Source organism: Arthrobacter sp. ZBG10 (genome assembly GCF_001238605.1).
In the GTDB taxonomy this organism is placed as follows: Bacteria; Actinomycetota; Actinomycetes; order Actinomycetales; family Micrococcaceae; genus Arthrobacter.
Map to the genome: position 1 here is coordinate 1 of NZ_LFQH01000006.1, position 57,671 is coordinate 57,671.

Here is a 57,671-nt window from a genome sequence, read left to right on the forward strand (position 1 = left end):
GCGTGGGCTCTTTGCCGTTCCGGCGGCGCCGCCGGGTGCCGGTGGGCTTTTGCTGCGGCTCAGGAACAGTGTTCAGGGGCAGTCGAAGGAGATCAGCACCAGGCGCTGGAAGGGCTGGTTCCCTGTCTCCCGGCAACCCGCGGCCCCAAATGCCGACGTATCGCCGGGAGTGCCGCCGCCTGTGCCGACAAACAGGACCTCACCCTTTCCGGTCAACTGGTCCGGGGCAACCGGGGCATCAACACCCCACAGCGAGCCGGAAGTGGCCGGACTGGCGGCCAGGGACAGGTCGGCGATGCCGGCGAAATCGTCCGGGTAGGCCAGCACCATGTCCCGCAGGTACGGAGCTCCGAACACCACTGCCGCCGGGCGTTCGGGCTCCTGGTCCACCAGGGCAGCGATACGCCGCTCGGTGTCCGGCGGCTCATTGACCAGGCTCTTAAGCGTGAGCTGCGGGACGAGGCTGCAGAGGACCAGCCCCGCCACCAGGAATCGGAACCCTACGCGCCTCTGCGGCAGGCTGATCAGGCCCATACCGACCAGCAGGGCGAACGCCGGCGCCGTGAACGTCAGGTACCGCGCCACATAAACAGGTTGGGTGATCAGGCTGGCCAGGAGCAGCCCGCCCACAGGGACCAGCACGCCGGCCAGTCCCAGGACCATTGCTTGGCGGAGCTGCGCGTCCAGCCGGGCCGCCCACACGCCCCGGACCACCAGTGCGCCTTGCAGCAGGCCCAGAACCACCACAAACGCCAGCACCCACTGCGGCGGGAGGTTCCCTGTTGGCCTGTCATCGCCGTAGAAGTACTGCTTCACCACTGCCGTCACCAGATGCTCCGTCAGCGAACGGTTCTGGATCCACTCCACCTGTGCCTTTTGTCCCAAGGCAAACACCAGGAAGGGCAGGGCGGCCACGCCTGCAACGGCACCGGCCGCCAACGTGGCCACGATCCTGCGCCGGAGGACAACGGCGGCCACCGCATGGGCCACGATGGCCAGCGCAAAGAACATAAAAACGCCGACTCCCACCACCGCGCACAAGCTGTACAGCACCCAGTCCAGCGGCCGGTTGGATTCCCAGGCCCGCAACAGCAGCAGCGTCAGGAGAACGGCCAGCACGGTTGTCAGTGCAGACTGGCGTGACTCCGTGCCTGCCCACACCATGCGGGGCAGGAGCGCCAACACCAGCCCGGCCGCCACCCCCAGGGGTGCGGATCCCAGCCTGCGCCCCAGGACCACTGTCAGGCCTGCCGCAGCACCAACGGCCAAGGCGGAAGGAAACCGCAGCGCCACCTCGGAGAAACCGAAAACAGCGGTCCACAGGTGCATCAGGAAGTAGTAGATGCCGTGGACGGCGTCCACGGACTGCAACAGGAGCAGGAGTTCTGCCGGCGACCGTCCAGCAGCCGAAATGGTGGCAATTTCGTCATCCCAGAACGACGGGACCCAGGAGCCGACAAACGCCGCGCAGAAGGCGAGGAGTCCGATGCCGACGGGTGCAAGCCACGGCCGTTCAGTGGTCAAGGCACGGCGGCGCCCGGCAATTTTGGCTCCGGCGTTCTGGGTTTCCACCCCATGACCATACCTGCCGGCGGATCGGCGGCGCCCAACCCAAGACCCGGCGGTAAGCTCGGTGCATGCAGGAGACCACGCCCCCGGAACGCCGCGGCCGGTCCCGTCTGGTGGTTCCCACCCGCAGCGACCTGACCCTCAGGAACTTCACGGAGATCGCCGGGGGGCCGCTGGGTGCCAGGTCGGAACCGGGGGTGATCACACCGGGGATCTTTACGGTTGACCGGGTCCTGATCCTCCTCACGGTCGCTGCCGCCCTGGTCGGGGTGGTCCTGAAAGGCTACTGCCGGGTCAACGGGTGGGAGACCCCCACCCAGTTCTATGCGACCTGCTATTCGGACTTCCCCGAACTCTTCCGCAACCGGGGCCTGGCGGACGGACTGTTCCCCATCGCCGGCAGCGGAAGCCAGTTCGAATATCCGGTCCTGATCGGTGTCATCGCGGGAATCACCGCCTGGCTGGTGCCCGGAACCGGTGTATCGGACGCACGCGTCCTGAGCTACTTCGACATCAATGCGGCCCTGCTGGCATTTGCGGCGCTGGTGACCGTCCTGGCTACGGCGCGCTTGGCCGGCCGGCGCCCCTGGGATGCCGCGATGATCGCAGTAGCCCCGGGGATCGTGTTGGCCGGGACCATCAACTGGGACCTCTGGGCTGCCGCGCTGCTGGCCCTAGGCATGTACTTCTTCGCCCGGCACAGGCCACTGGCCGCCGGCATCCTGATCGGGCTGGCTGCGGCAACGAAGCTGTACCCCCTGCTGATCCTCGGCGCGATTGTCCTGCTGGCCGTCCGGACCGGCAGGTTCAGGCCGATGCTGATAGCAGCTGCCGCGGCTGCGGCCTCGTGGGCTGCAGTCAACCTGCCGTTTGCGGCCGCCAACCCCGCCGGCTGGGCTTACTTTTTCCAGTTCAGCGCGGACCGCGACGCGGGCTACAGCTCGCCGTGGTTCATCTACAACCTTGTGGCCGCAAGGATCGGAATGGCCGGGCTGGATGGCACGGCCGTGGACCTGCTGTCCATTGGACTCTTTCTGCTGGCCTGCGCCGGCATCGCCGCGGTGGCCCTCAGCTCGGCCCGCAGGCCGCGCCTGGCCCAGCTGGCGTTCCTGATTGTTGCCGCCTTTATCCTCACCAACAAGGTGTATTCGCCGCAGTACGTCATTTGGCTGATCCCGCTCTTCGCGCTGGCACGTCCGCGCTGGCGCGACTTCCTGGTGTGGCAGGGAATCGAAGGCCTGCATTGGGCCGCTATTTGGCTGTACCTTGGCCAGGTCACCAGCGGTGGGCCCCCGCAGCACAACCTCGACATGCCGTACTACGTCCTGGCCGTCGTCATTCATATGCTTGCTGTGGCATATCTGATGATTCGGGTCATCTGGGACATCTACGACCCCAATCTGGACCCGGTCCGCCGCCAACACGCCGACGATCCGCACGGCGGACCTTTCGACGGGGCGCCTGACCGGCTGCGGACGGCCGCGGGAGCCCTCACCGGCTCCCCCGTCAGGAAGGCTTTATCCGATGGCTGACGTCAATGTGGTGGGTGCGGGACCCAATGGGCTCGCAGCGGCGGTAATCATGGCCAGAGCGGGGCTGTCAGTCGAGGTGTTCGAAGCGGCCCAGGCCGTTGGCGGCGGGACACGTACGGCCGAGCTGATGCAGCCAGGGCATTTCCACGACGTATGCTCTGCCGTGCATCCAATGGCACTGGCGTCGCCGTTCTTCCGCGCCTTTGAACTGTCGGAGCGGATCCGTTTTGCCACACCGGACATATCCTTCGGCTCACCCCTGGACGGTGGCCGGGCAGCGCTGGCGTACCGGTCGCTGGACCGGACGGCTGCTGAACTGGGACGCGACGGGCGGGCTTACCGTCAGCTGATGGGCCCGTTGGTCCAGCACCGTGATGAGGTCATTGAGTTCACCCAGAACCAACTGCTGCGCATTCCCCGGCATCCCTTCGTCGCTGCCCTCTTCGGTCTGCGCACGCTGGAGCAGGGTTCCCGGCTCTGGAATACCAGGTTCCGCGAAGACCTTGCACCATCGTTGCTGAGTGGTGTTGCCGCCCACGCCGTCTCCCACCTTCCATCCCTGGCTGCGGCCGGGGCGGGGCTGTTGCTGGCCGCATTGGGTCACCGGGACGGCTGGCCATTCCCCGTCGGCGGTTCGGCGTCCATCGCCGGGGCGTTGGCCGGGGACCTCAGCGCCCACGGCGGCGTCATCCACACCGGCTCCGCAGTGGACAGCCTGGCTGCCTTGCCGCCGTCGCGCGTCACGCTCCTGGACGTCGCGCCGCAGGGACTGGCAAACCTGGCAGGAAGTTCATTGCCGGCCGGTTACCGGAGGTCACTGGAGGCTTTTCGCTACGGGAACGGTTCCTGCAAGGTGGACTACATCCTGTCCGGCCCCGTGCCGTGGGCGGCCCGGTCCCTGGCAGCGGCCGGAACCGTACACGTGGGCGGGACCAGGGCGGAGCTGGCCCACGCCGAAAACCAAGTGGCCAGCGGCCGCCACCCCGAAAAGCCTTATGTCCTGGTGGCCCAGCCCTCGCCATTCGATGCCGGCCGGGCCCCCGCCGGCAGGCACACCCTCTGGACGTACTGCCACGTCCCTGCCGGATCCACCGTCGATATGACGGCTGCCATCACCGGCCAGCTCGAGCGCTTTGCGCCCGGCTTTCGGGACCTGGTGGTCCAGTCGCAGGCCGTCACGGCGGCGCAGCTGGGGGAATACAACCGAAACTACGTTGGCGGGGACTTCAGCGCCGGCACCATGGACCTCCGCGGCCTGATCCAGCGCCCCGTGGTTTCCCGGGTCCCGTGGCGCACACCGCTGCGCGGTGTGTACCTATGCTCTTCCTCAACACCGCCGGGTCCGGGGGTCACCGGCATGCCCGGCCTGCACGCCGCAACATATGCTCTCCGGGACATCTTCGGGCTTCCCGTCCCGGCCCTGGGACGGGACGGCGCCGGCCGGGCTTAAGCGGTCCCCCTCGGGCATAATGGCATCGGAAAAACGGGCATAATGGCGAAATGGGGAAAAAAACAAAGCTGTCACTTGCCATGGCCTCGCTCGTCCTGGGGACCTCCCTCGTTGGATGCGACGATGGGCGGAGCGGAGCAGAATCAGCTGTCAAGGACCTGGCCAGCGCAGTCTCGGCCCTGGACGTTGGCTCCGTAGCCTTCGAGGGCAAGGATTCCGCCAGCGCAAATGAGCAGCTCCGGAACGTGTTCGCTGCCCTGGACCCCCAAAAGCCGGCAGTGCAGCCGGGCGATCTGACCCTCGACGGCGATAATGCCTCCGCACCCTTGAACTACACCTGGACGTTCGGGGACTCCGAATGGAAGTACGCTGCATCGGCCAAATTCAAGAAGTCGGGCGGCGAATGGCTTGCTGTCTGGGACCCAGCCACTTTGGTCCCCGGCCTCGCTGACTCCGAAATCCTCAGCAAGGGATCACAATCGCCGCCGCGGGCGGACATCCTCGGTGCCGGCGACGTTCCGTTGGTCACCTACCGTCCCGTGGTGGACGTGGGCATCGACAAGCCCCAGTTGGGCGCAGCGGATCCCGCAGCAGCAGCCTCGAAGCTCGCGACGCTGGTGGGGGTGGACCCGGCGGCCTACGCCGACCAGGTCAAGGCTGCCGGACCGGAAGCCTTTGTCCGCGCCATCACCCTGCGCGAAGAAGGCCGCACCGTCACCAATGTTCAGATCGCGGCGGTTCCAGGTGCCCGCGCCATTCCCGCATCGGTCCCGCTTGCTCCGAGCCGCACCTTTGCCCGCCCGGTACTGGGCGCCGTCGGCGAGGCCACTGCCGAACAGATCGAAGCCTCCGGGGGGTCACTGACCGCAGGGGATGTGACAGGACTCGGGGGTCTGCAGCAGCAATACGACAAGCAGCTCCGGGGAACCGAAGCGCTGATCATCCGCGCCCAACGCGCCGACCTCACCCGGGAGCAGATCCAGGCCGCGGCAACAGACCCGAGGCGGACCCTGTTCGAAGTGGCCCCCGCCCCGGGGACGCCGTTGAAAACCACCCTGGACCAGCGGTTGCAGGCATTGGCCGAGACCACGCTGGCCGACGTCGGACCGGCCTCGGCCATCGTGGCCCTCCGACCCTCCTCCGGCGCAGTCCTGGCCGCGGCGTCCGGCCCCGGCAGCAACGGCTACAACACCGCCATGCTCGGACAGTATGCGCCCGGCTCCATCTTCAAAATGGTCGATTCCCTGGCCATGTTCCGCAACGGGCTCACCCCTGACTCCAAGGTCGCCTGCACGCCCACCCTGGCGGTGGACGGAAGGACCTTCAAAAACTCTGAAGGTTATCCGGAAAGTTCTTTGGGATCCGTGACCCTCCGTGACGCGTTCGCCCACTCCTGCAACACCGCCTTCATCGCCGCCAGGGACTCCGTATCCCAAGCCCAGCTCGAAGCTGCGGCCATGGCCATGGGCCTGGCGGTTGAGGCCCCCACCCTGGGCGCCGAGGCCTTCCTCGGTTCAGTTCCCGGCGAGGCCGCAGGAACCGAACACGCAGCGTCCATGATCGGGCAGGGCAAGGTGCTGCTCTCCCCCTTGTCAGCCGCCATGATGGCCGGCTCTGTTGCCAAGGGTGCTCCCGTCGCACCGCAGCTTGTCCTCAATCCCGACGCCGGGGCTCCCGCCGCCGGAACTGCCAACGGGTCCACCGCACCGGCGGCCCAGCCTTCCGCCACGGCCACCGGCGAGGCCCCGGCCTCAGCATCCGGCCAGCCCATCACTGCCGCCGAAGCCGCCTCGTTGTCCGACATGATGCGGGCAGTGGTCACGTCCGGTCACGCAGGTTTCCTTTCCTCCGTCCCGGGCGCACCCGTCGGCGCCAAGACCGGTACGGCGGAGTTCGGCAACGAAACACCGCCCAAAACCCACGCCTGGATTGTGGCCGTCCACGGTGACCTGGCCGTTGCCGTCTTTGTGGAGGACGGCGGCCTGGGCGCTACCACCTCCGGGCCCCTCCTGAAGGAGTTCCTCACGGCCGCAGGGTAGGCATTGCCGGCGTGGGAAGATGGAGTACGTGGCCCATATTGACGTTTCCGGTATCGATTACTTCCTCTCCGACGGCACCCAACTGCTGAACGGCGTGACCTTCAAGGTCCCGGACGGCACCAAAACAGCGCTGATCGGGCCCAACGGCACCGGTAAGACCACGCTCTTCCGGATCATCGCCGGGGACCTGGTTCCGGACGAAGGCGTCATCGGCCGGTCCGGCACCATGGGCATCATGCGCCAGTTCGTGGGCCAGGTCAGGGACGGGTCCACTGTCCGTGACCTGCTGGTTTCCGCTGCCCAGCCGGCACTGGCAGCCGCCGCGCGTGAGGTGGACGCCGCGGAACTCGCCATGGTGGAGCACGACGACGAACCCAGCCAGATGCGGTACGCACAGGCCATCGTGGACTGGGGCGACGCCGGCGGATACGACGTCGAGACGGTCTGGGACGAGGTTTGCATGGCCGCCCTGGGACTGCCCTTCGACCGCGCCCAGCACCGACCGGCGTCTACCCTTTCCGGCGGCGAGCAGAAGCGGCTGGTGCTGGAAGCGCTTTTCGCCGGCCCTGACGAACTGCTGCTCCTGGACGAACCGGACAACTACCTTGACGTTCCGGGGAAGCGCTGGCTGGAGGACAAACTTAACGGTTCCCGGAAGACTGTCTTCTTCATCAGCCACGACCGCGAACTGCTCAACAACGCCGCAGGCCGCATCGTCACCCTGGAGCCCGGCATCAACGGCGCCGGTGCCTGGATCCACGGCGGCGGGTTCGGTTCCTACGTTGACGCCCGCGCGGACAGGAACGCCCGGTTTGAGGAACTGCGCAAGCGCTGGGACGAGGAGCACGTAAAGCTCAAGGAACTCGTCAACATGTACAAAAACAAGGCCGCTTTCCGCTCGGACATGGCCAACCGCTACCACGCAGCCCAAACGCGCCTGGCGAAGTTCCTTGAGGCCGGGCCGCCTGAGGCGCTGCCCATCGAGCAGAACGTCCAGATGAGGCTGAAGGGCGGGCGGACCGCGAAGCGGGCCATCGTGGCCGAGCGCCTGGAGCTGACAGGACTCATGAAGGCGTTCTCCACCGAGGTGTGGTTTGGTGACCGCGTCGGCGTCCTGGGCTCCAACGGCTCTGGCAAAAGCCATTTCCTTCGCCTGCTGGCCACCGGTGGCACCGATCCGGAACGTGAACACCTGCCGGTGTCGGACGTTGAGATTGCCGAGGTACCCCACGAAGGCACAGTCAAGCTCGGTGCCCGCATCCGCCCCGGATTCTTCGCCCAGACCCACGTCCGCCCGGACCTGCTGGGCAAGACGCTGCTGGAAATCCTTCACCGCGGCGACGAGCACCGGTCCGGGCTGGGCCGCGAAGCCGCTGCAGGGGCACTGGACGGCTACGGGCTGGCGACGCAGTCGGAGCAGAAGTACGAGTCGCTCTCAGGCGGCCAGCAGGCCCGGTTCCAGATCCTGCTGCTCCAGCTCAGCGGCGCCACGCTGCTTCTGCTGGATGAACCGACCGACAACCTCGACCTGCACTCCGCTGAGGCCCTGGAGCGGGCCATCGACCACTTTGAAGGAACGGTCCTGGCTGTCACCCACGATCGCTGGTTTGCGCGGACGTTCGACCGGTTTATGGTGTTTGGTTCCGACGGCAAGGTCTACGAGTCCCCGGAGCCGGTCTGGGACGAGAAGCGGGTCCAGCGGGTCCGCTGACCGGTGCGCACAGGCTAAAACGCCAAACGATCAAAAATTGATATCATTTGATCATGAAGACGGAAGAGCGGCACCGGGCAATCGCCGCGCTCCTTCGGCAGCGGGTGGAAATAAGTGTTGAGGAGCTGACGACGGCCTGCGCGGCGTCCGGAGCCACGATCCGCAGGGACCTCGACGTCCTGGCCGCGAATGGTGTCCTCAAACGGATCCACGGCGGGGCAAGGAGCCTGATCGGCCATGGCGAGAACCCCGGCTACGGCCAGCGCGAACTTGAGGACCACGACGCAAAGCGGCGCATCGGCGCTGCAGTGGCGGATTTGATCCGGGACAGGGAGCACCTCTGGCTGGACAGTGGTAGCACCGCCACGGAGGTGGCCCGTGCCCTGGCCGGACGTGAAATAACGGTGATGCCCATGGGCCTGCAGGCACTCAACGCTGTTGCTTTGGCGGAGGGTGCGGCGGTTTCCCGCACCGGGTTGCTCCTGCCAGGTGGGAGCCTGGTGCCAGGAGAGCTCGGCTTCCGTGGTCCCATGGCCGAAGCCAATATCAGGTCGCTGCGGTTCGACACCGCCGTCCTCACCCCCTGTTCCGTGGATTTCCAGGATGGCCTGTTGGCCCACGACCTTGAGGATGCCGCCGTCAAACGGGCAGGCATCGACTCTGCGGCCCGGATCATCCTCGCGGCCAGTGCAGCCAAATGGCACGCCTCGGCAAGGGTCCTGGTCGCCGGCCTCCAGCAGGTGGACGTGGTGGTCACGGACCGGACATTCAGCGCGGCGGAACGCGCACAACTCGACGGATATCCAGTGGAAGTAGTGAACGTATGAGCACCAAGACAAACGACTCCCCGGATGCTGCGGTGAAGGCGGCCGCGCTGGCCACCTTCGTGGTGTTCGGAATCAACGGCCTGGTGTTTGCCAGCTGGGCTGCCAGAATCCCGGCCGTCACCCAAACCCTCCAGATCACCTCCGGGCAGATGGGAACCCTGCTCTTGTGCACCGCCGTTGGCTCGCTGCTGGCGCTGCCCACGGCCGGGCTGGTGGTGGGCCGGATCGGCACAGCCAACACAGTCCGTGTGGGCGGCCTGGTGGCCGCCCTCGCCGGAACCGGGATCGCCTTCTCGCTGTCCGCTGCCTCGATTCCAGGCACCGCCGTCTCCCTGTTTTTCTTCGGCATAGCCGTAGGGCTCTGGGATGTTGCCCAAAACATTGAAGGCGCCGATGTTGAGCACCGGCTCCGGCGCACCGTGATGCCCCAACTGCATGCGGCCTTCAGCGGCGGGGCATTTATTGGCGCCCTGGTCGGTGCAGGGCTTTCGACCATCGGTGTGGACCTTCCGCTGCACCTGCTGGTGATCGTGGCTGTGGTGCTGGTGGTCACCATGGTCGCTCCACGTTACTTCCTGCCGCACATCAGCACCGCGACTCCCGTCGGTGAGCCGAAGCCCGCCAAGGGCCCTTCCGCCTGGCGTGACAGCCGCACCCTGCTCATCGGTGTGGTGGTTCTCGGCGCCACCCTGACCGAAGGTGCAGGCAATGACTGGATCGCCAAGGCCTCCGTTGATGGACTGGGCACCTCGGAGTCCACCGGGGCATTGATGTTTGCGCTCTTTGTGCTGGCCATGACCGCCATGCGCTTCCTGGGCGGCCGCGTGATCGACACGTACGGCCGGGTGGCCGTCCTGCGCGCCAGCATGGCGGCCGCTGCGGCGGGCCTTTGCCTCTTTGTCCTCGCCGGGAACATCTGGCTCGCGGCAGCAGGTGCCGCCCTGTGGGGCGTAGGCGCGGCACTCGCCTTCCCCATGGGGATGTCGGCGGCCGCGGACGATCCCCGCCGGGCGGCAGCCCGGGTGTCAGTGGTGTCAACCCTGGGCTACGTCTCCTTCCTGGCAGGCCCCCCGCTGCTCGGCTACCTGGGTGACGTCACGGGAATCCACCGGGCGCTGCTTGCCATCCTCATCCCGATCCTGGTTGCCCTTGTTTTGGCCAAGGCTGCCAAGCCCCTCAAGATTGAGCCGGGAACACCCACCAGCTAGCCACGCCAGCCGCGCGTGCCCCGTTGCCTTCCCGGCAGCCGGGGACGCGGCGGTAGGGTGAAGAAATGCAGAGCAAAGCGCGGGCCGGGCACCGGTGGATCAGCCGGCTGGATAGATACCTTGTCCGGCATGTTTCGGACCTGCCCGGCGGAAACCATGACGCGTTCTTCCGTAGGCTCTCCGCTGCCGCCAACAACGGCAAGCTCTGGATGGGCGCCGCAGCCGTGATGGCAGCCTTCCCAGGCCGCCCGCGGCGTGCCGCCCTCCACGGACTCATCGCCCAGGGCGTGGCATCGGGCGTCACCAATATTGTCTTCAAAACCCTTTTGCCGCGGAGCCGGCCATTACCGGAACACCTGCCGGTGTTCCGGTTCGTCCACCCCCAGCCCACCAGTTCGTCAATGCCCTCCGGGCACTCCGCCTCAGCGGTGGCGTTCGCGGTCGGCGCAGGACTGGTCAAACCGGGGCTTGGTGCCGCGCTGGCTCCAGCAGCGGTTGGCGTCGCCTACTCACGGGTGCACACCGGCGCGCACTGGCCGTCGGACGTGGTGTTTGGCTCCGCGATCGGCGCTGCCGCAGCCATGGCAACCCGGCGGTGGTGGCCGGTGCGCCCGCCCATCCCCGCCCTCACCAGGACGGCGGCCCCGGCCCCCAGGCTGCCCGCCGGCGAAGGCCTCAGCATCGTGGTCAACACGTTGGGCGGATCGTTTACTGCGGAAACAGCAGGCGCGCTCCACGAAGTATTCCCTAAGGCGCATATAGTGACCGTTGAAAGCGGGCAGGACCTGGCGGAGCAAATCGCTGCTGCGGCCGACAACCCCGGAACCCTGGCTCTCGGGGTGTGGGGCGGAGACGGAACCGTCGGCACTGCGGCCGCAGCCGCCGTCGAACGGGGCCTCCCGCTCCTGGCCCTGCCCGGCGGAACCCTGAACCATTTTGCCCGCGACGCCGGCATCGGCAGCCTCCGGGATGCGCTGGCAGCGGCAACGGAAGGCCACGCGGCCCTGGCAGACGTGGGATTGGTTACGGCCGAGCGCGGCCTCGCGACAGACCCGGAGGTGATCCGGCTGACCATGCTCAACACCTCGAGTGTGGGCCTCTATCCCAACCTTGTGCGGCGGCGCGAGCAACTGCAGCCGGCATTGGGAAAGCCGCTGGCCGGCGTGGTTGCCATGTTCCGGACCTTCGCGGCCGGGACCCCCACCACCCTGACGGTTGACGGCATCCGGCACAAGGTGTGGATTGCCTATGTGGGCAGGGGCAGGTTCTACCCCCGCGACCACGCGCCCCTGGTCCGGCCGGTGCTCGATGACGGCGTGCTGGACCTCCGACTTATCACCGCAGATGAGTCCTTCGCCCGGCTCCGGCTCCTGTGGTCGGTGCTGACCGGAACCGTTGCAAGCTCCCGGATCACGCACCTGCAGGAGGCCACGGAGGTGCACATCGATGCCGGGGGTGCACCCATGGCCCTGGCGGTGGACGGTGAGGCGCTGGCGGGCGTGCGCGCAGTGGCCTACAGCGTCCGGCCACGCGCCCTGACGTACTATTCGCCGCAGCCGTAATCCCCCATGCTGCCGGCTCCGGCGGCATCCTCATCCAAGCGGAGTACCCTGATTCGGCCCTGAATCATCCCTGAGACCGGCGCGAAAGCGGGCGGGCGTCGGTAGCGTAGGAACCACACCACCGTCTTCACACGAATCCGGCAGCCCCGCTGCCGGCCGGAGGAACCATGATAGAGGCACACGACCTGACCAAGACCTATGGCAGCAAGACTGCCGTGGGTGGGGTCAGTTTCACCGTCAGGGCCGGGCAGGTCACCGGATTCCTGGGACCGAACGGCGCAGGCAAATCCACCACGATGCGCATGATCATGGGGCTGGACCGACCCACGTCCGGCTCCGTCACCGTGAACGGCCTGCCGTATGCGCAGCACAAGGCGCCCCTGCACGAGGTCGGTGCGCTGCTGGACGCCAAGGCCGTCCACACCAGCCGCAGCGCCTACAACCACCTCCTGGCCATGGCCGCAACGCACGGTATTGCCAAGTCCAGGGTCCGCGAAGTCATCGAGATGACCGGACTGGACGCCGTAGCCCGCAAAAAGGCCGGCGGATTCTCCCTCGGCATGGGGCAACGCCTGGGCATTGCCGCCGCCCTGCTGGGCGACCCCCAGACCCTCATCCTGGACGAGCCGGTCAACGGGCTGGACCCGGAGGGTGTGTTGTGGGTCCGCAACCTGGTCCGCTACCTCGCCTCCCAGGGCAAAACCGTGTTCCTCTCCTCCCACCTGATGAGCGAGATGGCACAGACCGCCGACCACCTGGTGGTCATTGGCCGAGGCCGCATCATCGCAGACGCACCCGTCAAGGACATCATCGCCGGGACCCGGCAGACCCGGACCCTGGTGCGGACCGGCGAGTCGCACCAGCTCTCCGCGCTCCTCGCGGGCAACGGCGTCACCGTTGACCAAAGCGAGCCGGAGACACTTACCGTCACCGGTCTTGAGCCGCGCCGCATCGCCAAGCTGGCGCTCGATAACGGCGTCCTCATCTACGAGCTCACCCCACAGGTTTCGTCCCTGGAAGACGCCTACTTCGACCTCACCAAGGACGAAGTGGAATACCACTCGCATCTGACCGGGGGGCCCGCAGCGGCCGTTCCGGCCACGGCAGGAAAGTAGCCACGATGAGCACCACCACACAAACTTCCCCGGCCCCCACGCGCTCGGCGGCCGCCGCCCGGCACGGCCTGACCTTCGGCGGCGTGCTCCGCTCCGAATGGATCAAGCTGTGGAGCCTGATGTCCACCCGCATCCTGATCCTGCTGACCCTGGTGGCCACCATCGGCGTCGGTGTCCTGACCGCCTGGGTCCGTTACAACATCCTTGATTCCATGGTGGCCGGCGCCCGGGAACAGGGGATTGAGCCGTCGTCGGACATGCTGGAGCAGTCAATGCCGCCGGGATCAGGGCTGGACCTCTACAACCTGCCCAACGCCGGCCTGCAGGTCGGCATCCTGATCTTCGGGGCCCTTGCCGTCCTGTTCATGGCCTCTGAATACGCCACCGGAATGATCCGCTCCACCATGAGCGCCGTACCGCGCCGCACTCCGGCGTTCCTGGCCAAGGCAATCATCCTTGCCGTGGTTTCCTATGTCATCACCACGGTGGCCGGCGCGGTCACCTTCCTGCTGTCCCTGCCGATGTTCCAGGGCCTGGGCGTGGATCTGTCCTGGTCCACTGACGGTGTGATCTACAGCGTCTTCACCGGGGGCCTCTACGTGGCGGGTGTCGCTTTGATCGGACTGTCACTCGGTACACTGCTGCGCAACTCCGCCGGCGGCATCACCGTTCTGGTGGGGATTTTCTTTGTTATCCCCATTGCCTCAGGCTTCGCTTCGCTGGTCCCGGGGGACTTCTGGAAATACGTTCCCCAGTACATCCCCAGTGAAGCCGGCGGCCGCTTCCTGGCCATCGGCGAGATCGACGCCTACATCGATCCCTGGCAGGGCGGCCTGATCTTCCTCGGCTATGTGCTGCTGTTCCTGGTCCCGGCACTGCTGGTCCTCAAGAAGCGCGACGTCTGACCGGCACCGCACCGTGAACACCGCAGGACCCGCAAAGGACGCGCCGGCCAGCCAGGCTGACGCGTCCTTTGCCGAGCTTACCGCCAGGCGGCGGGGACGCATCCGCGGCTTCCTGTACCGCCGGCCCAAAGCCATGGATGCTGTGGTTTCCGCCAGCTACACCCTGGTGGTGGCCCCCACCGTGGTGGATGCCGTCCGGTCCGGCAACTGGCTCGCGGCGGCCCTGCTGGTCGGGGTGAGCGGGGCCATGCTCCTGCGCCGCCGCTACCCTGTGGCGCTGGTGGCGCTGGTGGCGGTGGTGGAGGTTGCCGTCACGATGCTGCATCCGTGGGGCTCCAACGTTTCAGCGGGGCTCTGGTTCTCGCTGTACGCCGTTGCTGTGGTTCACAGCCGGAGGTTCGCACTCATCACGATGGCCGTTGCCACAGCGCCGCTGGCCCTGCTTTACCTCCTGGCCGCCGTTGGACCCATCGAGGAACGCCTGGTACCGGCGGCTGCTGCAGCGTCCGGTGACTTCCAGCTGATCACCAGCATTGCCACCGGCGCCACCATTGCACTGTCCAACGTCATTGCCACCGGCATCGGCATCGGCGTCCGGCAGCGGCGCGAACACGAACAGGAAGTGGCTGCCTGGGCCGCGCGGGCCGCGCAGCTGGCCTCCGTCAACGAACGGAACCGGATCGCACGCGAGATGCACGACGTTGTTGCCCACTCCCTGACGGTGATGGTCAGCCTGTCGGACGGGGCCGCCGTTGTGGTCCGGAAGGATCCTGCCCGCGCCGGCGACGTGCTGGGGGAGTTGTCCAGGACCGGACGAACAGCACTGGCGGATATGCGCCGGGTGCTTGGTGTCCTCCGGGACGACGCCGGCAAGGCAGCGCCCCGGCAGCCGCTGGCATCCGGCGACAGCCTTGCCAAACTGCTGGACGGCTTCCGGACGGCAGGCCTGCCGCTGCACTTTTCCCACACGGGCCCCGCACTGCCCGCAGATGCCGCCTTCCAGCTCACCGTGTACAGGATTGTGCAGGAATCCCTCACCAACGTGTTGCGGTACGGCAGGTCGCTGGGGCGGGTGGAGGTCAACATCGTCCGGTCCGGTGGCACGGTTACCATTGACGTGCTCGACGACGGCGCCGTCGCCCAGCCCGCCAACGAGCCTGGGCTGTCCGCCGGTTCGTTCGGTTCGGGGCAGGGCCTGGCGGGCATGGCGGAGCGGGCACGGATCTATGCGGGCACCGTTGAAGCCGGCCGCAGCAGCCGCGGCTGGCGGGTGCACGCCGTGTTGTCCTGGCCCGGAGAGCATCCCGAACTGACGAGCCGTCCCTCTGAACTGCAAGGCAAAGCATGACTGACAACGCCCTTATCTCCGTCCTGCTGGTGGATGACCAGCCGCTGCTGAGGATGGGGTTCCGCCTCATCCTCGAGGGCGAGGACGACCTGCATATTGTGGGCGAAGCCTCCGACGGCGCCGAAGCGATCCGCCGGGTTCAGGAGTTGAACCCGGATGTGGTGCTCATGGACGTGCGGATGCCCGTCCTTGACGGCATCGAGGCCACCCGCGCCATCACGGCTGCAGGCTCCTGCGCCCGGATCATCATCCTGACCACGTTCGATGTGGACGAGTACGCCTTTGCCGGGCTGCAGGCCGGAGCGTCGGCGTTCCTCCTCAAGGACGCCGCGCCGGAAGAACTCATCCACGCCGTGCGGGTGGTGGCCAGCGGGGACGCGGTGGTGGCGCCCCGGGTCACGCAGCGGCTGCTGGAGACGTATGTGCGTGGCGCTGCCCGGCCGGCGCCGGCGGCAGCGGCTCCCGATCCGCTCCTGGCCGACCTCACGCCGCGGGAGACCGAGATGCTCGAGGCCATGGCGGAAGGCCTCTCCAACGCCGAGATCGCCCACCGCTACTACCTTTCGGAGGCCACGGTGAAGACCCACGTGCGCCGGATCCTCACAAAACTCCACCTCCGGGACCGGGTGCAGGCAGTGGTTTATGCCTATGAGACCGGACTGGTGGTCCCGAGCAACCCCGACTACTGAGGGTAACGGCACCCCCTAGACTCGGTAGATGGCTATCTTTTCCTCCGCTACAGAGCACATCCAGGACCTTGGCGCCTACGTCAGCGCCTCGCCGTCGAGCTTCCACGCCGTGCACGAGGCGGGCCGGCGACTTGAAGCTGCGGGTTTCGCCCGGCTGGATGAGCTTGAGCCGTGGGATGGGGGTGCCGGCTCCTTTTTCATCATCCGGGACGGGGCACTGATTGCCTGGGTGGTCCCCGGGAACGCCGGACCCACCACCGGGTTCAACATCCTGGGGGCGCACACGGATTCGCCGTCCTTCAAGCTCAAGCCCAAACCCACAACGGGCGCGCACGGCTGGCTGCAGGCGGGCGTGGAAGTTTACGGCGGGCCGCTGCTGAACTCCTGGCTTGACCGGGAACTGCAGCTCGCCGGCCGGCTGGTGATGCTGGACGGCACCGAACACCTCACCGCCACCGGCCCCATGCTCCGGTTCCCGCAACTGGCCATCCACCTGGACCGGGCCGTCAATGACGGGCTCACCCTGGACAAGCAGCGCCACATGAACCCGGTCTGGGGCCTGGGCGCCCCCGGCGACGTTGACCTCCTCGGCGTCCTCGCCGCCCGCGCCGGCGGTGGTTCGGTGGACCCTGCTGCCATTGGCGGGTACGACGTCGTTATTGCAGACACGCAGGCGCCCGCGGTTTTCGGCGTCAACAGTGAATTCTTTGCCTCCGGCCGGCTGGACAACCTGTCCGCCACGCACGCGGGTCTGGCGGCGCTGATGGCGCACGCCGCGGCCGCTGCCGTCCCCGGCGCTCCGATCGCCGTCCTGGCCGCTTTCGATCATGAGGAAATCGGGTCCAACTCCCGTTCGGGTGCCTGTGGACCCATCCTCGAGGACGTGCTGGTGCGCATCTCCGACGGCCTCGGGGCCACCGTCAGCCAGCGCCGGCAGGCGCTGGCGGCATCGTTCTGCGTCTCGGCCGACGCCGGGCATGCAGTCCACCCCAACTACGCCGAACGGCACGACCCCGCCAACCACCCTGTCCTCAACGGCGGCCCGCTCCTGAAAATCAACGCCAACCAGCGGTACGCCACGGACGCTGCGGGGGCCGCCTTCTGGGCCCGGCTGTGCGCCGAATCCAGCGTCCCGTACCAGGAATTTGTGTCCAATAACGTGATGCCCTGCGGGTCCACGATCGGTCCGCTGACTGCCACCCGGCTGGGAATCCGCACGGTGGACGTGGGGGTGCCGCTTCTCTCCATGCACTCGGCACGCGAACTGTGCGGCGTCGAGGACCCCCGCCGGCTGGCTGCCGTTGCGGAGCGTTTCTTCGGCACTGCCGCGTAGGGGACGGACGGCCACTTCAGGCGCTCCACAAAGATGGTGCGGATACCCACACGCACCGTGATTCCTGCTAGGAACGCCGGATCACGGTGCCTACGGTTAAAAAGTACGGATGCCCTGAGGGCATGTGGTTCCCGGTTCCGGGCCGCATGACGGTGGATACGCCACCCGCGGGACGCCGGTAACAACTACCTGAACGCGACAGACAGGCACCGGCGAGCCGGTGCTGATGGCAGGACAAGGGCAGTGCAGACCCCGATTCCCGCCGCTGCGTGGTTGTACCGCGACAATGGAGCCGAAAATGAAGTCTGCACCCGGAAAATTTTCCCGGTTTATTCCACCACGTCCCGGGCCGGCAAGGCGATGACCGGGACCCTGGGCGACCTGATCCCGCCCGACAAGCGTGTTCTGTGGGTCTCCTCGTGTGGCGGGCACCTGGCCGAACTCAAAAAGATGGCAGACCTCTATCCCGAGCTTGACTCAAGGTCCATGTGGGTCACCTTCAATACTCCCCAGGCCCGGTCCATGCTGTCAGGCCACAATGTGCAGTTCATCCCGTCAATAGGCACCCGGGATGCATGGGGGACGTTGCACACGATCCTGGCCGCATACAGGATTCTTCGCAGTGGTTCGTACCACTACGTAGTGAGCACCGGGGCGGCCGTGGCAGTTTCCTTCCTGCCGCTCGCTGCCTGGATGGGAGTCCAGGCCCTGTACGTGGAGAGCCTCGCGAGAACTCATGCCCCGTCCGCCACCGGGCGGCTCCTGCGACTTTTTCCGGGCGTCCAGACCTATACCCAGTATGAACGATGGGCGAATGACAGGTGGAAATACTCTGGATCTGTGCTGGACAACTGGGACACCCGGTTACGCGGGCGGCGCACCGCCGTCAGGAACGTGTTTGTCAGTTTGGGGACCATCCAGCCCTACCGGTTCGACCGGGCGGTCGATGCGGTCAGGGCGGTGTTGCCCGACGATTGCTCCGTAACGTGGCAGCTTGGGGCGACCTCACGCGACGACGTGCCTGGAACAACGCACCGCGAGTTGCCTTGGGAACAGATGGGGCAGCTCATCCGGGACTCGGACGCGTTTGTCTGCCACGCCGGGGTCGGATCGGTTCTGCAGGCGCTGGATAACGGCGCCGTTCCTTTGCTGGCGGTGCGTTCCGCTCGACAAGGGGAGCACGTGGATGATCACCAGGAACACTTTGCCCGGGAAATCCTGCGCCGCGGCTTAGGCAGGATTCTGCCGTTGTCCGGTGATGCGGGCGGCGCCCTGCAACAGATAGCCCAGTGGGAGCCCCTCCGGCAGGAAGAACTGGAAGCTGCCCGGGAACTTCCGCCCTTGCCGGTCCTGGAGAGCCAGCTTCGAAGTTTCCGCTACCGGGGCCCGGGGCAGGCAAAGAGAACCGCTGTTCCGGCAGCTCCGCACCGTGGGCGATCGGCGGATCCGGCAGCTGCCGTGGCGTCCACTGCCGGTACGGTAAGCGAACGGCAACTGCGTGCCGCAGGGGAGGCCGACTCCCCCGTGCCGCACCACAAAGCTCAGGCGGACTCCCACAATGTCGGCCTGCATGGCTAGTGAACGCGGGTAGCCGAGCCTACGGTTGGGAACTACAGATGCCAGCCGGAACACTGCCCCGGGTTCGGGGCCGCGGTTCCATCCCCGGCCGGCCATCAGTAACAGAATATCCAAACACCACAACCACGTGCCGGGCAGCCGGCACCTTCGGCCAGGCAGTGCAGACGCCAGGTAAGGCCGGAAGGTGATTGTGCCGCGCGCTTGGAGCAAAACATGAAGTCTGCACACGGTGAACCGCCCAGCCGGAATACGAAGCCGGATCGGCCCGCGCTGACCGGACACAACGGGTTGCCCGGTTTCACACCGGCGACGGACTATGCGGACGTTGCTGTCATCGTGGTGACGTTCAACAACGAATCCGACGTGCCACAGCTGCTGGCAAGCCTTCGCTGCGAGACTGAGGACCAGTCCATCAAGGTCATCGTCGCGGACAACTCACCGGCGCCTGCCACATTGGACGTGCTCTCCCTTCAAAGTGACGTGCTTTCGTTTTCAACGGGCGGCAATCTGGGCTACGCCGGAGGCATCAACCGGGCCATGGAGTTGGTTGGCGAAGCCGGCAGCATTCTCGTTTTGAATCCGGATCTCTGGGTGGAACGGGGTTCGATCAAGACCCTGCGGCAACGCCTGACTGACTCGGGGGCCGGCGTTGTGGTCCCCGCACTCCTTGACGCAGCCGGTGAGCTGCACCGTTCCCTGCGGAGGGAGCCGGGCCTGCTTCGCTCCCTGGGTGATGCCTTGCTGGGAAGCAGGTTCCAGGGCCGGCCCGGGTGGCTGTCAGAGACTGTTTACGACGACGGCAGTTACACTCATCCGCATCCCGTGGACTGGGCGACCGGGGCGGCTTTGCTGATAAGGCCCGACGTGGCGGCTTTGGTCGGACGCTGGGACGAGCAATTTTTCCTCTATTCGGAGGAAACGGATTTTTTCCGTCGCGTTCGGCTCGGTCGTGCGGGGGTCTGGTTCGAACCGGCCGCCCGAATGCGCCACAGGGAGGGAGGCTCCGGAAGTTCCCCAGCACTCACGGCCTTGCTGGCAGTCAACCGGGTCCGGTACGCACGGAAGTACGGGCACGGAATGTATTCGACCTCCGTTCACGTCATAGTGGGCTTTGCGGAGCTTGTCAGGGCCTGGCAACCTGCGCACAGGCGGGCCTTGCACGCTGTTCTGCGTTCACGGACATGGGCCATGCTTCCCCACGCCGTTCAGTACCCTGATCCCGGACTGCCGGAAAATTTCCCCTGCGGCGCCGTTATCATTCCCGCCCATAATGAAGTGGCAGTCATCAGGCGGACGTTGGCATGCCTTGCCAGGCCCCTCGGGACCGGGAAGGTCCAGGTCATTGTGGCCTGCAACGGCTGCGTCGATGGCACCGAAGCTGCAGCATCATCCGTTCCGGGTGTGGAAGTCATCCGCGTGCAGGAACCGTCGAAGGTGGCGGCGCTCAACGCCGGCGACCGGGCGGCGACGCTGTGGCCACGGATCTACCTGGACGCTGACATAGAAATCTCCGAGGAAGCCCTCCGGCTTACGTTTGAGGAGCTTTCCTCCGAGGACGCACCGTTCGCGGCCAGGCCGGCATTCCGATACGACTTCAGGGAAGCGAGCCACGCTGTGCGGTCCTACTATCGCGCGAGGAGCCGGATCCCCGGCACGTCGGCGGCGCTTTGGGGGGCGGGCGTTTACGGCCTCAGCGAACGCGGACACGATGTCCTCGGCGAGTTTCCTGCGGTCACAGGCGACGACTATTACATCGACCGGCTATATGGGGCGGACGAGAAACGCGTCCTCGACTGCGATCCGGTACTCGTTCGGACGCCGCGGTCCACAAAGGCCCTCGTGGGGACCCTCCGGCGGGTCTACCGGGGGAACAGCGAGCAGGCCGGAGCCGGTCCGTCCGGTGCGCGGGACACGATGAAGGGACTGCTCCGCTCCATCCGTGGGCCGATATCGGCCGCGGACGCACTGGTCTACACCTGTTTTGCGCTGGCCGGACGAGGGGAACCACGGTCTTCGCGGGCCGTGCGATGGCATCGCGATGAAAGCAGCAGGGCTTCCTGATGCCGCGGGACGGGACGCGCGGGCCGCGCAAAGACGAAGCCGGGCAGGCTCCCAGGGTCCTGCTGGTGAAAAGCCGGGGACGATCCCGCACGGACAACGCGGAGCGGGCAATCCGGCAGCGGGCTGGCGAGGAGCCCCGCAGCCTGCTTCTGGAAGAGGTCCTCGGCTGCGACGTTCTGGACGAGTTCGAGGTGACCGGTATGGCGGGCTGGCGTGGGCGCGTCTACAAGTTCCTCCCATATTTTGTGGCCCAGGCGATGGAGGCAGCTCTTCGAAGCAGGTCTTATGACGTGGTGGTGACGTGGTCCGAGCGGCATACGGTGGCCGTTGCAGCCCTCTTTGCCTGCTTCCGGGTGCGGACCCCGCACCTTGCACTGATGTTCTGGATGTCGAAACCTTCCGTCCGTATCCCGCTCAGGATCTTTCGCTCCGGCGTCGACCGCATCATCACCTGGAGTTCCCTCCAGCGCTTCCTCGCCATCGAAAACTCCGGTTTCAGTCCGGAGGATATCGTCCTGGTCCACCACCCCGTTGACCAGGAGTTCTATCATCCGGGCAGCGATGAGCAAACCATCATCTTTTCGGCAGGGTCCACTGAGCGCGATTTCCAGACGCTCGTTGAGGCTGCCCGGGGACTCAAAATTCCGGTTCGAATTGCAGCATCCCTGGTGGTTACCCACGACGGACTCCGGACGGCCACGAAGGACGTCCGTGGTCAGTTGGGAGATTTGGCGGATCTGGAGGTTGGACCCCTGACACCGGCCGAGCTCCGGGCATCCTATGCGGCGGCGAAAGTGGTGGTTGTTCCCTTGCTCCCCTCCGACATCGATGCAGGGGTGAACGTAATCCTCGAAGGGATGGCCGCTGGGCGCCCGGTCATCGCGTCCAGGACACGAGGCCAAATTGATGTGATCCGGGACGGAGAGAACGGACTTCTGGTTCCGCCCGGCGATGTTGCCGCCCTCAGGGCCGGCATCGAGTACGTCCTCAACGACCCGGCAGCGGCGGCCGTCCTAGGGCGCAGGGCAAGGGCTTACGTCGAAGCAAACCATAGGCTCGAGGACTTCGTAGAGCAGATCCGGGAAAATACTGAGACCCTGGCGGCTACAAAGCCCCGACGGATTCTGACGATTCCCGGCAGGTGAGAAGAATCCCGGCAAACATCCGACGATATTGGATTGGAGGACTACGTGAACAGCATAAGTTTATGTATTTCGACATATAATCGAGTTGATGACCTGACCCGGTTGATTTCAAGCGCACTCATGCAGGTGCCGAAAGTTCCCATTATTGTTTATGATGATGCATCCTCGGATACGACCGCGGAAATTGTTCGAACGCAGTTTCCGACAGTCAGTGTCATTGCGGGAAAAAATAATGTTGGACTTATAGCCGCCCGGAATATCTGCATCCGGGAGGCGTCCACTCCATTTGTTATTATCCTGGACGATGATGCCTTTTTTACTTCCCCGAAAACGGTTCAACAAACTCTCGATGACTTCAGCTCCGAACGGATCGGGGCTGTTGCCGTCCCATTCACCGAGAATGGCGTGCTTATGCAGGGTGAAACAGCCGGACCCTCGATTGGACTGGCCAGGTCCTTCATCGGCGCCGCGCATGCTGTCCGGCGGGATGCGGTCCTCGCCTGCGGCGGCCTGCGTGAATCCTACGGCTTCTACTGCGAGGAATCAGACCTGGCCATTCGGTTCCTGGCGGCTGGACTGGTTGTCAGGCACGGCTCCGCCGATCCGGTCACACACTGCCCCAACGCGGACCGTAAACCGCTGCTGCGGCGTCAACTCAGGTGGCGGAGTGAATTCCGGTTCAAGTACTGCCATACGCCGGCATTGCTTCTAATACCTGTGCTGGGCAGCCATTTGGCTCTGCTCGTGTTCCGGTGCAGCCAGTTTGGCGGCCTGGCTGCAACGCTCAAGCTCGGGTACAGCACCTGGCGGGATGTCATCAAGTCGCGGCACGAACGAAAGGGCGTGGGTTTCCGGACCTATTTCCTGTGGCGCCGGCTGGCAGAGAGCCCCCGGCTTACCCTGGGCGACATTGACGACGTGCCCGCAGTGCGCCGGGCCCTCGAAGGCAGTGACTCCTTCGCCGTTCAATGAACGGCAGGGGCACCCTGGGACAGGGCAGCACACGACAAAGTTGCTGTGGCTACCCACATTTCCAGCCCGCGGATCTGGTGGGTCCAATCCCTGAACGATAGCTTAACAAATCAGGGAGTTACCCATTTGTGCCACAGCGGAACTCGAATTGCGGTGAAGTATGGACCTGGTTGGATCTCCGGACGTCGATCACGTTCTTCTCACGCGTTTTAATCTGCCGTCAAAAGGCTACGAGGGCATTGTTCGAGCCAGGAGTGGATGGCTCCTGGAGCGTGCTGATCTCTTTGAAAAGTATTGCCTGCCCTCGGTGAGTGGACAAAGCCGAAAACCCTCCGCATGGATTATCTATCTTGATCCCGCGAGTCCCGTGTGGCTGATCGACCGCATGAAGCAGTTAAACGCCGACACGGTGTTTTCGCCGATATTCCGGAGCGAAGTCTCGCGAAGTGAGTTGCTGTCCGATATTGCCGGAGTCCTGGGATCACCGAAAGAACTGCTTCTAACCACAAACCTGGACAACGATGACGGACTGGCATGCGATTTTGTAGAGCGGCTTCAGGCGGTGGGCCCGGTTGATCGTGCAACGGCGATCTATCTCACCCGGGGATTGATCAGCGCAAGCAAAGGAATCTACCTGCACGAAGACCGGGACAATGCATTCTGCTCCGTGCTGGCGCCTTGGCCTGACGCCAGGACCTGTTGGGAGGATTGGCATAATCACCTCAAATATTCCATGCCCGTGGTCCGCCTTCGGGGTGACCCTGCCTGGCTGCAGGTGATCCATGGGACCAATGTCAGCAACCGGGTGCACGGACGACGCATCTCACCCACAGGGTTTCTGGACCGATTTCCGGTCCTGGGTCAGGATGCAAAAATTCCCACCCCAATCCAGCTTTTGGCGGACCGCGCGATTTCCGCACCGGGACGGAAAATCCGTGAATCCTTGCGCCGGTTGGCCAAGACAGTAATCCAGGGCACCTCCGGCCGGTCGCGGCTCGATGGCCTCAGGGTCTGGCGGGCAACCCTTACGGACGGTGTTCGTTCACGGGTCCTGCTCCGGAGAAATTCCTAGCCGGCTGGAGCCAGGTGATCAATCGCTGCGTTTCAAATGGAAATCTAATCGAAAGCGGTATTGGATAATGTGGTTGCGCGACATGATCTCGAGCCTGTTGCGGCGATGGTACGTCATTGCTGCACTGTTGCTGTTGACTGTTGGGCTTTGCTTGGTGGTCAAGCAGTCGTTTCCTTCAACATACCGGGCCCACGCGAGCCTGGTCCTGATGCCGCCAACTTCCACGGTGGGCCCTGAGGGGAACCCATTCCTGTTTTTGACAGGGATGGGGCAGATACTCGACATCCTCGCAGTTGAAGTATCCACAGCGGATACTGCCCCGCCGTTTGGCCAGTTATACCCTGGCATGTCCTTCGTAACCGAACCAGACCGGGGCAGCAGCGGCTCCATCATCCGTGTCACAGTGGAGGGGGATGACCCGAGCCAGGTCATTCCCGCCCTGGAAGACGTTGTTGCTCTGGTTCCAAAGACGCTGACAGCCATGCAGGATGAGCAGCGGGTACCAACCCCGTCGCGTGTTGGTTTGATGACGTTGGTGATGGATGAGACTCCGACGGAAGACGCCAAATCGAAGTCGCTGTCAGTGGCCACCGCAGCGGCGGGCGGGTTTGCACTGAGCATCCTGCTGACGGGTTTTATTGATGGCCGGATGCTGGCCCGCGATGAGCGACGCGGCGCGCCAGTCAAGGACGGCTCAGCTTCCGATCTGCGAACCTTGCGACGCGCACGAAATCACAAACATGTGGACGCTGCCGTACCTGGACCGGGCACGCGCACGCCACCGGCCATCCCCCCGGTCGAGGACCGTTTGACGGTCGACGCCAAAGGTTAGGACCAACGGGTGAGGACAAATGAGATCCCGCGGGTTTCGGCCTCAATTGGCGGGGTCCTGGGCCTGGTCTCTTTGCGGAAATGGGCGGTCGTTGTCTTGGGCCTGTCCCTGACGGCGATGTCGGCGTTTCTGCTCGCCGGAGTTGGGCGAACCTACGGAACAACAGTGGAGCTGCTTTTTGTCGAACCCGGCAGGGGTTCTGTCGTCAGTGGTTCGGATGCGGCGCTTCCGTCCCTCGTTGACTTCGCCGGAATTGTCCAGCAAAGGATTTCGGAGGAGGGCAGCGCCGTTGAGCTGCCCTCGTCCACCGCAACGCTCTACGGCAGCGGTGTCCGCAATGGATACTCCATCACCCTCCCGAATACCGGAACACAATGGGCTGTCAGCTTCTCCCGCCCGGTGCTGGCCGTCCAGGTGGTCGGACCCAGCCCCCAGCAGGTCCGCCAGACCCTGGACCAGGTGATGACCTCGGTTGAACTGGAAGCACAGGGTCTGCAGGGGGGCAAGGGGGTACCACCGGGAGGCTACATCCAGGTCACACCATCGCCGGCGGCCCCGGTAGTTGTCGACCTTGGAAGCACCAAGCTGGGCCGCACCAAGGCAACCCTGGTTATCGGACTGCTGGGACTGACCCTCACCGCATTTTCCGCCAGCCGGATCGACCGCTGGCTCACGGCTTACAAACCGCGCTGGAGACACCCATGAGCGGTCAACAGCACGGCCGGCGGCGCACCCCGCGCGGGCAGGGGCTTACGCTCCGGCCCCCGGCGCGGTTTGATGCAGTGGATGTGCTGACGATTGGCATGATCCTGAGCTGCGCCATTCCGTCCAACCTGACCATCTCGGCACTTGGTTCAATCGGCAGACCCGGTCTTTTGTGGTTTCTTGGAGCGCTGTTGTGGTGGGGATGGCAACAAGTACAGCGGCCCTTTCCGCTTTTTGGCGGAAGTCAGCCGGCCCGCCGTTCACTGTTTATGTTCCTGTGTGCCGTTGCGGTCACTTATGCCGTCGCTAACTTTGCCGGGTTGGCCCCCGATGAGGCGCGTGCTGCTGACACCGGGTTGCTGCGGGCACTGAGTTGGGCCGGTCTCTTCCTTCTAGCCAACGACGGAGTGTTTGACCGCGGAAAACTTCTGGTCCTGCTGGACCGGGTTGTGCTGCTGGGAACGGCGATGGCCACACTGGGACTTGTCCAGTTCGTGACAGGACAGTCTTTTGTCTCCGCCATTTCCATCCCTGGCTTCAGCGAAGGAGTTGCCGCTGACAGCATCCATCTCAGGGCGGGTTTCCTGCGCGCCGCCGGTACAGCGACCCACCCGCTCGAGTACGGCGTGGTGCTGTGCATGTCCCTTCCCATCGCCGTGACTCTTGCCCTGAACGAACTTAAAGGCAGGAGCATCTTCCGCTGGATCTGTGTGGGAATAATTCTGGCGGCAGTTGCCCTTTCGGTTTCACGTTCGACGTTCATAGGCGTTGCCGTTGTTCTGATCGTGCTGCTCCCGAGTTGGTCCAGGACCTTACGCCTCCGGGCACTTCTTGTGTTCATGTTCGCCGGCGTCGCCGTGTACTTCCTGGTGCCGGGCATGGTGGGAACGGTGCGCGGCCTGTTCGAGGGGCTCTCCGGAGATTCAAGTACCCAATCCAGAACTGACAGTTATGGAGTTGTGCTGGAACTGGCCATCAGGAACGGGATTCTGGGGCGCGGTTTCGGTACGTTCCTGCCCAAGTACAGGATCCTTGATAATGAGTACCTGCTTATGCTGATTGATTCCGGCTTCCTGGGGCTGTTCACCTTCCTGCTGTTTATGCTCAGCGGCCTCTATTGCTGTTTCCGCGCCCGGGCGCTCCTGACTGACCCGCTGCTTTCCAGGCTGAGTATCGCTGTAGCCTCAGCACTCACTGCTGCCGGAGTGATGTTTGCCTTCTTTGACGCTTTGAGCTTTCCCATGGCCGGCGCATTCCTGTTCCTGATGCTTGGCATCGCCGGTGCTTTGTGGCGCATTGCGAGGAATGAGAAAGCCTCAACCGTGGTACTGCAGCTCCCACGAACAGACCCGATCCCTGAGCGGCGGCCGGTATGGCCGCTTCCGGGTGATGCACCCCTAAACCCGGATGAGGAGCGAGATCTTGATGTTGCCAAGCACTGAAGTGGGAGTACGCACACCGGTATCCATTATTTGTGTCTTCAATAGTCCGGACGTGCTCAGGGAATGCCTGACGGCGTCTGTGCACTCGGGATTGCCTGCGGCGCCGGATACCGAGTACCTGCCGGTTGACAATACGGCCGGTCAATTTCCTTCCGCCGGCGCCGCCCTCAATCACGGTGCGCGCCTGGCGGCCAACGACGTGGTGGTCTTTGTGCACCAAGACGTCTTCCTCCACTCCCTTGTTGCTCTGGAGGCCGCGGCGGGACTCCTTATGCGTGACACCTCGACGGGCATTGCCGGCGCAACAGGAGTAACACGTGACGGCAGGCAGCTTGGACTGATCCGCGACCGCGTGGTCTTTTCCGGCGAACCCCTCTCGGGGTTGACCGATGTCGACACCCTTGACGAGGTACTTTTTATGGCCCGGCGGCAACAAATCCTCCGCCACCCGCTCGCTGAAGTCCGTGACCTTTCATGGCACGCCTATGCGGTGGAGTACTGCGTCCGCATGCGGTCCCTGGGACTGAGGGTGTCGGCGGCCCCGATTCCATTGACCCACAACAGCCTCTCCACCAACGTGGACCTGCTGGCCGAAGCGCATGACTGGATCGCCAAGGCTTACCCGGAGCAGTTGCCGGTGGTTACCACGTGCGGCACCGTCCAGGCGCGGATGAAGGCCCCCGGAGTCCTTGCACGCATGGTGGGCACCCAGAAATGGCGGTATCGATGGCTTCGGGAATCACTGGCCGCCCACCGGCTCCGCAACGGTGCGCCGGCGGATGCCCCGACTGTACTTGGCGACATCCGCTGGGACATCGATTCCATCTGTTCCGCGGCGGATCTTGCCGAGGCGTATGTCATCAGTGCAGTGCCCGCTGGGGCAGGCCTTTCCGCCATCAGCTGTGCCGTGGAGCTGCCCCGCAGGAATGTGACGTTCAGGTTCGAGACCGCGGATCAGGCGTCACTGGTCCCGCTGGTTGCATCACAACCACTGGACCGTACAGTCGTTGTGACAAATGCGGGCTTTGCCGCTGTGGGCGAGGTTGCAGGTGCGTTGGCCGGCCGGAAGGTCCTTCTCGGGTTCGACGGTGACATCGGTGCGTGGCTTCTTACCGGACCTGGCGTCGACGCAGCGGTAGCAGGCTATCGTGGACGGCGGGCAACGCCGTTTGCCATGCGGGCGGGCTGAGCCGGCGCCGGGTATCTGCGATCCCGGCACGGACCCATTCCGGCAGCAGCCGCCAGGGCCCCAACTGCTGGGACTTCCGCAATGCCAACCAGTGCCGGATCCGCCCGGCAGGCCCGCGCAGGGTGAGAACGTCGGCCGCTGCGGCTCCAACACCCGAAAAACCTGTCCTGCTTTGGATCATGCCTACCAGCTGATCCAATGGTCCGTCCTGCCAAGGCGTCGCCCCCGTCACGACGGACGTACCGGCAGCCCGGGCTTTGGTGTAGATGGCGGATACCGTCTCCGCCCAGGCAGCTGGACTGTGGCCGGCAAGAACCGCCTCCCGGCTCGCTGTACCCCGGGCGGCCCTTAACGCGGGAGAGTCGGCCAGCGCCGCAAAGGTCTCAATGAACTCCTGCTCGGTTGCCGGGCTGAACAGCTCCTTGACCATGCCGGGCGAATCGGAGCCAAGTACCGCACACTCTTCCGGGTGGCCCCGGAAGGTCACCAGCGGCAGGCCATGCGCGCCGGCCTCCAGCAGGGAGGTCAGCGACGAAAACGGATAGGAATCAAGGTAAACGTCCGCAACGGACAGGAGGCCCTGCACCTCGGGAAGCCGGCCGAGGGCCCGGATCCGGCCACCGCTTGCCCCCGCAGCCTCCAACCATTGGCCTTCGGCGGCCGGACCGGCAACCAGGAGCCGCATTTCGGGGCGGTGCCGAATCAGGGCGGAGAAGAGCCCGATCAGGGATTCCTGGCCCACCGCACTGTACTTACTGCCTGCTGCCGCTGAAACAACCAGCAGTTCGCCGTCCGCCACGCCAAGCCGCAACCGGGCTGCCGAGCGTTGGAAGCCGTCAAGCCCCCCGGCAGGGGACAGCTCAAGCGGCCGGTTCGCCACCATGCACCGCTCAGGGGCTATTCCCCTCCGGCTGACGCTCAGGTCCCGGCCGCTTTGGCGCAGATTCATTGTCACGGTGGCGGCGGATGTACCAACCCAGAAGACGTGGTCTGCGTGGTTCACGTAAACCGCGGGCGGCGATCCCTCGAGCCCGAGGGCGAGGGCGGGCACCACATCGTACGGATGGGCGTGGACTATGACCACGTCGGCGGCACGGACGAACCGGCGCAGGGCCGCTGCCCGTCTAAGCAGGCCCCCGGGTCGACGGTCCAGCAGGAGCACATCGCTGGAATCGGGGAGATGAGCCGTGACTTTGGCCGGTATCTGCGCCATTCCCTGCCGCGTGAGCACCAGCTTGTGGCTTGACAGCGGATCTTCACGAATCCAGCGTGCGATGGACTGGGTATGGCCACCCGTGCCGTAGAGCTGGGTGGCCACGTGAACAATCACCTGCCGGCCCGGGGCCGCTGATTCCGGCCGCCCAACCGCGGCCGGAACGGAGGTTCTGATCCGGCTGATGAGGTCTTCAAGTTCCTTGCTGGCGAAAAGTCCCGCATGGTCGGTCCACGCGAAGCGGGCAGCCAGCTGCGCCTGGACTGCCGCGCGCTCCCAGGCTCCGGAATCCGCAAATGCTGCCGCGCTGCGAACGAGCTGGCAGAAGGTTTCCCTGTTCTGACTAGTCGTCGTCAAGGCCCCCGCTCCGTCCCATCGCCTTGAGCATCGAAATATCGGCACGTTTGATCCACAGCAGGCCAGCCATCATAGCGATGGCCGCAGCCGCTGAAATGAGTTGGGCGAACGGCGGTTGCAGTCCGGCCCTGTCCACAAGTATGGCGAAGCCGGACAGCAAGGCTGAACAGAGCGCCGGAAGCCAGCCTTGGCGCAGCATCCTGGCGGGTCCGATACCGGCCGTCCGCAACCGCCACAGATAGATGGGAAGCACCACGGCTGCCGCAACCAGGAACTGTGCCCTGGCAATCCCGGCAATCCCGTCAGCAGCGCCCAGGAGGAGGGCCGGCACCAGGGCCACGAGCCAGCACACCTGGATAGTGAGGATGGAACCGGTGAGACCCACCACCACCAGGTAGTCATAAATCAATTCAAAGAAAATACGCAGGCCCGCCAACATGGCGAGCCAGGTAAGGGCGGCCGCGGCTCCTGCCCAGGCGTCGCCATACACAAACTGGACAATGGGCCCGGCCTGGATTGCGAGCAGGGTAACGGCCGGGAAGGTTACGACCGTCAGGACACCTGTCAGGGCGGTGACTGTCGCCCGCATCCTCGGCGGGTCGTGCTGGAGCCGGGCCAGGGCAGCGGGTGCAACACTTCGCAGCGGCTGTGACAGGACGGAGACCGGCCAGCTGGCCAGGTTGAAGGCGAGGACATACAGGCCCAGCATGGTGGGGCCGAGGAGATTGCCGATCACCAGCTGATCAAAATAGCCCAGGCAAAAGACGATGATGCTGGTGCCGGCAAGCGGCAGGCCGAACCCGAGCAGGGGCTTCAGAAGCTTCCTGTCGAGGCCTGCACGCAGTGGCAGCGGTGACTTGACCACAAACATGATGCCGGAAACCACAGTTCCGGCCAGGCGTCCGATGGCCAGGCTCATGGCCCCGAATCCCGCGAGTGCGAGAACGATGGATATAACGGCGCCCAGCCAGACATTCACCTGGTCGATGGCCATTTTTGTTTTCTGGTCAAAGCTGCGCTGCAGGAGAGCGGCAGGTGTTGCGACGACGCCACTGATGGGGACGCAGCAGACCATCAGGCGAACGACGCCGGCGGCATCCGGATCGCCCATGGCAGCCGCAAACCAGGGTGCCGCCCACAGCCCTGCCAGGCAAAAGAGGCAACTGCTCAGGATTGAAATTGTGGTCACCGTAGGTGCGATATCGGCGGGATCACCCGGCCAGCGGACGATCGCCAGGCTAACGCCGAGCTCATTGAATGTCAGGACTGCAAGCAGCGCGACCATGGCGACCGCAAAAGTGCCGTAGGAATCCGGACCAAGGATCCGGGCAAGCAGGATTCCGATCCCCAGGGTTCCCAACTTGGCAACGCCGGTATTGAGCAGGCTCCACGCCAGGGCCGCAGAGGCTCCCGGTGCTTTGGCGGTAACCGGCGAAGCCGTTCCCGGCCCTTGCACCGGGGCGGTCATAGACTGCTCCGGACTGCTTTCAGGGCGTCGGCCACCCGCTCCTGCTGGTCCGGCGTGATGTGCGGGAACAGGGGGAGGGACAGGATCCGGCCGGCGGCTTCCTCGGCGACAGGAAAGGACCCCGGCCCCCGGCCATCGCCCGCGTACGCACCGCTCAAGTGAACGGGAACGGGATAGTGGATGCCGGCCTGGATCCCCCGGGCGAGCAGGCCGGCAAGCAGGGTATCCCGGTCCGGGACCCGGACCACATAAAGATGCCAGACGTCGGTGTTGCCGGGCGCTTCCGCGGGCAGTTCCACACCCGGGATGTCGGCCAGCAGGCACGCGTACCGCTCGGCTGCAGCACGCCGCAGGAGGTTCCACTCCTGCAGCCGGGCCAGTTTCGCTTTCAACACCACCGCCTGGACGGTGTCCAGGCGGGAGTTGATCCCCACCACGTCGTGGCGGTACTTGACGGAGCTTCCATGAGCGCCCAGCAGCCGGACATGCGCGGCCACGTCCGGATCGTTGGTCAGGACCCCGCCTGCGTCACCCGCAGCGCCGAGGTTCTTTCCCGGATAGAAACTTGTGCCCGCGGCCAGCCCCAACGTGCCGGCGGAGCGGCCGAACCGGGTGGCGCCCTGGGCCTGGGCGGCGTCCTCAATGATCACCGCCCCGCACGACGCGGCGACGGGAAGCAGCTGTTCCACAAACGCCGTCTGCCCGAAGAGATGGACAGGGACGATGGCCTGGGTGCGTCCCGTCACGGCGGCAGCCGCGGCGGACGGGTCCATCAGGAGGTAGCGGGCGTCCACATCCACGGGGACGGGAACCGCCCCGATCCTGCTGACAGCCTCCGCTGTGGCAATGAACGTATTGGCCGGCAGGATGACTTCGCCGCCTGGCCCCACGCCACCCGCCCGCAGGGCCAGCTCAAGGGCCTCGGTGCCGTTGGCGACGCCTACGCAGTGCCGGGCACCCGTAAATCGGGCGTAGCCGGACTCAAAGTCCGCCACGGCTGTGCCGCCCACAAACGCGGCCGTCGTAAACACCCCGGCCAGTTCGGCCATTACGACGTCGTGGACCTCCGCCTGCTGCGCGGCCAGGTCCACCAACGGAACGATTGCCGGCGCCGAGACTTCCAATCCCGCGCTCACGGGGCCCCCTTGAACAGGAAACTGTCCTTGTCGATTTCACGGGCGGGCACACCCACCCACGTTTCGCCGTCGGGTACGTTGCTGAGGACAGCGGCGCCCATCCCCACAGTTGCGTACGCACCCACGGAAACCCGTTCCCGGACGCTGGAATTCATACCGAGGTAGGCTGCCCGGCCCACCCGGACGCCGCCGCCCAGGGACACGCCGGCGGCAAACGTGGCGAAGTCTGCCACGTCGTCGTCGTGCGTAAACGTCACAGACGGCATCACCACCACATGTGAACCCAGGGTGACAGCGGCGGTGAGGGTGACGTTGCGCAGCAAAATGCTGCCCCGGCCGATCCTGCAGTCTTCGGGATACTGCACCGACGGGTCGATGGCGGTGGCGTAGCGGGCCTCGTTGAGGCCCATGGCGGTAAGCCGGTCCACCACCGCCTCCCTGGCCCTTCCCGAACCGATGCACACCAGCACAAAGGCATGGGTGTATTTTGCTGCCTCGTCAATGGTTCCAAGGACCGGCGCGCCATCCACGGTAACGCCCGCCATTTCCCGGTCATCGTCCAGGAGCCCAACGACGTCGTACTGCCCGCTGCTGCGCACCATGGCCAGGACCTCCCGGGCCAGGCCGCTGGCAGCGATCAGAATCAGCTCGCTCATGTGGCCGCCGCCCGGATGGTGCTGATAATGCGGCCGAGTCCTTCGTCGCTGAGGTCATGGAAGACCGGCAGGATCAGTGTCCTGTCATTGAGCCGTTCCGTGTGCTGCAGGCTGGCGTTGCCTCCGTCCCGCCAGCGGTAGGCCGGCTGGCGGTGCGCGGCCATGATGCCGCGCCGTGCAGAAATCCCGGCGTCAGCCAGCTTTTCCATCAGCCCCTCCCGGCTGGTGGCGAAGGAGGGCAGGACCTCGATCCAGAAGGACTGGTAATTAGTGGTGCCGTAGGGCGGATCGGAGACCAGCCGCAGTCCCCGCAGGCCCGCCAGCCCGGCCACGTAACGGGAAGCGATGTCACGGCGGCGCTGCAGGATTTCGGGCAGCCGGCCGAGTTGGACGATGCCGACGGCCGCCTGCAGGTCCGTCATCCTGTAGTTGAAGCCCACCTCAAGGTAAACCTCCGGCGGGGCCAGGACGGAGCCGTGCCGGTCGGTGGCGGACACGCTCATGGAATGCTCCCGCAGGGTCCGTGCCCTGGCCGCCCAGTCGGCCCGGTTGGTGGTCAGCATGCCACCCTCGCCGGTAGTGAGGATTTTCCGGGGATGGAACGACCACACCGCGATGTCCGCGCGGGTGCCCACCGGTTTTCCCTTGTACGTGGAACCCACCGCGCAGGCTGCGTCCTCGATGACGGTGATTTCGTGCCTGTCGCAGAGCTCCCTGATGGGGTCAAGGTCCAGTGGTACCCCACCCTGGTCCACCACAATCACCGCGCGGGTGTCCAGGGTGAGGGCGGCGTGGATGGTTTCGGCCGTGACGTTGCCCGTGGCCGGATCAACGTCACAAAAGACCGGCCGCGCTCCCACATAGGTGACGGCGTTCGCGGTGGCAATGAAGGACAGTGACGGGACCAGGACATCGTCGCCCGGCCCGATCCCGGCCACGACCAGGGCCAGGTGCAGCGCCGTGGTGCAGCTGGAGGTTGCCACCGCATGGCGGACGCTTTGCCCGGCAGCGAAAAGGGTTTCGAACTCCTTGACTTTGGGTCCCTGGGCCACCCAGCCGGATGCCACCACGTCGGCCAGGGCCTTCGCTTCCTCTTCGCCCAGTAGGGGCTTCATCACGTTGATCCGCGCGAGGACTGCTTCCTGGCTCATGACAACCCTGCCTTCCTTGCTGCGGCGATTTCGTCCCGGAGCGGGGCCCACCACGCGACCAGGCCGCGAAGGCCCTCTTCCAGCTCCACTTCGGCTTTGAAGCCCAGGTCGCGTGCTGCGGCTGTCGTGTCGGCCAGCCGGCGCACCACGCCGTTGACCTGGCGTTCGGGGCCATGTTCCACGGCCAGGCCGGAGTCCATGGCCCGCAGCAGCGCCTGGGCCATTTCCAGGAGGCTCGTTTCAGTTCCGCTCGCCACGTTGTAGACGCCGGTGGTGACGCCGCTTCCGGCCGCTAGAACGTTGGCCCGGGCCACGTCCGCGGTGTGGATGAAGTCCATGGTCTGTTGGCCGTCGCCGAAAATCAGCGGCGGCCTGCCGTCCTTGATCCGCTCCATCCAACGCACCAGGACCTCCGTGTACAGGCCGTGGACGTCCATCCGGGGGCCGTAGACGTTGAAGTAGCGAAGCATCACGCAGTTCAGTCCGGTCATGGCGCTGAAGCTCCTGGCCATGCCCTCGTTGAAGGATTTGGCGGCACCGTAGAACGTGTCGTTGTTGGCGTGGTGGTGCCGTTCGGTGGTGGGGAACTCCTCCGCCATCCCGTAGACGGAAGCACTGGAGGCGGCCACGAGTTTGTCCACCTTGTGTTCCGCGGCGGCCTCCATCACGTTGAAGGAGCCGTCCACCAGGACTTCCAGGGCGAGGCGCGGCTCTTCGGCACACTGCGTGATCCGGATGGCGGCCTGATGGAACACCAGGTCCTTGCCCCGGCTCAGGTCATGCACCAGGTCCCGGTCCGAGATAGTGCCCTCCACGAGCTCCACCTGGCCGGAGGACAAGGCGCCGGAGAGGTTGGCCCGGCGGCCGCGCACCAGGTTGTCCAGAACGTCCACCCGGCCCACCCCGGCCGCCAGCAGCTGGTCCACCAGGGTTGATCCGATGGTGCCCGCGCCGCCTGTCACCAGGACATCCGCACCCTCAAGATTGGTCACCGGGCACGCTCCGCGCCGGCATCCGCCAGGGCGGACCCCTCAACCTGTGATGCCTGGCCGGACCGGCTCAGGCTCCTGGTTACCGCTTCGAGTACGGACAGGACCCGGAGCCCGGAGGCGCCGCCGGTGCGGGCCGGGCGGCCGCTGCGGATGCAGGTGGCAAGTTCCTCCACCACCTGCGAGAGGGCTTCGCGCTCCGGAAGCGCCGGGGACCAGGTGTCACCGAGCCGGTAGGACACCGCCGTGGACGTTTTTTCCCCGATGGACTGCGGCTGCCGGTCAAGGCTTACGCCGCGGTCATAGACACTGAGCCGCTGCTGCGGGTTGAGGTCGTCCCAGACCAGCGTGCGCTGGGAGCCGCCAATCACCATTTGCCGGATCTTGGTGGGGCTGAGCCAATTGACGTGCACGTGGGCGGTGGCATCATTGGCGAGGCGGAAGTTCAGGTGTCCCACGCAGTCACGGCCGGTGCCCAGCGGATCGGCTCCGAACGCCGAGACTTCACTGGGGTTCAGTCCGCCCGGCAGGATGAAGTCCAGGATGGACAGGTCATGCGGCGCCAGGTCCCAGAACACGTCCACGTCCGGCTGGACCAGTCCCAGATTGATGCGCGTGGAATCCACGTACAGGATGTCCCCCAGGGAGCCGCTCTGCACCAGTTCCTGCATCTTAAGCACGGCAGGTGTGTAGCAATAGGTGTGGTCGGCCATCAGCACCAGGCCGTTCGCCTCCGCGGTCTCCACCATTTCCACCCCGTGGGCCCGGCTGTCCGCGAGGGGCTTTTCCACCAGGACGTGCTTGCCGGCCCGCAGCGCCGTCATCACGGTCCCATAGTGGGTGCGCGCCGGCGTCGCGATGGCCACGGCATCCACGTCGAATGTGTCCAGCAGCTCGTCCAGGCTTTCCACCACGGGGATCTCGCCCAGCGACGCGGCGAGTTTCCGGGCCCGCGCAAGGTCCAGGTCGCAGATGGCCACCAGGTCCCAGTCGGGGCTCGCCTGCAGGTTGCGGGCCAGGTTCGGTCCCCAGTAGCCGGCGCCAACGACGGCGATCCGGAGTTTCCTGCCCTGCTGCCGGTGGGCGGGGGCTGGTGATGGGGTAGCAGCTGCGGTCATGGCGGTTTCTTTCCCGGAGATGGATTGTTAGTAAGCGCCGGACGGCCGGATCACTGCCCGGAAAGTCCGCCAAAGAATAAGGAGGTCACCGGCGATGGACCAGTTTTCGACGTAGTACAGGTCAAGCCGGACGGCTTCATCCCAGGCGAGGTCCGAGCGTCCGTTGATCTGCCACAGGCCGGTGATGCCGGGCTTGATCAGCAGCCGGCGCCGGGTGTGGTGCTCGTAGGCCCCTACTTCCCGGTCCAGCGGCGGGCGGGGACCCACCATGCTCATGTCGCCGAGCACCACGTTCCACAGCTGCGGCAGCTCGTCCAGCGAGTACTTGCGCATCCACCGTCCGCAACGGGTCACCCGGGGATCGTCCCGCATCTTGAACAGCACACCCGCACCCTCGTTCTGCTGGCCAAGGTCAGCCAGCCGGGCCTCGGCGTCCACCACCATGGAGCGGAACTTGAACATGCCGAACACCTTGCCGTCCTTGCCGATCCGCTCCTGTCGGAACAGCACCGGCCCGGGGCTGTCCAACCGCACAATAAGTGCCAGTGCCAGCAGGATGGGGGAGAGGGCCAGGAGGGCGCCCAGTGCGGCGGCGGCGTCCATGGCCCGCTTGAGCACATGCTTGGCGCCGGAATACTGCGGGATGTCCACGTGCATCAGGGGCAGTCCCTCGACGGGCCGCCAGTGGATGCGGGGGCCCGCAACGTTGGTCAGGGTTGCCGCGAGGATCAGCTCCGCTGATGACTCCTCAAGCTTCCAGCCCAGTTCACGGATGAACCGGTTGCCGCCCGGCAGGGGACCGGCGACAATCACCGAGTCCGCGTCGGACAGCCGGACCGTCCGGGCAATGTCATCGGTCGAGGAAAGGACCGGGACCGTGCTGTCCTCGACCCGGAAGATCCCGCCGCGGCGGGCCCCGGGGAGGCATACACCCAGGATGTCGTAAACGGCTCCGGACTTCCTGCGGACCTGCTGCACCACGTAGCGGACGTCCTCGGGGTCCCCCACAACGATGGCCCGGGAAAGATGCCGGCCCTTGGCCTTTTCTGCCGTGAGCCTGCGGCGGAACACCCACCGGTTCAGGGTCAGGGCGGCGAGCCCCAGCGGCAGGGAAACGGTGACGAAGGCGTCGGCCCCGTCGACGGAGAAAACCACGGCTGCGATGGCCATCAGGCCAAAGATCCGCACAGTGGCCGAGGCAACCCGCTTGTATTCGTCGGCACCGATGCCCAGGACCTTGGAGTCCCTGGTCCGGTACATTTCCAGCGCCACCAGCCAGGCTACCGCCACACCCATGGCCGTCACGGTGGCGGCCCGGTTCGCCAGGCTGTCCGGCGCCGCGCCCGTCACCACGTAGCCGAGGTAGACGGCGGCCACCACCAGGACCGTGTCGGCGCCGCGGATCAGGTTCAGGTGCGTCGAGATCCACGCTGCTGCAGCTTTCCGTCCGGTGGCCTTCGCCAGGCCGAGAGCGGGACCGCTGGTTGGCGGCCGCAGAATCCGGGTTCCTGCGGTTTCCGCCGCCGCCAACCGCGGAGTTGACGTCCGCTGTGCAGCAACCGACGCAACAGGCCAGCTAAAAGCTGCACGTCCGGTTCGGGCTACTGGTATTTCTGCCATAGTGAACCTTTCCGGCGTATCCGCCTTTTGAGTTGGCCATGAGGAAAAATTAGCTGGGAAAAGCCTGGGGAAACGCGGGTTCAAGGAGGCTTTTGTGGGTCCCGGGAGGTAACGCTGTGGATACTGCGGGTACCTGCAAAACGGCCGGAAAAAGGCCTAGAGGACGGGCAGGACGTACGGCTCCGGCGCAAGGTTTTCCTTGCCGGCGGCCAGGGCTGTCAGCTGGGCGCGCGACTCCACGCCGAGCTTGCGGTAGATGGCCGTGAGGCGCACCTCCACGGTCCTGACCGACACGTACAACGTGGCCGCTATCTCCTTGTTCCGCATCCCGCGCGCCACCATTTTCGCCAGGGCGCGTTCGTGGTCCGCGAGCAGCCTCATGGCCGGGTTGCCCTGCGGTTTGGCCGGCTCCACCCGTTCGTCGAGCAGCAGCGCGTCCACATGCTGGGTCCAGGCGTCGGCCCCGGCCTCATCGAACATCACCTTGGCGCGCAGCAGGGCGTCGCGGGCATCCCGCAACCGGCCGAAAGCGCTCAGCCTTTCGGCGTAGCACATCAGGGTCCGGGCGCATTCGAGCACGGATTCAAGCGCGGCCCGGCCTTCGAGCGCCTGGGTAAAAAGATTCAGTGACTGCTCGCCGTCGGCAAGCATGGCGCGGCTGCGGGCCACAGCGATCGCCAGCCAGGGCGACCGCAGGCCCACGGAACGGCCTTCCAGGATCATCAGCGCGTGCGTGGCCTCGCGGTGGCGGCCCATGCGGATGAGGACTTCCACCAGGTCAGCCTCACACCGGAGCAATGTTGGATTCCCGAACCCCAGGCCGATTTCCGTAGCGCGGGACAACTGGGCAAAAGCCTCCGCCAGGTCGCCGCGGAGCAGGGCAAAATGGCCGCGGACCGAGGCGAGCTGAGCGGTGGTCGCAGCGTGGCTTTCCGAACCGGCGTAGCGCTGTGCCTCGGCGGCGTGGACATGGGCCAGGGCCTCGTCGCCCAGCGCGTGGGCCCGCCACTCGCGGTAGAGGTGCCGCAGGCCACGGTGGAACTTCACTTCAGGTTCGTGGCGTTCGATGTCGTCGATGAGCTTGATGGCGGCGCGGATGTTGCCGGCCCGGATTTCGTTGTCCACCGCAAGGAACGCTGCGGTTTCCCGCCAGTTGGTGTTGCTTGCCTCAACGGAACTGCGGACCATGGCGAAGGCTTCCTGCGCGTGGTCGTACCGTTCTGCGTAGCTCAGGGCGCGGCCCTGGATCAGCAGGCTTGCCATCCGGGCGCTGCCCGCCGGTTCGTGCTTCCGGCTCAGCGTCCCGGTATTGCCGCTGATGGAGTCTGCCAGCATCCTCGCCCGTTCCGAAATGGCAAGCACCCCGGCGGATGCCGAGTCCTGGAACTCGGCGCCTTGCCGGAGGAGTTCGGCGGCGTCGCGGAGTTCCCAGCGTTCGGCGTAGTACAGGGCGCCAACGGCCAGCAGGCTGGCGGCGTATCCCGGATCGTGGCGGCCGAATTCCTTCACCAGCCGCAGCACCATGCTGGAGCGTACTGCCGCGCCCTGGATGAACTGGATCTGGAAGGACAGGCCGGTGAGCCGCAGGATCAGGGCGGGATTGCGGGTGACCCGTTGGGCCCACTCGAGGTAGCGCTTGGCATAAACAAATTCGCCGCGGTTAAACAGCAGTTCGGCGACGGTGGCAAGGCGCGAGGCTGTTTCGGCCTCCCACGGGTTGATGGTGAGGGCCCGCTCGATGTATTCGACGGCGAAGGAGATCTCCCCGCCCCGGATCAGGTCCACGGCGTGGCGCAACAGGCCGAACGGGGTCTGGCGCTCCAGGGCGGTGAAGCTGAGGTGCCACCGCCGGGCGTAAGGATCGGTGGCCTCCGACGCTTCCGCCAGGGTCCGGTGGCTTGCCGTGCGGACAGCGGGGGTCATGGCTGAGAAAACGAAGCCGCGCAGCAGCTGGTCCCGGATGCGCAGGTGGTGCCCGGAACGGTTCACCAGGCCGCTGGCGAGGAGCTCATCCACCCCGGTCCAGATATCAGGGCTGACCTTTTCCAGGCTGGGGATATCGCTGCGGTAGGAGAGGGACAGCAGGTCCAGCACGTTGCGCGCGCTGCGGCTGATCCCGCCGACGACGGCGGCGAACTCCGCTTCGAAGCTGCCTTTGCAGGGCAGCGGGACGGGCAGCGCGTGCTTGCCTTCCGCCTGCCGTTCCAGCAGCCGGCGGTAAAGCTCGACGGCGGCGAGCGGGTTCCCGCCTGTAGCCGCGGCAACCGTGTGGGCGGCCGCCGTCGTGGTTTGCTTCGCCGGAATGGCCTCCAGCAACCTGACGGTGTCGCTGTAGCTGAGGGGACCCAACGGCAGGACGGCAAGGCCGGTGAAGGGGCTGTCCGGCACTTCTTCACGGACGCTGACGAAGAGGGCGATGTCCGTTGCGGCCAACCGGCGGGAAAGGAACCCGATGACGGCCTGGCTGCTGGAATCCAGCTGGTCCGCGTCATCGATCACAATCACTGTCCGGGCTGAGGAACGCTGCTGCAGGCCGTTCAAGAGCATCGCGGAGACCGTGGGGACGTTCATGGTGCCGGCTGTATCGCGGAGGAGTTCATCTGCGATGCGGTTCAGGACCGGGTCGTCGATGCCGTTGAGCAGTGCGGTCAGCCCGGACAGCGGCCAATCCGATTCGGAGGCGCTGGCCTGCAGGAAAACGGTCCGGTACTCGGAAAGAGTGGGAATCTCGGACAGCAGGGCAGACTTGCCCGCTCCGCGCCGGCCGATCACGGCAAGGGCGGAATCCTTGGGCCCCCGGATCACAGAAAGGATCCGGTCCAACTCTTTGCTGCGGCCTATAAGCGACATACGGTCCCCACCCATCAAAGGTGAGACCGCGTCCTCTGCGTTATTGATGCCAATGTGGTTTGCCGCACACCGGCCAGCTGGCTGGCCAACAGTGCAACATGCCGGCAAACGAGGTGCTGCCGGCACGGTTCCCAGCCGTAGAAGGAATATAGCGCCGCAGATGCAAGCGTTTCCACCGATTAGTCACTGGATTGGATCAAGATTGCCCACGCGTTTCCTCAAGATTACCGCGTTGACCACAGGGAATCTGTTGATTCCTTGTGGTCCTCATGCCTGTGGGATCATCCGATTTCGCACCCGCCGATCTGTGCCACTGCACATAATGCACCCCCGGAGTCGGAGTCTAGGGTGGGAGAAACATTGTGACCCGCCGCACTCGCTGCGGCCCCTGCGTACCCCGCAGTGGCGTCCCGGAGACCCGTCCGGCGCCCCAACCCGCACTGAAAGACCCTAAGGACGGCGCTCCATGCCTGCTGACCAACAGTTAGCCAAGTCGCTCAAGCCGCGGCACCTCTCCATGATCGCGATCGCCGGTGTGATCGGCGCGGGGCTCTTTGTGGGCTCCGGCGCGGCGATCCAGCAGGCCGGCCCGGGGATCCTGGTGGCCTACATGGCCGCGGGCATCGTCGTCATCCTGGTGATGCGGATGCTGGGCGAAATGGCAGCGGCAAACCCGGAAACCGGCTCCTTCTCCACCTATGCCGATAAGGCGCTGGGCCGCTGGGCAGGATTCAGCATCGGCTGGCTGTATGCCTGGTTCTGGATCATCGTGCTGGGCATTGAAGCGACGGCCGGGGCCGCCATCATGCACCGTTGGGTCCCCGGTATCGACCAGTGGGTCTGGGCGCTGCTCCTCATGGTGCTGCTGACCCTGACCAACCTGGGATCCGTAAAATCCTTCGGCGAATTCGAATTCTGGTTCGCCTCCATCAAGGTCACAGCCATCGCCCTGTTCCTGCTGTTCGGTGCTGCAGCCATCCTGGGCCTGGTGCCGGGCGTCCCGGCCCCCGGCCTGGACAACCTGGTCAACAACGGCGGGTTCTTCCCCAACGGACCCGGCGCCGTGCTGGCCGGCATCCTGGTGGTGGTCTTCTCGTTCTTCGGCGCGGAAATCGCCACCATCGCGGCCGGCGAATCCGAGAATCCCGTCGACGCCGTCAAGAAGGCAGTCCGGTCCACCGTGTGGCGGATCCTGGTGTTCTACATCGGCTCGATCGCCGTTGTGGTGACCCTCCTGCCGTGGAACGACGCCAGCGTCGCCAAGAGCCCATACGTGGCGGTGATTGAACTCTTCGGCATCCCCGGGGCGGGCACCATCATGGACGTTGTAGTCCTCACGTCAGTGCTTTCCTGCCTGAACTCCGGGCTTTACACCGCCAGCCGCATGCTGTTCTCGCTGTCCAAGCGGGGCGACGCACCCAAGTCATGGACCAGGATCTCCCGCCGCGGCGTCCCCGCGTCCGCTGTGCTCGCCTCCACCGTGGTGGGGTTCGTCACCGTTGGCCTGAATTACATCGCCCCGGACACCGTTTTCCTCTTCCTGGTCAACACCTCCGGTGCCATTGCCCTCTTTGTCTGGCTGGTCATCGCCTCCTCGCAGCTGATCCTGCGCAAGCGCATGGGTGCCCGGGCCAAGGACCTTGAACTGAAAATGTGGCTGTTCCCGTACCTCACCTGGTTGGCCATCGGCAGCATCGTTGCCCTGCTGATCGGCATGGTCATCCTGGATTCGACCCGCGAATCGCTGCTGCTGTCCGTTGCCCTTGCCGCTGTTGTGGTGGGTATCGGTGTGTTCCGGTACCGTAAGGGCGGACCGGCGGGCCCGGCCAATGCTGCTGCCGACACAACCGAACCTGCAGCCGCAGGCGCCCCGCCGGCGTCGTAAACCTGCCGCATCTGCTTCTCCTGCCGTCCGCCCGGCGCGCCGCCATGGCCGCCGGGCGGACGGTTTTCCACATACGGTGACCAGCCCCGATATCCGGGGTGGAACCGCCCTACGCTGGGGGAACACGGCTGCTCCAAGGCGCGAATCGCCTATCCGCACCGCATGCACTAAGATTGAAAAGTCTGTGCTGCGCCCTGCCTCCGTTCCGGAAGCTGGCGCCGCACGGCACCGCAAATGAACCTCCTGTTACGGAAATGCCGTAACCGCTTAGCCCAAAGGAGGTGGGTTCACATATGCGTCCTTACGAATTGATGGTAATCATCGACCCCGAGGTCGAAGAGCGTACCGTTGAGCCGTCGCTTCAGAAGTTCCTGAACGTCATCACCAACGATGGTGGAACCATCGAAAAGGTTGACATCTGGGGCCGTCGCCGACTGGCTTACGACATCAAGAAGAAGTCCGAAGGTATCTACGCCGTGGTGAACTTCACCGCCAAGCCGGACACCGCCAAGGAACTTGACCGCCAGTTGTCTCTTAACGAGACCATCATGCGCACCAAGATCACCCGCCCCGAAGAGCAGAAGGTCGTTGCGGAGTAATTTCCCGCACCAGCTTCATTCTTCACCCCGCAGGAAACGCACTCTTCACCCAGGATCGAACAAGGAGGCAGTAGATGGCAGGCGAGACCACCATTACGGTCATCGGTAACCTCACCAATGACCCGGAATTGCGGTTCACACCGTCAGGTTCGGCAGTAGCGAACTTCACCATCGCTTCCACCCCCCGCACCTTTGATCGCCAGTCCAACGAGTGGAAGGACGGGGAAACCCTGTTCCTCCGCGCCGCCGTCTGGCGTGAAGCAGCCGAAAACGTCGCCGAATCCCTGACCAAGGGTATGCGTGTGATCGTCAACGGCCGTCTGAAGAGCCGTTCCTACGAAACAAAAGAAGGCGAAAAGCGCACCGTCATGGAGCTTGAGGTCGACGAAATCGGCCCCAGCCTGCGTTACGCCAATGCCAAGGTCAACCGCACCCAGCGCTCCGGCGGTCAGGGTGGCCAGGGTGGCTTCGGCGGCGGAAACGCCGGCGGCGGCGGCAACTTCGGAGGTGGCAACTCCGGTGGAAACCAGGGTGGCAACTCCGGCGGAAACTGGGGCGGCGGCAACCAGCAGGCTGCACAGGAGGATCCCTGGGCAACGCCCGGTGTCTCCAACGCAGGCGGCTGGGGCAACGGCCCCGATTCCGAACCTCCCTTCTAACAACCAATAACGGCCCGACGCCGGGACCGCCAGGGGTGCCATTGCGCACCGCTGCGGATGCCGGCGCCTGGCCACCACCATCCCGTGGATCAATATCCACGGGCTCCCTAGAATAGGAGCTCCACGATGGCTAAGGCTGAACTCCGTAAGCCCAAACCAAAGTCCAACCCCTTGAAGGCCGCTGACATCACTGTCATCGACTACAAGGACGTAGCATTGCTGCGCAAGTTCATCTCCGACCGCGGAAAGATCCGCGCCCGTCGCGTCACCGGCGTTACGGTCCAGGAACAGCGCAAAATCGCCCAGGCAATCAAGAACGCCCGCGAAGTTGCACTGCTGCCTTACTCCGGCGCTGGCCGCGGCTAAGGAAAGGGACTAACTAACATGGCAAAGCTCATTCTGACCCACGAAGTAACCGGTCTCGGTGCTGCTGGCGACGTTGTCGAGGTCAAGGACGGTTACGCACGTAACTACCTGCTGCCCCGCAACTTCGCCCTGACCTGGTCCAAGGGTGGCGAGAAGCAGGTTGAGTCCATCAAGGCTGCCCGCGCCGCCCGCGAGCACGCTTCCCTGGAAGATGCTCAGAAGCAGGCCGCTGCACTGTCCTCCAAGCCGGTCAAGCTGGTCGTCAAGGCCGGCGAGACCGGACGCCTGTTCGGCACCGTCAAGCAGGCCGACGTCGCCGATGCTGTTGAGGCCGCTGGCCTTGGCAAGATCGACAAGCGCAAGGTTGAACTGCCGGCTCACATCAAGTCGGTTGGCTCCTACCAGGCCAACGTCCGCCTTCACGCTGACGTTGCAGCCGTCGTCGAACTCGACGTCGTTGCAGGCAAGTAGCAGCATCCCGGTCATCTGACTGCACTAAGACCCCCGTTGCCGGTTCCGGCGGCGGGGGTCTTTTGCGTCAGGGTTTGTGAAGTTCCGCCATGGTGTGCCGGTACCCGGTGCTGACCAGCTCGGCCAGGACGTCCCGGTCCACGTCCGCCAGCCGATTGACATAGAGGCATCCCGCCCCGGCCCGGTGCTTGCCAAGGTCCGGCAACAGCCGGTCCGCGTCCGGACCATAGGTCAGTCCGTAAAGGACCAGGTTTGCCTTGCGGGGCGAGAACCCGACCGCCGCCGCGTCGCCTTCCCGGCCGGTTTCATACCGGTAGTGGTATGCGCCGAACCCCACGATCGTGGGTCCCCACATAACTGCCTCCTGGCCCGTGATGCCCGCCATCAGGTCGGCCAGTTCCAAGCTGTCGGACCGGCGGCCGGGGTGCTCCACCGACGCCAGGAAGCCGGCCACCGACACCATTGTGGGCTGGGTCTTGTTCGTTGCCATGGACGAAGTCTTGCAGACCGGCGGTGGCGCTGCCAGCGCCGGTGGTAGCCTTCTGCGGTGAACCCCGAACCCCGGAACCGCCCTTTCCACCAAGTGGATGTTTTTGCCGCCGAGCCGTACCGTGGCAATCCCCTCGCTGTTGTCCTTGACGCCGATGGCCTCAGCTCCGGCATGATGCAGCACTTCGCCAACTGGACCAACCTGTCCGAGACTACGTTCCTGCTGCCGCCCACGGATCCCCGCGCTGACTACCGGGTCCGGATCTTCACCGGAAGCGAGGAGTTCCCCTTCGCGGGACATCCAACGCTCGGGTCGGCCCACACCTGGCTTGAGGCCGGTGGCGTTCCGCACACGGCGGGGGAGCTGGTACAGGAGTGCGGGGCGGGGCTGGTAAAGATCAGGCACGACGCCGGCCGCCTGGCTTTCGCGGCGCCCCCGCTGACCCGCTTCGGGCCCGTGGACGCGGCCGTCCGGCGCACCCTCGCTGCCGGCCTTAGGCTGCCCGAATCAGCCATCCTGGATGCTTCCTGGCTGGTCAACGGCCCGTCCTGGGTGGGTGTCCTGCTGGCGTCGGCTGGGGAGGTGCTGGCCATCCAGCCGGATCCTGTGGCCATGGGGGACCTGAAGGTGGGGGTCATCGGCCCGCACGCCGCAGGCGGCGATGCCGACTTCGAGGTACGGACCTTTGTTCCGGGGGACGCCATGATGGAGGATCCGGTAACGGGAAGCTTTAATGCGGGCGCCGCGAAGTGGCTGATCGACAGCGGCCGCGCTCCTGCACGCTATGTGGCCGCGCAGGGCACGGTCCTCGGCCGGGCAGGCCGGCTGCATATCAGTGCCCGGGACGACGGAATCTGGGTGGGCGGAAACAGCACCACCTGCATCCGGGGGACTGTCCTGCTGTAACCGGAAGGACCGGTCGGCCGCGGGAATACCCAGGCGGGACCTGCTGTTCCCCATGTAGATGCATATGCATATATGCTGTTGGTAAGAACCAAGAGGAGAACGCCATGGAAACCCGCCGCATCACCGTCCTGTCCGCGGGCCTGGGAGTACCGTCGTCGAGCAGGCTGCTCGCCGACCAGCTCGCCGCGTCGACTAAACGCCAGCTGGAGTCGGCAGGCTACAACGTCGTGGTGGACTTTGTGGAACTTCGGGACCTTGCCGTGGACATCGCCAACAACTTTGTCACCGGCTACGCCGCGCCGAAGCTCGCTGAGGTTATCGCCGGCGTGGATGCCTCGACCGGCATCATTGCCGTGACACCGGTGTTCAGTGCTTCCTACAGCGGCCTCTTCAAGTCATTCATCGATGTCCTGGACCCGAAATCCCTTACCGGGAAGGCCGTCCTGCTGGGCGCCACGGGCGGAACTGACAGGCACCAGATGTTCCTGGATTACGCCATGCGCCCGCTGTTCAGCTACCTGCGCACCCGAACGGCTGCCACCGCCGTCTTCGCCGGACCGCAGGACTGGGGTTCGGCCGACGACGCAGCGTCGCCCCTGTCGGAGCGGACCGGCAGGGCAGCCGCAGAGTTTGCAGCCCTCCTGACGGGCCCCCAGCCCGGCCAGGCTCCGGCGACGCTGGAGTCCCTTCCGTTCGAACAGCTGCTGGCGGGGATCTCCGCCAGCCACTAAGGCCTGTGCACCGGGTCAGTCGTCCAGGAGTGCAATGAACTCGCGGGCCTGGTCCAGGGAGACATCGGAGTGCCTGGTCAGCGCCGTGGCGGCGGCCTCGGTTTCCCCACTGCGGGCAAGGGTCCGGATCCGGCCGTAGATCTCATCGTTGAGCATGTTGCTGCTGACCTCACGCGTCACCTCACCCTTGCTGGCGATGGCCCGGTACCGGTAGGGGAAGCGTTCCGGCCCACCAGCCTCCTCCGGGGCGGGCGCCGGCACCTCGGCGCTCCGGTACGGCTGGGGGTGGGTGGCGAGGGCGCCCACGGCGTCGCGGGATGCCCGGAGGCCGTCCCCTGTCGATTCGTAATAGAGTTTGATGGCCGCCATGGCCTGGCCCTGCGCTATGAGGGCGTAGATCCGGCGGTGCTCATCCTCCGAGAGCCTGGCCGAGGCCGTCCGCGCCAGGTCGGCACTGCCGGCCGCCGGGAGCGGCTCCGCCCCGGGGGACTTCCGCCGGCCCATGGCCCTGACGGCCAGCAGGATGCCTGCCAGGACTGCCAGGAGGATGAGGACAGGGATCACAAGCGATTCCATCTTTCAAAAGCCGTTCTGTGACAATTCAGCCGCGGGGCCGGAGCTGCGGCTGGGCGGGGTGGTACTCCTGCTGCTGTGCATGCTGTTGCTCGTTCTGTGACGGCCGGGTTGTGGCTTCAAACCGGGCACGCGCAGCTGACGCGGCCTGGACCTGTTCGGCGTTGTGCCGGGCCGAACGGAGGGCAAGGTCCCGCTGGTACTTTTCGGCGTCAGACAGGCCGGTATCCCGTGGTTTGAATGCCGTGGCGAGCCCCCACAGGAGCGCCACCAGAATGATCGATGGCAGGAGTACCAGCAGAAGTTCGCCCATACCAAGAGCTTATGCCAGATGCACGTTATCCACAGCAATATTCGCCCCTGCGCATGGATGCGTACCCGGCCGGGCGCGGGTGCACCGGACGGGAATATATGCGGCGCGCCGCGGGGGTGGAATGAACTGCATCACCTGCCCGGAAGCTGTAACCGGCGGCTCCGGTGCCGCGCTGCGGCTGTGGATGAAATTCCGGCAAAGAAATATTTACTCCACACCTCAAAAGTAGTGTTTTCGCAGTTCAGAGCCTTTAGGTAGGGAAAAGAATTTTTCTTTCCACAACCTTTCCCACAGGCTGTGCACAATCTATGCCGCTTAGTGCACAGGTTATCCACACCCACCCGGGTCCCTTGGCTTTGCGGCTGGCCCGCAGGCGGCTAGCGTAGCGGAGTACCTGTTTTTCCTGTCGCCCCCGTCTCCGGAGGTGCCGGTGGACCACAGCTTCACCGGCTCCGAAGGACCCGAGCCGGAGGTGGCTGTGGAAAACCTGTGGAAAGTGGGGATAACTGTGTTCCCCGCGCGCAGGCGGGCGCCAAGGCCTTATGTCGGACCCTCCGGGTAGACCATTACCAGGCGGCGGAGCGAAATTCCCCGCGCACCCCTGGCGGGACGCACACCTGCCGGGCATCTTATGCACCGGCACCTATGAAGGACGGCAGTTTTGTCAATCGCGCACCTGGACACCGCAGAGACCACCCGCGGATCAGACGCGAGCCGGAAACCGCCGCAGGACATTCCCGCTGAACAGTCGGTGCTGGGCGGCATGATGCTGTCCAAGGACGCCATCGCGGATGTGGTGGAAATCCTCCGCGGGCAGGACTTCTACCGCCCCGCCCACGAAACCATCTACGAAGCGATCATCGACCTGTATGGCCGTGGCGAACCCGCCGACGCCGTCACAGTCTCCGATGAGCTGACCAAGCGGGCCGAAATCAACCGGATCGGCGGCCCGGCCTACCTGCATGAGCTGATCCAGACCGTCCCCACGGCTGCCAACGCCGGGTACTACGCGGAGATCGTAGCGGAGCGGGCCGTCCTCCGGCGCCTGGTGAACGCCGGGACCAAGATCGTCCAGTTGGGCTACGGCTCGGACGGCGAGGTGGAGGACCTGGTCAACCAGGCCCAGGCGGAGGTCTACGCCGTCGCGGAGCGCCGGACGGCCGAGGACTACGTGGTGCTCAAGGACGTCATGGAATCCACCGTTGACGAAATTGAGGCCTCCGGCCACCGCGGAGAAGGCATGACGGGTGTGCCCACCGGGTTTTACGAACTCGACGAGCTCACCCACGGGCTGCACCCCGGCCAGATGATTGTCATCGCCGCCCGCCCCGCCGTGGGTAAGTCCACCTTCGCCCTGGACTTCGCCCGGTCCGCCGCCATCAAGAACAACCTGGCCACTGTGATGTTCTCGCTCGAAATGGGCCGGAATGAGATCGCCATGCGCCTCCTCTCCGCAGAGGCCACCATCGGCCTCCAGGACCTGCGCAAGGGCACCATCAAAGATGATCAGTGGTCCAAGATCGCCACCACCATGGGCCGGATGAACGATGCCCCGCTGTTCATTGACGACAGCCCCAACATGTCGCTGATGGAAATCCGTGCCAAATGCCGGCGCCTGAAGCAGCAGCACGACCTCAAACTCGTGATCCTTGACTACCTCCAGCTGATGAGCTCCGGCAAAAAAGTCGAGTCCCGCCAGCAGGAAGTGTCGGAATTCTCCAGGGCGCTCAAGCTGCTGGCCAAGGAGCTCCAGGTTCCGGTCATCGCGCTGTCCCAGTTGAACCGTGGTTCCGAGCAGCGCCAGGACAAGCGGCCCATGGTCTCGGACCTCCGTGAATCGGGTTCCATCGAGCAGGATGCCGACATGGTGATCCTGCTGCACCGCGAGGATGTCTACGACAAGGAATCGCCGCGTGCCGGTGAGGCGGACATCCTGATCGCCAAGCACCGCAACGGGCCCACCAAGGACATTGTGGTTGCGTTCCAGGGTCATTACTCCCGCTTTGCCAATATGGCAGCGGACGCTGGCGGCGGCGGCTTCTAGCCGCTGACGCTTTCCGCCGGCCGGCCCGTTGCTGAACCCGCGGGGCCGGCGGCCAGCAGATGGTTGGGCAGCCGGTTCCCCGGCGCGGTGCCCCGGATCTCCAGCAGGTCCCGGGCATGGGCGTGCAGCCGCCGGTCCTCGTCGCTCACCGGGTCCCAGGCCGGGATCGGCACCGATGTTCCTTCGGTGTCCCGGGCCACCATGACGGTGAGGCAGTAGGTGGTGAGCTCCAGGCCGCCGTCCTTGGGGTCGCCGGAGCGGACGTGGACGGCGACGTGCATGCCTTTGGTGCCGGTGTAGACCAGCCTGGCCTCCACCTCCACGAGGTGGCCGATCCGCAGCGGCCGGTAGAAGCGCACGCCGCCGGAGAAAACCGCCACGGTGTCCTTGCCGGCGTAGCGGGACGCGCAGACATATGCCGCCTCGTCGATCCACTTCATCACGGTGCCGCCATGGACCTTCCCGCCCCAGTTCACATCCGTCGGGGCCGCCATAAAGCGGAGCGTCACCCGCTCGGCGGTCCCGGCATCTGTATATTCCTGATGGTTCATGGCTTCGACGATTTGTTCGCGCACCTTGATCCGGGCCAGGGCGTGGTCCCGCTGCTCGGTTTCGGCCGCCGTTACGGGCTCGAACTGCGGTACGGGGATGGGCCGGCCGTCCGGGCCCACAGCCACAAAAATCACGATGCACTGGCTGCGCATGGTGGCTTGTCCGCCACGCGGATCCCCGGACGAGACCACCGTGCGGATGTGCATGGAAGACCTGCCGGTGTAGACGATCGTGGCCTCCACCTCCACCATGTCGCCGCTGTTGACCGGGTCGGCGAAGTGGATGTTGCCCACGTAGGCGGTGACGCAGTAGGACTTGGCCCAGCCCACCGCGGCGGCGTAAGCGGCCTTGTCCACCCACTCCAGGACGGTTCCGGCATCCACCGAGCCGCTGTGGCCCACGTCCATGGGTGCTGCCAGGAAGCGGAGGGTCACGGAGTTTTGCCTGCCGGTCTGCGTCATGCAGCGATCATACTGAGGGCCAGCGGTTACCGGCCGGTTGGGCTGACATGCGGCCGTCATGGACGGTCCCGGTGGGCCGCCTGGCCTACGACGGCGGCCCGGCACGTGGGTGCCGGGCCGCCGTGATGCGCGGGACGGGTTGGGTCAGGCGAAGGCGGCAAGCCTGGAGTTTTTCCGGCCAAACAGGGCCCTGTCCAGGGAAACGCGCCCCGGCCCGGTGAGGGCGAGGGTGAAGGCGGCCGCGGCCAGCAGCAGGACCAGCTCGTAGCCGCCGTTGGCAGCAAAAACGCCGGCTGATGCGTGCACCAGGAACAGAGCACCCAGCATGTCGATCACCAGCAATGCTGCCACCACGCGGGTCAGGATGCCCAGAATCAGGGCGATGCCGCCCGCAAGTTCGAGGACTGCGACGGCGGGAGCGGCGATCTCAGCTGCGGGGACACCCATCTTGCCGAAGGATGCCTGCGTGCCGGCGATGGTCCATTCATTGAATTTCTGCCAGCCGTGGGCGGCGAAGATGAAGCCCAGGACAATGCGCAGGGCGGTAATGGCCGTGGTGGTGAGATGTGACTGGTTCATGCTTCGAGTCTTCCGGATCATTTGTTGAAGTGTCAATAAAATTGACCCCGATGTGGGTTTTGTCATGCTTCCGCGACATCTCTGCCTCCCCGTTAAGCTGGCACCGTGCCTCAACCTGTCCTGCCCGCAACCACCCGTCCCGAACGAAGCCGTTCCCGCCAGATCCTGCACCTGGCGGTCCCTGCCTTCGGCGCATTGGTTGCGGAGCCACTGTTCCTGCTTGCCGATTCCGCGATTGTGGGCCACCTTGGGGTGGCGCAGCTGGCGGGCGTCGGCCTTGCCTCGGCAGTGCTGCACACCGCAGTCGGCCTGATGGTTTTCCTGGCCTACTCCACCACGCCCGCTGTGGCGCGCGCCGTGGGGGACGGCCGGCTGGGAAAGGCCCTGACTGCCGGGCGGGATGGCGTCTGGCTCGCCCTGCTGCTGGGCCTGGTGTTGGCCGCGGCAGGTTTCCTGTTCGCGGAACCCCTGGTGGGCCTGCTGGGCGCGGAAGGTGCCGTGCGGCAGTATGCGGTGGATTATCTGCGCTGGTCCATGCCGGGGCTGGTGGCCATGCTGCTGGTCTTTGCCGGAACGGGAGTGCTGCGCGGCCTGCAGGACACAAAAACTCCGCTGGTGGTGGCCACTGCAGGCTTCGCGCTGAACATCGTCCTTAACCTTTGGCTGGTGTACGGACTGGGGTGGTCCGTGGCCGGCTCAGCCGCCGGAACCAGCGTGGCCCAGTGGGCCATGGCTGCCGTCTACGTGGTGATGGTGGGACGGAATGCCCGCCGGCACGGCGTGGGCCTCCTCCCGACGTGGCAGGGTATCCGGGCCCTGGCCCGGGTGGGATCGTGGCTGATGCTGCGGACCCTGAGCCTGCGCGTTGCGATCCTGGCCACCGTGCTGGTGGTCACCGCCCAGGGGGCCGTGAACCTGGCGGCCCACCAACTGGCAATGACGATCTTCTCCTTCCTGGCCTTTGCCCTGGATGCCCTGGCCATCGCGGCGCAGGCCCTGATCGGCAAGGAACTGGGCGCCGGCAACCCGCGGGAGGCCCGCCAGCTGACCCGGACCATGACACGGTGGGGGATTGGCTTCGGCGTGCTCACGGGAGCCCTGCTGGCCCTCGCGGCACCCTGGCTGGGGGCCCTGTTCACGCCCGACCCCGAGGTGGGCGCCGTCCTTGCAACGGCGCTGTGGGTCCTGGCGGCAGGCCAGCCCCTTGCCGGCTACGTGTTTGTGCTGGACGGTGTCCTGATCGGCGCCGGCGATGCCCGCTACCTGGCCCTGGCAGGACTGGCAAACCTCGCCGTCTACGCGCCGCTGCTCGTGTGGGTTGCCGGCACCGGCCTGCAGGGCGCCGCGGGCCTCGGGTGGCTCTGGGCAGCCTTCGCCCTGACCTACATGGCTGCCCGGGCCGTGACGCTGGGCCTGCGTGCCCGGTCCGACCGGTGGATGGTCCTCGGTTCGGCGTAGCACCGCCCGCCACTAAACTGGACCGGTGAGCCAATCCATGACCCCCGCCGGAACCGCCCCCGAAACCAGCCCCCGGCCCGATCTCTGGCGCCCGGTCCTGGTGCGCGCGGCGGCGGCCCTGGCCTTCGGCGCCATCACCATTTTCTGGCCGGCGCCGTCCATTGAAGTCATGGGCTGGGCCGGCGGCCTCTACCTGCTGGCCACCGGGCTGGTGCTGCTGCGCGGCATCCCCGCCACGGGATGGGAGCGCACGTCCGGTCCGGGCAAGCTCCTGTCCGGCGCCGGATCTGTGCTGGCGGGCGCGGGCTTTGCGGTGCTCCTCCTGCACGGCGACACCCTGTTCGCTGTGATCGCAGCCCTGGGGCTGGGAGCCGCCGGTGCCCTGGAACTTGCGTGCGGGCTGCAGTACAGGGGCCGGCACGTCCTGGCCCGGGACTGGATTGCGTCCGGCGTGATCGGGCTGGGAACCGCGGCCGCCCTCCCGTTCTTCGCCGGCCTGGGCGCCCACGCCCTGCTGGGGGTTGCCGGCGGCGGCGCCATCATTTCCGGGGTGCTCTGGGTCCTGTCGGGCCTGACGCTCCGGCACGATGCCCGCAGCGGGGCCGGCAACCCGTAAACTGGTTACGCACGGTTCTACTTCCTGTAGAAATATGCCGGGCACACCATCGAAGCATTAACACCAGGCCGGCCGGCGCGCCGCCTGCAGGGAGGAATCATCGTGGCAGACCAGCATCCAGGCAAACCGCGCAAGCTGCGGACCTCGGTGAAAGGGCCGCTGATGTTTTCCGCGTTCTGGGCGGTAGTGGCCTTTGGCGCAGTGCTGATCTTCGCCTCCGGCGGCAGCGCCCGCGCGCCCCGTTTCGACCTCGCGTTCACCGCCGCGGGAATCGCCTTCATCGTCACCCTGGTCATCGCCGCCATGTTGTCCATGAGCCATAAGGACAACGCCGAACACCTGGGCAAGGGCTCGGGCGTCAACCTCAGCTCCGCGGGAAACCAGGGCCACGGATTCGGCGGCCAAAAATCCGGTGGCCAGGCCCCGGCTGCCGGTGACGGCGCCGACGGCACCCCCGGCACCTGACCGCCGGCACGCCGGCCCCTAGCCGTTGGTCCGGCCGGCGGCTTTCCGGATCAACCGGTCGCTGCCTGCCGTGCCCGGTACGCCGCCACGTGCGCCCGGTTTGCGCAGTTTCCGGTATCGCAGTACCGCTTTGACCTGTTGCGGCTGAGGTCAAGCACGGCCGCATCGCAGTCCGCGGCCTCGCAGGCGCGCAGCCGGTCCATCTCCTTGCTGCGGATGACGTCAGCCAGCGCCATGGCCGCCTCCGTGCTCATCCGGTCCGCCAGCGGCGCGGCCGGCAGGGTGGCGTGCAGGTGCCAGTCCCAACCATCATGCTTCACCAGCTGCGGCAAAGCCCGGGCTTCCCGGAGCAGCCGGTTCACCGTCGTCACGGCCGCGTCTTCACCGGCCGTCCAAAGCGCCGCAAGCTCACCGCGGAGAGCGTGGACGCTGGCCAGTTCCCGGGCGTCCCGGACCCGGGATCCGGTGAAACCCTCGGCTGCGAGGAATTTATCCAGGTCCTGCAGCGTGGTCAGGCCTTCCCTGCCATTCGCTGCGGAGTTAACAAGGTTGACCACGGTGCGCAGGGCCACCTCAGTGTCAGGGGCAAAAACCATCTTGACTCCTTACGTGGGGCAAGCGTACTGTCATGACCATCACCTCACTTTACTCCTGACAGAAGGCATTGGTGCCTGCCGTGAAACAAACCCACCGCCGCGGACCGGCCGGCGCCTTCCTGGCGCCGGGCCTCGGCATTGCCCTCTTTTCCTCCGCCGTGTTCGGCATCTCCGGCGCCTTTGCCAAGGCCCTGCTCGAAACCGGCTGGACCCCCGGCGCCGCGGTGACCGCCCGGCTGACCGGTGCCGCGCTGATCCTTGCCGTCCCGGCCATTCCGGCCCTCCGCGGCCGGTGGCACCAGCTGCGCAGCAACTGGCTCACCATCGTGCTGTTTGGCCTGGTGGGCGTGGCAGCCTGCCAGCTGTTCTACTTCAACGCCGTGGCCAGGCTGTCAGTGGGCGTCGCCCTCCTGCTCGAGTACCTGGCGCCGGTGCTGATTGTGCTCTGGCTGTGGGCGGCCAGCCGGAAAACGCCGCGCGCCCTGACCTTTGGCGGCACGCTGCTCGCCCTGGCCGGCCTGGTGCTGGTCCTGGACCTGACCGGCGCTGTCAAGGTGGACGTGGTGGGCGTGCTGTGGGGCATCGCCGCAGCTGTCTGCCTCGCCATCTATTTTGTGATCACGGCCAAGGAAAACGACACCCTGCCGCCCATCGTCCTGGCGTCCGGCGGGCTGATGGTGGGTGCTGCGGTGATGTGGCTGGCGGCCGCTACCGGCCTGCTGCCCATGGCGTTCAGCACCGCTGACACCAAGCTGGGACCCTGGCTGGCGCCGTGGTGGGTTTCGCTGGCCGGCCTGGTGCTGCTGGCCACCGTGCTGGCGTACGTCTCGGGCATCATGGCGGCCAGGGCGCTGGGCTCCAAAGTGGCATCGTTTGTGTCGCTGACCGAGGTCCTCTTCGCCGTGGCCTGGGCCTGGCTGCTGCTGGGTGAACTGCCGGGTGCCATCCAGCTCCTGGGCGGTGTCCTGATTGTGGGCGGCGTGGTCCTGGTGCGGCTTGACGAACTCCGCGCCGCAGCGAAAACCGGTGCGCCGCCGGCCGCGGATGCACCTGCGGGGGCCCGTCCGCTGGACCATGCGAACGACGTCGAACCCGTCCCGTAACCCAGGCCTGTCCGCAGGTGGAACCGGGGCGGGGTTAAACCGGACAGGGTCCGGACACCCCATGGTGTCCGGACCCTGCCGCGGCAAGCCTGCTGAACCGTCAGGGTCAGTTGGAGGCCCGATCCTGCTCTTCGGCGTTCTTGGTAGCCTTCGTGCCGGCTTCCTTCAGCGCTTCCGCAACCTTGGTGAGAAGGGCGGAGTGCGTGCCGGACCATTCGTTGCGGAACTTCTGGGCGTCCGGACCTTCCCAGTTCGTGCTGCTCAGGACCTTGGTGAGAGTGGTCTTCTGCGTCTCGATCTCCGCTGCACCCGACTGAAGCTTGCTGCCCAGCTGACGAAGTTCCTGGACGTCTGCACCCCAAATAGCCATCAGTTTCTCCTTGTGTAGTGTGGATCCGGCTTGAACCGGTCTCCCCAGTGGCCCCCGGCTCATCCGGAAGATCCATTGGTTCAAACCTACCCCGGCCCGGAAAACAGTGTCGATGGGCACCCCTGCCCATGCTGGACTCCCCATGCGGGGACCCCGCGGAACGGGCGGCTGCCAAGGAAAAAGGGCTCGATCCCGGCTGGATCAGCGCCTAGCATGGGCGTATGTGCCGGAACATCCGAACCCTTCACAACTTCGAACCGCATGCCACCAGCGATGAGGTGCATGCCGCAGCGCTGCAGTATGTGCGGAAGATCAGCGGCAGCACCAAGCCGTCCAAGGCCAACCAGGAGGCCTTCGACGACGCCGTCCACGAGATTGCCCACACCACGGCACATCTGCTGGACGCCCTGGTCAGTGTCGCGCCTCCCAAGGACCGGGAGGTTGAAGCGGCCAAGGCAAGAGCCAGGTCCGCCGAGCGGTTTGGCGCCGCCTGAAGGACCACCGGGCCCCGGTTACCTGCCGAAGCGCCGCAGCCGCAGCGAGTTTGCCACCACCAGGACCGAGCTCGCCGCCATCGCGGCGCCGGCCAGCATCGGGTTGAGCAGGCCCAGGGCGGCCACCGGGATGCCCACCGCGTTGTAAAAGAAGGCCCAGAACAGGTTCGTTTTGATGGTGGCGAGGGTCCTGCGGGACAACTGGATGGCCTGCACCACCTGGGCCAGGTCGTTGCCCATCACCGTCAGGTCCGCTGCCTCGATGGCCACGTCCGTGCCCGAGCCCATGGCGATGCCGAGGTCCGCCTGTGCCAGTGCCGCGGCGTCGTTCACGCCGTCGCCCGCCATGGCCACCGTGGCGCCCGAGGCCTGGAGCGTCCGGACGGCCGCCACTTTCCCTTCCGGAGTGACCCCGGAAAACACGTCGGCAGGATCAATTCCGACGGCGGCAGCCACCTTCGCAGCCGCCGCGGCGTTGTCCCCGGTCAACAGGATGGGCCGCAGTCCGAGTTCCTTCAACGCGCCCACTGCGTCCGCTGAGCCTGCCTTGGGGGCATCCCGGAGGCTGATGATGCCGGCCGGTGCCCCGTCCACGGCCACCCAGACGGCGGTGGCACCCCCCGCTTCGGCAGCCGCCAACGCGGCTTTCCGGTCCGGGCCAAGGGCAAGTCCTGACTGTTCCAGCCAGCCGGTGCGGCCGGCGGCCACCAGCCTGTCTTCCACGGTTCCCAGCACTCCGCCGCCTGGCTCGGAACGGAACCCGTGGACGGGCGGCAAGGCGCCGCCGTCGTGCGTCTCCCGGCTCTTCCCGGCCGCGGCGATGGCCCTGGCCACTGGATGTTCCGACGCGGCCTCGACTGCCGCCGCCAGGCGCAGCACTTCGGCTTCCGTGAAGCCCGGCAGCGCCGTGGTGCCGTCCACAGACAGGATGCCGGTGGTGACGGTGCCGGTCTTGTCCAGCAGGATGGTGTCCACCGTCCGGGTGTCCTCCAGGACCTGCGGGCCCTTGATCAGGATGCCCAGTTGGGCGCCGCGTCCCGTTCCCGCCAGCAGGCCAACCGGTGTGGCCAGCCCCAGGGCACAGGGACACGCGATGAC

52 protein-coding genes (1 of these 52 running past the window's edge) are annotated in these 57,671 nt (G+C 65.8%); 34 read left to right on the forward strand and 18 right to left on the reverse strand.

Annotated features, from left to right (window positions below; all coding sequences use genetic code 11):
* Positions 1–72: 72 nt before the first annotated feature.
* A complete protein-coding gene (locus ACU18_RS01490) occupies positions 73–1,572 on the reverse strand; it encodes a glycosyltransferase family 39 protein (RefSeq protein ID WP_050683767.1) in 1,500 nt (499 codons plus the stop codon).
* 65 nt (positions 1,573–1,637) lie between these two features.
* Between ACU18_RS01490 and ACU18_RS01495 the strand changes: the two genes are divergently transcribed.
* The 21 genes from ACU18_RS01495 to ACU18_RS01590 all read left to right on the forward strand — a co-directional run bounded on the left by ACU18_RS01495 (position 1,638) and on the right by ACU18_RS01590 (position 28,284).
* Positions 1,638–3,101, forward strand: coding sequence for a glycosyltransferase family 87 protein (locus tag ACU18_RS01495; protein ID WP_050683768.1), 1,464 nt, complete (start codon positions 1,638–1,640; stop codon positions 3,099–3,101).
* A complete protein-coding gene (locus tag ACU18_RS01500) occupies positions 3,094–4,551 on the forward strand; it encodes a phytoene desaturase family protein (protein ID WP_050683769.1) in 1,458 nt (485 codons plus the stop codon). The genes ACU18_RS01495 and ACU18_RS01500 overlap by 8 nt, the downstream gene beginning before the upstream one ends.
* A 50-nt stretch (positions 4,552–4,601) precedes the next feature.
* Positions 4,602–6,590 (forward strand): penicillin-binding transpeptidase domain-containing protein, encoded by a 1,989-nt coding sequence (locus ACU18_RS01505; protein WP_050683770.1) that lies wholly within the window; start codon positions 4,602–4,604, stop codon positions 6,588–6,590.
* Between the two features lie 28 nt (positions 6,591–6,618).
* Positions 6,619–8,301 (forward strand): ABC-F family ATP-binding cassette domain-containing protein, encoded by a 1,683-nt coding sequence (locus ACU18_RS01510; protein ID WP_050683831.1) that lies wholly within the window; start codon positions 6,619–6,621, stop codon positions 8,299–8,301.
* A gap of 53 nt (positions 8,302–8,354) precedes the next feature.
* Complete coding sequence (locus tag ACU18_RS01515) at positions 8,355–9,128, forward strand: DeoR/GlpR family DNA-binding transcription regulator (RefSeq protein WP_050683832.1); 774 nt, start codon at positions 8,355–8,357, stop codon at positions 9,126–9,128.
* Positions 9,125–10,336 (forward strand): MFS transporter, encoded by a 1,212-nt coding sequence (locus ACU18_RS01520; RefSeq protein WP_050683771.1) that lies wholly within the window; start codon positions 9,125–9,127, stop codon positions 10,334–10,336. Before ACU18_RS01515 ends, ACU18_RS01520 begins: the two co-directional genes overlap by 4 nt.
* 65 nt (positions 10,337–10,401) lie before the next feature.
* Positions 10,402–11,898, forward strand: coding sequence for a bifunctional phosphatase PAP2/diacylglycerol kinase family protein (locus ACU18_RS01525; RefSeq protein ID WP_050683772.1), 1,497 nt, complete (start codon positions 10,402–10,404; stop codon positions 11,896–11,898).
* Positions 11,899–12,065: 167 nt separating this feature from the next.
* Positions 12,066–13,013, forward strand: coding sequence for an ABC transporter ATP-binding protein (locus tag ACU18_RS01530; protein WP_050683773.1), 948 nt, complete (start codon positions 12,066–12,068; stop codon positions 13,011–13,013).
* A 5-nt stretch (positions 13,014–13,018) separates the two neighbouring features.
* On the forward strand, positions 13,019–13,918 hold the full coding sequence (locus ACU18_RS01535) for an ABC transporter permease (protein WP_050683774.1): 900 nt from the start codon (positions 13,019–13,021) through the stop codon (positions 13,916–13,918).
* Between the two features lie 13 nt (positions 13,919–13,931).
* Positions 13,932–15,266, forward strand: a complete 1,335-nt coding sequence (locus tag ACU18_RS01540) for a sensor histidine kinase (RefSeq protein ID WP_050683775.1) — start codon at positions 13,932–13,934, stop codon at positions 15,264–15,266.
* On the forward strand, positions 15,263–15,955 hold the full coding sequence (locus tag ACU18_RS01545; protein WP_050683776.1) for a response regulator: 693 nt from the start codon (positions 15,263–15,265) through the stop codon (positions 15,953–15,955). The genes ACU18_RS01540 and ACU18_RS01545 overlap by 4 nt, the downstream gene beginning before the upstream one ends.
* 28 nt (positions 15,956–15,983) lie before the next feature.
* Positions 15,984–17,288 (forward strand): M18 family aminopeptidase, encoded by a 1,305-nt coding sequence (locus ACU18_RS01550; protein WP_050683777.1) that lies wholly within the window; start codon positions 15,984–15,986, stop codon positions 17,286–17,288.
* A 243-nt stretch (positions 17,289–17,531) separates the two neighbouring features.
* Positions 17,532–18,866, forward strand: coding sequence for a glycosyltransferase (locus tag ACU18_RS01555; RefSeq protein WP_050683778.1), 1,335 nt, complete (start codon positions 17,532–17,534; stop codon positions 18,864–18,866).
* Positions 18,867–19,079: 213 nt separating this feature from the next.
* On the forward strand, positions 19,080–20,927 hold the full coding sequence (locus tag ACU18_RS20135; RefSeq protein ID WP_231685982.1) for a glycosyltransferase: 1,848 nt from the start codon (positions 19,080–19,082) through the stop codon (positions 20,925–20,927).
* A gap of 200 nt (positions 20,928–21,127) precedes the next feature.
* Complete coding sequence (locus tag ACU18_RS01565) at positions 21,128–22,072, forward strand: glycosyltransferase family 4 protein (RefSeq protein ID WP_197273489.1); 945 nt, start codon at positions 21,128–21,130, stop codon at positions 22,070–22,072.
* Positions 22,073–22,117: 45 nt separating this feature from the next.
* A complete protein-coding gene (locus ACU18_RS19155) occupies positions 22,118–23,044 on the forward strand; it encodes a glycosyltransferase family 2 protein (protein ID WP_197273490.1) in 927 nt (308 codons plus the stop codon).
* Positions 23,045–23,204: 160 nt separating this feature from the next.
* On the forward strand, positions 23,205–24,116 hold the full coding sequence (locus tag ACU18_RS19160; RefSeq protein ID WP_082178119.1) for a glycosyltransferase: 912 nt from the start codon (positions 23,205–23,207) through the stop codon (positions 24,114–24,116).
* Positions 24,117–24,189: 73 nt separating this feature from the next.
* Complete coding sequence (locus ACU18_RS01575) at positions 24,190–24,948, forward strand: hypothetical protein (RefSeq protein ID WP_157370976.1); 759 nt, start codon at positions 24,190–24,192, stop codon at positions 24,946–24,948.
* A 9-nt stretch (positions 24,949–24,957) separates the two neighbouring features.
* Positions 24,958–25,653, forward strand: a complete 696-nt coding sequence (locus tag ACU18_RS01580) for a hypothetical protein (RefSeq protein WP_157407509.1) — start codon at positions 24,958–24,960, stop codon at positions 25,651–25,653.
* On the forward strand, positions 25,650–27,095 hold the full coding sequence (locus ACU18_RS01585) for an O-antigen ligase family protein (RefSeq protein WP_050683783.1): 1,446 nt from the start codon (positions 25,650–25,652) through the stop codon (positions 27,093–27,095). Before ACU18_RS01580 ends, ACU18_RS01585 begins: the two co-directional genes overlap by 4 nt.
* Entirely contained in the window at positions 27,079–28,284 is a 1,206-nt protein-coding gene (locus ACU18_RS01590) for a glycosyltransferase (RefSeq protein ID WP_268760279.1), read from the forward strand. The genes ACU18_RS01585 and ACU18_RS01590 overlap by 17 nt, the downstream gene beginning before the upstream one ends.
* On the opposite strand, the gene ACU18_RS01595 is transcribed toward ACU18_RS01590, so the two are convergent.
* From ACU18_RS01595 to ACU18_RS01635, 9 genes are all read right to left on the reverse strand, one after another.
* On the reverse strand, positions 28,205–29,854 hold the full coding sequence (locus ACU18_RS01595) for a glycosyltransferase (RefSeq protein ID WP_050683785.1): 1,650 nt from the start codon (positions 29,852–29,854) through the stop codon (positions 28,205–28,207). The two genes, ACU18_RS01590 and ACU18_RS01595, sit on opposite strands and share 80 nt — an antisense overlap.
* On the reverse strand, positions 29,841–31,322 hold the full coding sequence (locus tag ACU18_RS01600; protein WP_050683786.1) for an oligosaccharide flippase family protein: 1,482 nt from the start codon (positions 31,320–31,322) through the stop codon (positions 29,841–29,843). The genes ACU18_RS01595 and ACU18_RS01600 overlap by 14 nt, the downstream gene beginning before the upstream one ends.
* Positions 31,319–32,458 (reverse strand): DegT/DnrJ/EryC1/StrS family aminotransferase, encoded by a 1,140-nt coding sequence (locus ACU18_RS01605; protein WP_050683787.1) that lies wholly within the window; start codon positions 32,456–32,458, stop codon positions 31,319–31,321. Before ACU18_RS01605 ends, ACU18_RS01600 begins: the two co-directional genes overlap by 4 nt.
* Positions 32,455–33,114: an acetyltransferase gene (locus tag ACU18_RS01610; RefSeq protein WP_050683788.1), complete on the reverse strand. Its 660-nt coding sequence runs from the start codon at positions 33,112–33,114 to the stop codon at positions 32,455–32,457. Before ACU18_RS01610 ends, ACU18_RS01605 begins: the two co-directional genes overlap by 4 nt.
* On the reverse strand, positions 33,111–34,265 hold the full coding sequence (locus ACU18_RS01615) for a DegT/DnrJ/EryC1/StrS family aminotransferase (RefSeq protein ID WP_050683789.1): 1,155 nt from the start codon (positions 34,263–34,265) through the stop codon (positions 33,111–33,113). The genes ACU18_RS01610 and ACU18_RS01615 overlap by 4 nt, the downstream gene beginning before the upstream one ends.
* A complete protein-coding gene (locus tag ACU18_RS01620) occupies positions 34,262–35,257 on the reverse strand; it encodes an NAD-dependent epimerase/dehydratase family protein (protein WP_050683790.1) in 996 nt (331 codons plus the stop codon). The genes ACU18_RS01615 and ACU18_RS01620 overlap by 4 nt, the downstream gene beginning before the upstream one ends.
* Positions 35,254–36,372, reverse strand: coding sequence for a Gfo/Idh/MocA family protein (locus tag ACU18_RS01625; RefSeq protein WP_050683791.1), 1,119 nt, complete (start codon positions 36,370–36,372; stop codon positions 35,254–35,256). Before ACU18_RS01625 ends, ACU18_RS01620 begins: the two co-directional genes overlap by 4 nt.
* A gap of 27 nt (positions 36,373–36,399) precedes the next feature.
* A complete protein-coding gene (locus tag ACU18_RS01630) occupies positions 36,400–37,992 on the reverse strand; it encodes a sugar transferase (RefSeq protein ID WP_082178121.1) in 1,593 nt (530 codons plus the stop codon).
* Between the two features lie 156 nt (positions 37,993–38,148).
* A complete protein-coding gene (locus ACU18_RS01635) occupies positions 38,149–40,842 on the reverse strand; it encodes a LuxR family transcriptional regulator (protein WP_050683793.1) in 2,694 nt (897 codons plus the stop codon).
* Positions 40,843–41,308: 466 nt separating this feature from the next.
* Between ACU18_RS01635 and ACU18_RS01640 the strand changes: the two genes are divergently transcribed.
* From ACU18_RS01640 to rplI, 5 genes are all read left to right on the forward strand, one after another.
* A complete protein-coding gene (locus ACU18_RS01640; protein ID WP_050683794.1) occupies positions 41,309–42,727 on the forward strand; it encodes an amino acid permease in 1,419 nt (472 codons plus the stop codon).
* Between the two features lie 293 nt (positions 42,728–43,020).
* Positions 43,021–43,326 (forward strand): 30S ribosomal protein S6, encoded by a 306-nt coding sequence (rpsF, locus tag ACU18_RS01645; RefSeq protein ID WP_050683795.1) that lies wholly within the window; start codon positions 43,021–43,023, stop codon positions 43,324–43,326.
* A 74-nt stretch (positions 43,327–43,400) separates the two neighbouring features.
* On the forward strand, positions 43,401–43,985 hold the full coding sequence (locus ACU18_RS01650; RefSeq protein ID WP_050683796.1) for a single-stranded DNA-binding protein: 585 nt from the start codon (positions 43,401–43,403) through the stop codon (positions 43,983–43,985).
* Positions 43,986–44,111: 126 nt separating this feature from the next.
* Positions 44,112–44,351: a 30S ribosomal protein S18 gene (gene rpsR, locus ACU18_RS01655; protein WP_003800144.1), complete on the forward strand. Its 240-nt coding sequence runs from the start codon at positions 44,112–44,114 to the stop codon at positions 44,349–44,351.
* An 18-nt stretch (positions 44,352–44,369) separates the two neighbouring features.
* The gene (rplI, locus tag ACU18_RS01660) at positions 44,370–44,822 is read left to right on the forward strand and encodes a 50S ribosomal protein L9 (protein ID WP_050683797.1); all 453 of its coding nucleotides are present in this window, start codon (positions 44,370–44,372) and stop codon (positions 44,820–44,822) included.
* A gap of 67 nt (positions 44,823–44,889) precedes the next feature.
* On the opposite strand, the gene ACU18_RS01665 is transcribed toward rplI, so the two are convergent.
* Positions 44,890–45,312 (reverse strand): DUF1801 domain-containing protein, encoded by a 423-nt coding sequence (locus tag ACU18_RS01665; RefSeq protein ID WP_050683798.1) that lies wholly within the window; start codon positions 45,310–45,312, stop codon positions 44,890–44,892.
* A 57-nt stretch (positions 45,313–45,369) separates the two neighbouring features.
* On the opposite strand from ACU18_RS01665, the gene ACU18_RS01670 reads away from it, so the two are divergent.
* Both ACU18_RS01670 and ACU18_RS01675 read left to right on the forward strand, forming a co-directional pair.
* Positions 45,370–46,218, forward strand: coding sequence for a PhzF family phenazine biosynthesis protein (locus tag ACU18_RS01670; RefSeq protein ID WP_050683799.1), 849 nt, complete (start codon positions 45,370–45,372; stop codon positions 46,216–46,218).
* Positions 46,219–46,322: 104 nt separating this feature from the next.
* Positions 46,323–46,949, forward strand: coding sequence for an FMN reductase (locus ACU18_RS01675; RefSeq protein WP_050683800.1), 627 nt, complete (start codon positions 46,323–46,325; stop codon positions 46,947–46,949).
* 15 nt (positions 46,950–46,964) lie between these two features.
* Here the strand turns inward: ACU18_RS01675 and ACU18_RS01680 are convergent, their stop codons facing one another.
* Together ACU18_RS01680 and ACU18_RS01685 are read right to left on the reverse strand one after the other, a co-directional pair.
* Complete coding sequence (locus tag ACU18_RS01680; RefSeq protein ID WP_050683801.1) at positions 46,965–47,525, reverse strand: hypothetical protein; 561 nt, start codon at positions 47,523–47,525, stop codon at positions 46,965–46,967.
* A 25-nt stretch (positions 47,526–47,550) separates the two neighbouring features.
* Positions 47,551–47,835: a hypothetical protein gene (locus ACU18_RS01685; protein WP_050683802.1), complete on the reverse strand. Its 285-nt coding sequence runs from the start codon at positions 47,833–47,835 to the stop codon at positions 47,551–47,553.
* Between the two features lie 661 nt (positions 47,836–48,496).
* Between ACU18_RS01685 and dnaB the strand changes: the two genes are divergently transcribed.
* Complete coding sequence (dnaB, locus tag ACU18_RS01690; protein WP_050683803.1) at positions 48,497–49,879, forward strand: replicative DNA helicase; 1,383 nt, start codon at positions 48,497–48,499, stop codon at positions 49,877–49,879.
* Here dnaB and ACU18_RS01695 read toward each other — a convergent pair.
* Positions 49,876–50,892: an acyl-CoA thioesterase gene (locus ACU18_RS01695; RefSeq protein WP_050683804.1), complete on the reverse strand. Its 1,017-nt coding sequence runs from the start codon at positions 50,890–50,892 to the stop codon at positions 49,876–49,878. The two genes, dnaB and ACU18_RS01695, sit on opposite strands and share 4 nt — an antisense overlap.
* Before the next feature lie 144 nt (positions 50,893–51,036).
* Entirely contained in the window at positions 51,037–51,471 is a 435-nt protein-coding gene (locus tag ACU18_RS01700; protein WP_050683805.1) for a DoxX family protein, read from the reverse strand.
* 105 nt (positions 51,472–51,576) lie between these two features.
* Between ACU18_RS01700 and ACU18_RS01705 the strand changes: the two genes are divergently transcribed.
* From ACU18_RS01705 to ACU18_RS01715, 3 genes are all read left to right on the forward strand, one after another.
* The gene (locus ACU18_RS01705) at positions 51,577–52,929 is read left to right on the forward strand and encodes an MATE family efflux transporter (protein WP_082178122.1); all 1,353 of its coding nucleotides are present in this window, start codon (positions 51,577–51,579) and stop codon (positions 52,927–52,929) included.
* A 25-nt stretch (positions 52,930–52,954) separates the two neighbouring features.
* Entirely contained in the window at positions 52,955–53,545 is a 591-nt protein-coding gene (locus ACU18_RS01710) for a hypothetical protein (RefSeq protein WP_197273491.1), read from the forward strand.
* A 102-nt stretch (positions 53,546–53,647) separates the two neighbouring features.
* On the forward strand, positions 53,648–54,010 hold the full coding sequence (locus ACU18_RS01715) for a hypothetical protein (RefSeq protein WP_050683807.1): 363 nt from the start codon (positions 53,648–53,650) through the stop codon (positions 54,008–54,010).
* A gap of 50 nt (positions 54,011–54,060) precedes the next feature.
* Here the strand turns inward: ACU18_RS01715 and ACU18_RS01720 are convergent, their stop codons facing one another.
* Positions 54,061–54,606 (reverse strand): CGNR zinc finger domain-containing protein, encoded by a 546-nt coding sequence (locus tag ACU18_RS01720; RefSeq protein WP_050683808.1) that lies wholly within the window; start codon positions 54,604–54,606, stop codon positions 54,061–54,063.
* A gap of 80 nt (positions 54,607–54,686) precedes the next feature.
* On the opposite strand from ACU18_RS01720, the gene ACU18_RS01725 reads away from it, so the two are divergent.
* Positions 54,687–55,709: an EamA family transporter gene (locus ACU18_RS01725; RefSeq protein WP_050683835.1), complete on the forward strand. Its 1,023-nt coding sequence runs from the start codon at positions 54,687–54,689 to the stop codon at positions 55,707–55,709.
* A gap of 106 nt (positions 55,710–55,815) precedes the next feature.
* On the opposite strand, the gene ACU18_RS01730 is transcribed toward ACU18_RS01725, so the two are convergent.
* On the reverse strand, positions 55,816–56,079 hold the full coding sequence (locus tag ACU18_RS01730; protein ID WP_050683809.1) for a WXG100 family type VII secretion target: 264 nt from the start codon (positions 56,077–56,079) through the stop codon (positions 55,816–55,818).
* Between the two features lie 221 nt (positions 56,080–56,300).
* On the opposite strand from ACU18_RS01730, the gene ACU18_RS01735 reads away from it, so the two are divergent.
* A complete protein-coding gene (locus tag ACU18_RS01735; RefSeq protein WP_050683810.1) occupies positions 56,301–56,573 on the forward strand; it encodes a DUF2277 domain-containing protein in 273 nt (90 codons plus the stop codon).
* Between the two features lie 18 nt (positions 56,574–56,591).
* Here ACU18_RS01735 and ACU18_RS01740 read toward each other — a convergent pair whose 3' ends face one another.
* Positions 56,592–57,671 carry the 3' portion of a heavy metal translocating P-type ATPase gene (locus ACU18_RS01740; RefSeq protein ID WP_050683811.1) on the reverse strand. It continues 1,209 nt past the right edge of the window, so the window shows 1,080 of its 2,289 coding nt (coding positions 1,210–2,289); the start codon falls outside the window, past its right edge; it ends in the stop codon at positions 56,592–56,594.

Coding starts and splice junctions, on each gene's coding strand:
- ACU18_RS01495 (WP_050683768.1), top strand. CDS start 1,638: ATGCAGGAGACCACGCCCCCGGAACGCCGCGGCCGGTCCCGTCTGGTG.
- ACU18_RS01500 (WP_050683769.1), top strand. CDS start 3,094: ATGGCTGACGTCAATGTGGTGGGTGCGGGACCCAATGGGCTCGCAGCG.
- ACU18_RS01505 (WP_050683770.1), top strand. CDS start 4,602: ATGGGGAAAAAAACAAAGCTGTCACTTGCCATGGCCTCGCTCGTCCTG.
- ACU18_RS01515 (WP_050683832.1), top strand. CDS start 8,355: ATGAAGACGGAAGAGCGGCACCGGGCAATCGCCGCGCTCCTTCGGCAG.
- ACU18_RS01520 (WP_050683771.1), top strand. CDS start 9,125: ATGAGCACCAAGACAAACGACTCCCCGGATGCTGCGGTGAAGGCGGCC.
- ACU18_RS01525 (WP_050683772.1), top strand. CDS start 10,402: ATGCAGAGCAAAGCGCGGGCCGGGCACCGGTGGATCAGCCGGCTGGAT.
- ACU18_RS01530 (WP_050683773.1), top strand. CDS start 12,066: ATGATAGAGGCACACGACCTGACCAAGACCTATGGCAGCAAGACTGCC.
- ACU18_RS01535 (WP_050683774.1), top strand. CDS start 13,019: ATGAGCACCACCACACAAACTTCCCCGGCCCCCACGCGCTCGGCGGCC.
- ACU18_RS01545 (WP_050683776.1), top strand. CDS start 15,263: ATGACTGACAACGCCCTTATCTCCGTCCTGCTGGTGGATGACCAGCCG.
- ACU18_RS01550 (WP_050683777.1), top strand. CDS start 15,984: ATGGCTATCTTTTCCTCCGCTACAGAGCACATCCAGGACCTTGGCGCC.
- ACU18_RS20135 (WP_231685982.1), top strand. CDS start 19,080: ATGAAGTCTGCACACGGTGAACCGCCCAGCCGGAATACGAAGCCGGAT.
- ACU18_RS01565 (WP_197273489.1), top strand. CDS start 21,128: ATGGCGGGCTGGCGTGGGCGCGTCTACAAGTTCCTCCCATATTTTGTG.
- ACU18_RS19160 (WP_082178119.1), top strand. CDS start 23,205: ATGGACCTGGTTGGATCTCCGGACGTCGATCACGTTCTTCTCACGCGT.
- ACU18_RS01585 (WP_050683783.1), top strand. CDS start 25,650: ATGAGCGGTCAACAGCACGGCCGGCGGCGCACCCCGCGCGGGCAGGGG.
- ACU18_RS01590 (WP_268760279.1), top strand. CDS start 27,079: ATGTTGCCAAGCACTGAAGTGGGAGTACGCACACCGGTATCCATTATT.
- ACU18_RS01600 (WP_050683786.1), bottom strand. CDS start 31,322: ATGACCGCCCCGGTGCAAGGGCCGGGAACGGCTTCGCCGGTTACCGCC.
- ACU18_RS01610 (WP_050683788.1), bottom strand. CDS start 33,114: ATGAGCGAGCTGATTCTGATCGCTGCCAGCGGCCTGGCCCGGGAGGTC.
- ACU18_RS01615 (WP_050683789.1), bottom strand. CDS start 34,265: ATGAGCCAGGAAGCAGTCCTCGCGCGGATCAACGTGATGAAGCCCCTA.
- ACU18_RS01625 (WP_050683791.1), bottom strand. CDS start 36,372: ATGACCGCAGCTGCTACCCCATCACCAGCCCCCGCCCACCGGCAGCAG.
- ACU18_RS01630 (WP_082178121.1), bottom strand. CDS start 37,992: ATGGCAGAAATACCAGTAGCCCGAACCGGACGTGCAGCTTTTAGCTGG.
- ACU18_RS01635 (WP_050683793.1), bottom strand. CDS start 40,842: ATGTCGCTTATAGGCCGCAGCAAAGAGTTGGACCGGATCCTTTCTGTG.
- ACU18_RS01640 (WP_050683794.1), top strand. CDS start 41,309: ATGCCTGCTGACCAACAGTTAGCCAAGTCGCTCAAGCCGCGGCACCTC.
- rpsF (WP_050683795.1), top strand. CDS start 43,021: ATGCGTCCTTACGAATTGATGGTAATCATCGACCCCGAGGTCGAAGAG.
- ACU18_RS01650 (WP_050683796.1), top strand. CDS start 43,401: ATGGCAGGCGAGACCACCATTACGGTCATCGGTAACCTCACCAATGAC.
- rpsR (WP_003800144.1), top strand. CDS start 44,112: ATGGCTAAGGCTGAACTCCGTAAGCCCAAACCAAAGTCCAACCCCTTG.
- rplI (WP_050683797.1), top strand. CDS start 44,370: ATGGCAAAGCTCATTCTGACCCACGAAGTAACCGGTCTCGGTGCTGCT.
- ACU18_RS01665 (WP_050683798.1), bottom strand. CDS start 45,312: ATGGCAACGAACAAGACCCAGCCCACAATGGTGTCGGTGGCCGGCTTC.
- ACU18_RS01675 (WP_050683800.1), top strand. CDS start 46,323: ATGGAAACCCGCCGCATCACCGTCCTGTCCGCGGGCCTGGGAGTACCG.
- ACU18_RS01680 (WP_050683801.1), bottom strand. CDS start 47,525: ATGGAATCGCTTGTGATCCCTGTCCTCATCCTCCTGGCAGTCCTGGCA.
- ACU18_RS01685 (WP_050683802.1), bottom strand. CDS start 47,835: ATGGGCGAACTTCTGCTGGTACTCCTGCCATCGATCATTCTGGTGGCG.
- ACU18_RS01695 (WP_050683804.1), bottom strand. CDS start 50,892: ATGACGCAGACCGGCAGGCAAAACTCCGTGACCCTCCGCTTCCTGGCA.
- ACU18_RS01700 (WP_050683805.1), bottom strand. CDS start 51,471: ATGAACCAGTCACATCTCACCACCACGGCCATTACCGCCCTGCGCATT.
- ACU18_RS01720 (WP_050683808.1), bottom strand. CDS start 54,606: ATGGTTTTTGCCCCTGACACTGAGGTGGCCCTGCGCACCGTGGTCAAC.
- ACU18_RS01730 (WP_050683809.1), bottom strand. CDS start 56,079: ATGGCTATTTGGGGTGCAGACGTCCAGGAACTTCGTCAGCTGGGCAGC.
- ACU18_RS01735 (WP_050683810.1), top strand. CDS start 56,301: ATGTGCCGGAACATCCGAACCCTTCACAACTTCGAACCGCATGCCACC.